Here is a 41,713-nt window from a genome sequence, read left to right on the forward strand (position 1 = left end):
CCCGGCGAATTAATTGAAGATCTTCGATCAGGCGTATGGCAATCTCAACCGCCAATGCGCCGCGGTCAGCCTTGGAAAAAGCGGCTTTTTTTCGTCTTTGGCGCAACAAAGCGCGGTCGAATGGCTGTTGATTCAATTTGCTTGTTCTCTGTGTAAAATGAATTAGGCTTTGTACCATGTTTGCCCGCAAAACAACAGCCCGCTTGACGGGCGCACCCTCGGCCAATCCGGCTTCCAGATTGCTGGATCTGGTGTTGCCGCACACATGCGGCCTGTGCCGCGAGGTAATGCAATCCGGCCAAAGTCTTTGCGCCGAATGTTGGAATGGGCTGCAATTTATCGTCCGGCCGCATTGCGATTGTTGCGGGTTGCCTTTTGCCTTTGATTTAGGGCCTGGGGCGCTGTGCGCCAAGTGCGTTGAAAAACGGCCATCCTATGTTGCCGCACGCGCGGCATTGAAATATGACGATCACAGCAAGCAAATGATTCTCGCCTTTAAACATGGCGATAAAATTCATTTACGCGGATTGCTGGCAAAATTTTTATATCAATCCAGTAAAGATATTTTGCATGGCGCTGATTTAATCGCGCCAGTGCCGTTACATTGGTGGCGCTTGGTAAAACGCAAATATAATCAGGCGGCGTTATTGTCGACAGAAATTGCCAATTATTCCAGCCTTGATCACGAACCGCATTTGTTGCTGCGAAAAAAACGCACGACACCGCATGAAAATATGACGCGGGATGAACGCGAAAAAAATGTCCGGGCAGCCTTTGCCGTAAATCCAAAATATACGGACAAGGTAAAAAACAAAATTATCGTTTTGGTCGACGATGTTATGACCAGCGGCGCAACGGTCAATGAATGCGCCAAAACCCTGTTGAAACACGGCGCGGCGGAGGTAAGGGTGCTAACCCTGGCCCGTGTTCTGTTCGATCATTAATATCGTTGAATCTTTGCCTTTTCCGGTTTAGATTTGATAAAATTTTCTATCGGTATTCCCATGAATTTGACATCAACCCCCCAAAGTGTGAAGGAGAAGTGGATGAAACGCATTATTGCATTGGCGTTGGTATTGCTTGCCATTACCGCCGCCGCAGCCGTCGCCGGCGATGGCAAGGATGGCCGTTTTCAGGTTATCAATACGACGATTTCGATGCCTGGTCCGGTGAAATATGATTTGTCGCAGCCAGTGTTGGTCGATACGCAAACCGGCAGCACCTGGATTCTGGCGCAACCCGAAGGACAGATCATCGGCTGGTATCCATTGACCAAATCCGACAAAATGCCGGAACCACCGAAAAAACCAGCCGCCGCGCCGGACGCTCAGCCGAAACAATAACGGGATTTGGGGTTAGGGGTTTGGGTTTCGGGTGATTTTTTCAGCCTTTCCAAACCCCAAAACCCAATACCCAAAACCCTGTCATCCTATGATTGAAATCTACACCACAACCTATTGTCCGCACTGCACCCGCGCTAAAGATTTGCTGAAGAAAAAAGGCCAAAGCTTTACCGAAATCAATTGCGAGGAAGATGAGAATGTCTGGAACGAATGCGTCAAACGTTCCGGCGGACGGCAAACCGTGCCGCAGATTTTCATCAACGGCACTCATGTCGGCGGGGCGGATGATTTATATGCGCTGGATAAGGCCGGAAAATTGGATGGGATGTTAGGCCTATAATTAAGGGGTTAATGAATAAATTGACAATTGTATCTTTATAAGATACAATTCTCTATGTCTTTAGTTGATCAAATCTCGGCTATGTATGACGCCGATCAATTCGCCCGTTTAGCTGGAAAAGATTTGGGACCTCTTGATGAAACCCATGGTCTCAGAATCCGGGCTATTAAACAAGATTTAGGTGGTTGGCCGGATGATCGGCATTTGGACGCGGAGGGATTGCGTAAATTTGCCTTGTTGGTGGTGCATCAAACCCTGCAACCTGAAATGCAGAAAGATTTCGCGCCGCATTTAAAGGGATTGTGCAAACGGCAATTGGTTCCATGGCAGTATTACGCTGTAATTAAAGATAAAATTCGCATTGCCGCGCACCGCCCACAAATTTATGGCACGCAGCTGAATGACAGTCCCGTGCAGCGGTTGGAAACAGTAGACAAGCGGCGTACGCTTTTTGGTTTGCAAACTTTAGAAGCCTATCGCGCTAGAAATCTTTAAATCGCGCTAATAATATAATTCACGCCCAGATCACCACTTAGTTTCCAATTCCGCCCAATCGGCGAAAAAGAAAATCCTTTTTGCGCGCGAATTTTGAAATCACTTTCATCAAGGATTCCGGCCAATTCTTCGGGCCTGATAAATTTATTCCAGTCATGCGTGCCCGGCGTGACCCATCCCAAAATATCTTCGGCCATTACAATCGCTTGGGCATAAGATTTCATAGTACGGTTCAAGGTCGATAGAATTAAAATCCCGCCTGGTTTCAACACGCGGCGCAACGATTGAACGAATAATTCCACATTATCGACATGCTCGATAATTTCCAGCGCCAATGCGACATCGAAATGTTTTTTGGCCTTGGCTAGGTTTTCAATACTTTGTTTTTGATAGGCGATCGCAAGTCCGCTTTGCTTGGCATGATTTTGCGCAACAGTAATGGCTACTGGATCGGCATCGATGCCGGTTACATTGCCGCCAAGACGCGCCAACGGCTCGCATACTAATCCGCCGCCGCAACCCACATCCAAAATTTCTAAACCGGAAAGCGGCGATGGCTGATTCTGTTTTATTTTAAAATGCGCCGCGATTTCACCGACGATAAATTCCAATCGTGTTGGATTCAGCGCGTGCAACGGTTTGAATTTACCATTCTCGTTCCACCAATCGGGGGCGTCTTTGGTAAAATGATCGATTTCGCGTTGGTTGATGCTGCTGCGCATAATTAGGTTCCAGGTTTCAGGTATCGGGTTTCAGGTTCAACAGTATATATTATTGAGCAAAACCTGGCACCTGAAACCCGACACTTGGCACCTTATCTTGCCTTTTTCCCAAAAACCCTTAAAATCCACCAAATGGCACGTTTAGTCTTAAAATTCGGCGGTACATCAGTGGCGGATATTGCCCGCATCCGCAAAGTGGCGCGCCTGGTGAAATTGCAATTGGATTTAGGCCATGAAATTGCGGTGGTATTGTCCGCGATGGCGGGTGAAACCAATAAATTGGTAGCCTTGGCCCGCGAAATGCAAAAAGTGCCCAATCCGCGCGAATATGATTTGATCATCTCGGCCGGGGAGCAAGTGACGGTTGGCTTATTGGCCATGGCGCTCGAAGATATCGGCGCGTCCGCAAGATCGTTTTTGGGATGGCAAATTCCGATACGCACCAGCGATCAATATGGCAATGCTTGGATCGACCAGGTCGAGGGCCAAAAATTGATCGCCCTCATGCAGCAAAAAATTATTCCGGTGATTGCCGGATTCCAAGGCGTCAGCCCGGATGGTTCGGTCACAACGCTGGGCCGCGGTGGATCGGATACCACGGCGGTTGCCGTTGCCGCTGCGGTCAAGGCGGATCAATGCGATATTTACACCGATGTCGAAGGCGTGTTCACCACCGATCCGCGCATTGTCGACAATGCCCGGAAATTGGAAAAAATTTCGTACGAAGAAATGCAGGAATTCGCCTCGCAAGGTGCGAAGGTATTGCAGCCTCAATCGGTCGAAGTTGCGCGCCGCAACAAGGTACGCGTGCAAGTATTATCCAGTTTTAAAAACGAAGCTGGCACGTTTATGGTGGATGAGAAAGAAATTTCCAATATCCGGTCGGTCAGCGGTTTGGCGTACAGCAAGGAAGACACCAAAATTGAAATCAATGGCGCCGTCCAAGATAAAGAAATTTTTGCATTGCTGGATGCGGCCAATATTCCGGTCGATATGGTTGCAAAAAATACCAGTTTGGTTTTCACCGTGCCTAAAGTCGATTTGGATCGCGCGGTAAAGATGCTGCGCCAAAGCCAGTCCAAACTTGGTTTTTCGGATATTATGGCCGATGTCAATATAGCCAAGGTTTCTATCGTTGGGCTTGGCATTCGCAACCATCCGTCGGCCGCAGAAACTATGCTGGATACATTGACGGAAAAATCCATTGCGATCTACGCAACAACAAAATGCGATATCAAAGTTACGGTGTTGATTGGGGCGGAGCATCTGGAATCCGCTCTGCGCGCGTTGCATGTGGCGTTCGCGCTGGATCAGGATGAAAAAACAAAATCGGTGGCGGCCTAATGAAAAAAATCCACACCCTGGAATCCTTGATGCAAGATGGTTGCCAGTTTTTGGGAACCAAATACGCCATTATGGGCGGGGCGATGACTTGGGTTTCCGAACGCAATCTGGTCGCGGCGATTTCAAATGCTGGCGGATTCGGCGTTGTGGCGTGCGGATCGATGACGCCGGAATTGTTGGACGCGGAAATCAAGGCCACGCAAAAACTGACCAAAAACCCGTTTGGCGTGAATTTGATCGTCATGCACCCCAAACTGGATGATTTGGCGCAAACTTGCATCAATAACCGGGTCAGCCATGTGGTGCTGGCCGGGGGTGTGCCGAAAAAAGCATTAATTCAAAAATTAAAAGACGGTGGGTGCAAGGTAATATCTTTTGCGCCGGCGTTGGTGATCGGCAAAAAACTGCTGAAGGACGGTATTGACGCATTGATCGTCGAAGGATCGGAAGCGGGTGGCCATATCGGCCCGGTCAGCACTTCGGTTCTGGCGCAAGAAATTCTGCCCAATATTTCCGAGGTGCCGGTATTTGTCGCGGGCGGTATCGGACGGGGCGAGGCGATTTTAAGTTATCTGGAAATGGGCGCGGCGGGAGTGCAATTGGGCACCCGTTTTGTGTGCGCGCGGGAATGTGTTGCGCATCCGAAATTTAAACGCGCTTTTATTAATGCCGCTTCGCGCGATGCCATGCCATCGGCGCAAATCGATCCGCGGTTTCCGGTAATTCCGGTGCGTGCATTGCAAAATGAAGGCACCAAGCGGTTTATGGAAAAACAGCGCGAAGTGATCGCCAAATACGAAAGCGGCGTTTTATCGATGGATGCGGCGCAATTGGAAATCGAGCATTTTTGGGCGGGCGCCTTGCGCCGCGCCGCCATTGATGGCGATGTGGAAAACGGATCCTTAATGGCCGGGCAGAGTGTGGGCATGGTCAGTGCCGAGCAAACCACACAAGAAATCATTGATGAGCTGATTTATCAGGCCGACCATGCGTTAAACAACAAGATCAAGTATGCTTAAATCGGGGTTTCAGCGGCCTTAATTTGGGCACAACTCGCCCGGATAATCCGCCGCTGTTTACCGGAACTGGGTTTCGTTTGGCAACTTTCTTTGGCGCTTGGTGAATGTTAACTGCTCCTGTCACCACTTCGAAAAAACTACTTAAGGATCTGCGCGATATTATCGGCAGGTACCCGGACGCGCGCGAACGTCTGCAACAAGTGGTCAAGGCGATTGCAACCGGCATGGTGGTCGAAGTCTGTTCGGTCTATATCAAACGTCCCGGCGATTTGCTGGAATTATTCGCCACTCAAGGTTTGAATCCATCCGCAATCAATAAAACCCGCTTGCGCATCGGTGAAGGTTTGGTTGGTCTTGTTGCGTCGACCGCGCAACCGGTGGTCGCGGCTAATGCTTGGGAACATCCGAATTTTGCTTATCGCCCTGAAACCGAGGAAGAGAATTTCAAATCTTTCTGCGGCGTGCCGTTATTGCTTGGCGGCCGCGTCGTGGGCGTGCTGGTGGTGCAAAATATCAAACAGCGCCACTATAACGATGACGATATCGAACAACTGGAAACGATCGCGATTTTGCTTGGCTATCTGATTACGTCGGGCGATTTGATCAAGCCCGAGGAACAGGTCGGCAGCGATGGCATAGGATTGATGCCAACGCGCCTGACTGGCTTGCGGATTCATTCTGGCCTGGCGATTGGCCGCGCATTTTTATATAACGCCGCGCCGCGCATCACCCGCATGATGTCGGATAACACGGACGAAGAATTGGCAAGGCTGCAAAAAGCGTTGGATGAAATGCACGTATCGATCAGCGGCATGATCGAGGACGCCGCCAACGATATGCCGGTGGCGGCGGGGCAGGAACATGTCGAGGTATTGGAATCTTATCGGTTGTTTGCATCCGACAAAGGCTGGCTGAACCGCATCCGCGAGTCGATCAGAACCGGACTTTCGGCCGAGGCATCGGTGCAAAAAGTGCATAATGAAACCCGCGCCAGGATGAATTTGATCAACGATCCTTATATCCGCGCGCGCTTGTCGGATCTCGAAGATATCACCGCCCGTTTGTTGCAACATATTTTGGGCGAAGAAACATTGATGGCGCGGCATATCGCCGACCAGGATTTTATCGTCATCGCGCGGGATTTAGGCCCGGCGGCATTATTGGATTTCGACCGCAAGCGTTTGCGCGGCGTGGTATTGGAAGAAGGCTCGCAAACCGCTCATGTGGCCGTCGTCGCCCGCGCGCTGGATATTCCGGTTGTTGGCAAGATCGGCGATGCGTTGCGCCGGATTGAATCTGGCGATTCGTTGATCATCGATGGCGAGGGCGCCGAAATATATATTCGCCCAGGCGAAGAAGTGATTCAGTCTTTCCGCGAAAATATTGTCTTGCGCGAAAAACGCAAGGCGCAATATGCGGCGGCGCGCAATTTACCGGCAATCACCGCCGATGGCGTGCCCGTATCGTTATTAATGAATGCTGGGTTGCCGATCGATATCGATCAATTGGATGCGACCAATGCCGACGGAATCGGGCTGTTCCGTACCGAAATTTCTTTCATGACTTACGGCCAGGTCCCAGGGCTTGCCGAGCAAACCGAATTTTATAAACAGATGATCGATGCCGCCGGATACCGGCATATTGTATTCCGCACCATCGATGTTGGCGGGGACAAACCATTGCCGAACATGCCGCATCATGCCGAGGAAAATCCGGCCATGGGCTGGCGCGGATTGCGCCTGGCGCTCGATATGCCGTCGTTATTGCGCCAGCAATTGCGCGCGATGCTGCGCGCATCCAAGGGCAAACGTTTGCAATTGATGTTCCCAATGGTCGCGGAAATCGCCGAATTCGATGCCGCCAAAAATTTGCTGGATATGGAGGTTAGACGGTTCAAGGAACGCGGCGAAGATTTGCCATCGCAAATCGCGGTTGGCGCGATGCTCGAAGTCCCCGCCTTGTTATGGCAGTTGCCGGCGCTTTTAAAACGCGTCGATTTTCTGTCGATCGGCAGCAACGATTTGATCCAGTTTTTATTCGCCAGCGACCGGGGCGGGGCGCGCACATCGTTGCGGTATGATGCATTGTCGCCGCCTGTGCTGCGCGTGATACGCAATTTGGTGGAAGAATGCGATAAGGCCGGTGTGCCGTTGACCTTATGCGGAGAAATGGCGGCAAGGCCGCTCGAGGCAATGGCATTGGTCAGCCTGGGTCTGAATCGCCTGTCTATGTCGGCATCCAGTATAGGGCCGATCAAAGCCACGATCCGCCAGTTGAATGTCGCCCAATTGCGGGCCTATATTTTGTCCTTATTGGACAGCACAGAGCATAGTATTCGAGGCAAACTGAAAGCCTTTGTTGCGGATCGGGGTATTTTAATCCAGGATTAAACATAAAAGTTACCCTCCCCTTGAGGGAGGGTCAAAAATGCGGTAGCATTTTTGGGGTGGGGACTTCAGCCTATCCAATCAACAGGATTTATAATATTTACCACCGCATCCCCACCCCAAACCCGCTTTGCGGCTTTGACCCTCCCTCAAGGGGAGGGTAGCAAATATTATATTCGTAAACTCTTTTTCCCATCTGGCAAATTATTGAAAAATAGGCTAAAAATACCTCCATGTCTCAAGTTTCCTCAAACACTATATCTTCCGGCAACAATCCGAATTTTGGCGTTGGAAAAATTTTACGCGATGCCCGCGAAGAGCAGGGCTTGAGCATTGACGATATTGCCAATCAATTATGCATCCGCGCCGTGCATTTAAAAGCCATTGAAGAAGGCGATTATGATACGCTGCCGGCGCTGGTTTATGCGCGGGGCTTTGTGCGTTCCTACGCAGATTTTCTAAGTTTGAATCAGGAAGACATATTGGATCAATTCCGCCGCGAAACCGCTGGCCGCGAAGAAGTTTTGGATCCGATTTATGTTCCGTCCAATTCCAACCGGCAATTGCCCAGCAAGCGCACCATGATCGGATCGCTGGCTGCGTTTTTGCTGTTGATTATGATTTGGTCTTATTGGTCGTCGCCATCGTCGGTCGATGCGCCAATTGCCGAAGCGATGGGCCCAATCGATATGCCTTCTGAAGAAGGCACGCAAATAACCTCGTCAGGCGACGCACAGCAAAATGTTTTTACTCCGCCGGCGGATGAAAAACCCGCCAACAGCGAAGCGACCGCGGATAATGGGGCACCGATGACGCCGGCGCCAGCCGCGGAAGAAGTTCCGCCTGCTTCCGGTTTGTCCTTTGAAGTGCTTAGCGATTCGTGGGTGGAAATCAGTAACAATGACGGCCATACCTTGTTCAGCAAAGTCTTGCGCAAGGGCGAAACGTATAATGTTCCCGCCAATTTCAAAGGCGCTTATTTATCGACCGGCAATGCCGGGGGATTGATGGTGCGCGTCGATGGAAAACGCGCCGGATTATTGGGCCATCAGGGCGAAGTTATGAACGATGTGCTAGTAGATGCCCGTAATATGGCTCGCAGAGCACGCGATTTGCCGCGTTAGCAATTTTATATGACCGATCACACGACCATACGTCCTTACCGGACGATTCACAGACGCGCTTGCCGTAAAATTATGGTTGGCAAGGTTGCGGTGGGGGGCGACGCGCCGATTTCGGTGCAGTCGATGACCAATACTTTGACAACCGACGTTGATGCGACGGTTCGGCAAATACAGTCCTTGGAATCGGCTGGCGCGGATATCGTGCGCGTGTCGGTACCGGACGAAGGATCGACCGCGGCACTGAAAAAAATTGTCAAGGCGGCCAAAGTTCCTATCGTCGCCGACATTCACTTTCATTATAAACGCGCCATCGAAGCGGCAGAGGCTGGCGCGGCTTGTTTACGCATCAATCCCGGCAATATCGGATCGGATGACCGCGTACGCGAAGTGGTCAAGGCGGCGCGCGATCACGGATGTTCGATGCGGATCGGCGTGAACGCAGGCAGTTTGGAAAAAGAGTTATTGGAAAAATACGGCGAGCCATGCCCCGAAGCCATGGTCGAAAGCGCGTTGAACCATGCTCGGATTTTACAAGATTTGGATTTCCACGAATTTAAAATCAGCGTCAAGGCATCGGATGTATTTCTGGCCGTCGCGGCGTATCAGCAATTGGCAACCGCTATCGATTGCCCGCTGCATATCGGCATTACCGAGGCTGGCAGTCTGCGCACCGGGACGGTAAAATCGTCGATTGGGCTTGGCATGTTGTTATGGTCGGGCATCGGCGATACGATTCGCGTGTCGCTGGCCGCCGATCCGGTCGAAGAAGTCAAAGCCGGATTTGAAATGCTAAAATCCTTGGGCTTGCGGCATCGCGGCGTAAATATTATCGCTTGTCCGTCTTGCGCGCGGCAGCAATTTAACGTGATTGAAACCGTTCGGGTGTTAGAGGAAAAATTGGCCCACATTACAACGCCGATGACGGTTTCCATCATCGGCTGCGTGGTTAATGGCCCGGGCGAGGCGGCCATGACCGATATCGGCCTTGCCGGTGGCGGTAATAATACGCATATGGTATATGTGGCTGGAAACCAAGATCACCGGATCAAGGACCAGGATATTGTGTCGCATATTGTAGAGATGGTGGAAAAGAAGGCTGGAGTCAGGAATGTCTAAATTACAACCCGTGCGCGGTACCCACGATTTATATGGCGACGATATGCGCCGCCACCGCCATGTGGTCGAAGTCGCGCGCGATATCGCCAGCCGGTATATGTTCGAAGAAATCATCCCGCCGATTTTCGAATTTACCGACGTATTCGCGCGGTCGATGGGCGAAACATCCGATGTGGTGTCGAAAGAAATGTATTCCATGACCGACAAGGGCGGGGAAAATATCACCCTGCGCCCGGAATTGACTGCGGGATTGTGCCGCGCGGTGATTTCGGAAGGCATGGCGCAAAACGCGCCGCTGAAATTTTTCAGCCATGGTCCGGTGTTCCGGTACGAACGTCCGCAAAAGGGCCGCCAGCGGCAGTTCCATCAAATCGACGTTGAAATTATCGGTGTCGAATCGCCGGTCGCGGATGTGGAAAGCATTTCGCTGGGCGCGCGGATTTTGGATGCGCTGGGTATTTTCCGCCGCTGCACATTGGAAATCAATACGCTGGGCGATATGGAAAGCCGCAAAAATTATCGCGGCGCGCTGGTGAAATATTTCACTTCGCACAAGGATCAATTGTCCGAAGACAGTTTAAAGCGCCTGGAAAAAAATCCGATGCGGATTTTGGATTCCAAGGATGAAGGCGATAAACGTTTGGTCGCCAGCGCACCGGATTTTTCCGAATATTTGAATGAACCGTCCAAAGATTTTTTTGCCAAGGTCAAAGACGGCCTGACGGCGGTCAATATCCCGTTCAAAATAAACACGCGTTTGGTGCGCGGTCTTGATTATTACTGTCACACCGCGTTCGAATTTATCACGAGCGATCTCGGCGCGCAGGGAACGGTGATGGGTGGCGGCCGGTATGACGGTTTGATCGAAAGTTTAGGCGGACCGAAACTGGCCGGTATCGGCTGGGGTGCTGGGATTGAACGTTTGGCGATGTTATTGGAATATGTGCCGATGATGGCGCGTCCGGTGGCCATTGTGCCGGTCAGCGAGAATGAACAGGCGTTTGCCGCAACATTGGCCGATGATTTGCGCCGGGCGGGAATTGCCGTGGATATGGGATATTCCGGCAATGTCGGCAAGCGCATGAAACGCGCCGGGGACCGCAATGCGCGGTTCGCGGTGATTATTGGCGGCGATGAAATAAAATCCGGCCAGGCGCAAGTGCGCAACATGGATTCGGGCGAAGAAAAGAAAATCGCCTTCAATCAATTGCAACATTTTTTAAAATAAACAGGATACGAGTATGTTAGTCGAAGCAAAACTTGAAAAAGTATTGAAGCGTCATAATGATCTACGCGATCAATTATCCACGCCTTTGAAACCGGAAGAATTGGTAAAATTGAACAAGGAATACGCCGAATTGACGCCAGTCGCCGAGAAGATCGAGGAATGGAAAAACACCCGCAAGGAAATGGCGGATTTGGAAGCCATGAAAAACGATGCCAGCGGCGATGCCGACATGCGCAAAATGGCCGAAGAAGAATTTTACGCGTTAAAAGAAAAATTGCCGGGCATCGAACATGAATTGCAGGTGATGTTATTGCCAAAAGACGCGGCGGACGAGAAAAACGCGATTCTGGAAATTCGCGCCGGCGCGGGCGGGGACGAAGCGGCGTTATTTGCCGCCGAAATGTTCCGCCTATATGAAAAATATGCGGCACTGCGCGGCTGGCGATTCGAAGTTTTAAGCATTTCCGACACTGGCCTTGGCGGGTTCAAGGATGCGACGGCGGAAATTACCGGCACGGGCGTTTTCGCGCGCATGAAATTCGAATCCGGCGTACACCGGGTACAACGCGTGCCGGATACCGAAGGATCGGGCCGGGTGCATACATCGACGATCACCGTTGCGGTTCTGCCCGAGGCGGAAGAGGTTGATATTAAAATCGAAGAAAAAGATTTGCGGATTGATGTGTTTCGCTCCTCTGGTCCAGGCGGCCAGTCGGTCAATACCACCGATTCCGCCGTGCGTATCACCCATATTCCAACCGGTACGGTGGTACAGCAACAAGACGAAAAGTCGCAGCATAAGAACAAGGCCAAGGCGTTGAAAATTCTGCGTGCGCGTTTATACGAGGTGGAGCGTGCCAAGATCGAAGCGGAAATGGCCGCCAAGCGCAAGGGCCAAGTGGGCACCGGTGATCGTTCCGAACGCATCCGCACCTATAATTTCCCGCAAACCCGCGTGACCGATCACCGCATCAACATGACGCTGCACCAAATGGATAAAATCATGCAGGGCGAGATTGACGAATTGGTCGATGCGCTTATCGCAAATGACCAGGCGGAACGGTTGGCGGCGCTGGAGTAGGTTTTTTGCCTGTAGGCGTATAAATATTCAGCCCGGTACTATCGTTATTGCCCGGCGGCATCCGGCCAGGGTTGGTCGCCATGTTAGACATCACCGCTGTGGACGGCTTGAACCAGGCTTGAAGAATAGCTGTCAAATTTGTGTAGCCCAAATCGCGGACACGTTCATAAACATGCGTAAAATAAGATTGATCCACGTGTTCGGCTGGCGATTTGCTTACGCGCTCGCATAATTCGGGAATTCTTACGGCCTGTATTTCATCGAATTTACGCAGAGCTCTGCTAACCGAAACTTCGCATAAAGGCGTTTCCCCTTGGAAATATGCGGCCAATTCCGGCTCCTTCATTGGACCCACTATATTTTGCCAGTGATGGTGAAAAATATCCGAAATCCGCTTGGATAATTTGCCTTCTTGGTCTTTCCATCGCGCCAATTGCGTTATAACATATGGGCTTGGGTTTTGTATTTGAATTGGCTGTTTAAGTTTTTTGATATTGCGCAATAAAGAACTCAGGTAAATTGGTTGCCGGTTGGCCAAGGCAGCTGGTTCCGCCGCCATAAATTTCGGCCATTTCCAGGGCCATCGTAAGGAAATTGGCGGTTTCCACGGCAATTTGGCGCGCAATTCATTTTCGGTATATTCCGATTTGTCACCGGCAATAATTTGGGCGGCTATTTTCTTGCCGCGCCGCGCGCCGTATAACCTCTCGCAACTGGCGTTGATCGAGGCGATATATTGCGGTGTTTCCAGCTCTCTTGTGTTTTCCGACTCCATCGCCGTTTCATAGGCATCGGCCAGAGCATAAAGAAAATCCGATTGAGTTTTTAACAAGGATACTTGCGTAACAAAATCCGCAAAATCGTCGAATGCCGTGCGCGCTGTTTCCGGCATATTCATGCTTACCGTCCTTGTTCGGGACCGGTGTGAATGGGATGGGGCGGAGTAGCGCTTGGATTTGTGCGGCGATGGTGCTTGGTTCGAGTATCTTCCGGTGGACGCTTGTCGCATTTGGTTCCAACTTTTCCGTCTTTCGCCCACTTCTGGATTCGGTCAACAACGTCGCTAAATCCACGAATTCCAGCACTGTGAATAATCTTGCGATAACGACCGGCAGGCACAATCGTGGCATCTTGTTTTGGAAGCTCGGTTACCAAACGGTCTAATTCTTGCTTGTTATATTGGCCGCGTTTTGCTCTATCTTGTTTCAGACGATCAATGGTTTCTTTTATGACGGCGGGGGTAGGGTTTTCCGGCACATCCCAATCGGAACGATAAGGGTGCAATTTAACCATTTGATGCCAAGCATTGTTGACTTCACCGGCTAATCTTGATTGCAGGATAAGATATGACGACTTGTCGTCTTGTCCGATTCTTTGCTGCACATGATCGGCTTTCATGGCAGATTTAAAAACTTCGATATCGCCGGTCAGTTTACGAATCACTTGTTGCAAATCAGGAATCTTGTCAATTTGCCGACCATGTAAATCTTTGGCAAGATCGGGCAGGCGGTCATATCCGCCCATCGATCGAATAACTTTACTAGCTGTTCGCAAGGCCCAATTATCGCTGTGCAATGGCGCGGCTTGCCAGGGGCGTTCCAAAATGAATTTGACTGCCTCGGCATTATTCTCACCGGCCAGCTTCTGAAACATAGCGGCCGCATTTTTGGAGCCCCAAATTTTTTCGCACATGGCCAGAATCTCGCGCCCAGTCTGATGCATAGTTTGGGTGGCGTGCAAAGCGAATGATAATTCGGTAACGGCACCAATTCGGTCTTCCATGCGGAGGTCCGAGACCGCCAAGGATTGTTCTCTTTTTAGCACCCGCTCTATTTGATCGAGGGGAGTATCGTCGACAAATGCTATCATGTCTTAATAGGATACATCAATTTTGCTGTAAAATCAAGTGTTTAAACCAATTATTTCGCATATAAATCAATCACTTAATACTGCTTGCCAATAGACCATAGGGCGGGTTAATTGGCGGTATGTGGGGCAAAAACCGAATTAAAGATCAATTGCACTGGGCGGAAAAACAACTGGCCAAGGTTGGCATCAACGAAGGCAGGCTAATTGCCCGCGTTCTGATGGAATATACGTTAACGCCTGTGGGCGATGTGCCGAAACCCTATACGTTGCGGTATCGCGAAGATGAAAAAATAACGCGCGAAGATCAGGATAAGTTCCGCGATTTCGTTTTTCGCCGCATGCGTGGCGAAGGGACTTCGCGTATTACCGGATACCGCGAATTTTGGTCGCTGCCGTTTAAATTGAATTCCGCAACCCTTGATCCGCGTTCAGATACCGAGTCATTGATTGAAACCGTATTAAAACAATTATCGACACGCGACGCGGAATATAAAAAACGCGCCTGGAAAATGCTGGATTTGGGCACAGGTACGGGTTGCATTATTATATCTTTGCTGCATGAATTGCCATTGGCGCAAGGATTTGCCGGCGATGCCAGTATGCAGGCGCTGGAAGCGGCGGCGGAAAATGGCCATTTAAATAAGGTTGCGGACCGCTTGCATTTATTTGCCAGCGATTGGGCCAGCGCGATTGCAACGCCGGATGAGGCGCGGAAATTCGATATTATTGCGTGCAATCCGCCTTATGTGCCGGAATATTACCGTACTTTGCTGTCTAACGAAGTTTTGCATTTCGATCCGCCATTGGCGTTGTGGGGTGGGCCGACGGGGCTAGATGGGTATGCCAAAGTTATGCCGCAAATAAAAACTATGCTGAAAAAAGATGGGCTTGGATTCTTGGAAATTGGTTCCGATCAGGCCGATGCTGTCGCGCAAATTGTGGCGGATCATGGATTTACTGTTATGGAAGTGGCGCGCGATTTATCCGGGCATGCGCGATGCATTGTATTGGAGCATAACGCTAGATCCAATTGAGAAAAAATCACGCCGTTTTATATAATATTCACAGGCCTAAAATTAGACTTGGCAGGGTGGAATCTAGGCGGTAGATTGAAAATATAACCATAATCGATGCCGGGTAAAACAGAGTAAGTAATAACGGCTTAAATAGTGGCAAAACAAACTGCGGAATGCGAATAGGCACAGCAGGATTTGCCGGAAAAATATGAAGAACATAGACTTAAAAAGGATCATGCATGAGACCTAATTCCAATCGTCGTGGGCGCAACGGCCATCATCGCCATGGTGGCGGCGGACATAATTCTGGCGGTGGCAATAATAATCACCGCCGCGGTTCTGTGCCGGTACGATATCAGGTTTTTGAAAGCAAAGGCTCGGAAGTTAAAGTCCGCGGCAATCCGCAGCAAATTTATGATAAATACTCGTCCCTGGCGCGCGATGCCTTGGCGTCTGGCGATCATGTCCGCGCCGAAAGCCATTTTCAGCATGCCGAACATTATTTCCGCCTGTTGAATTCGGAACCGCGTCCGCAATATCAGCCATCGCCCGAAGAATTGGCGGCGGCCGAAGTTGAACTGATCAATGCCGGTGAAGCGGTAGTGGAATCTTTGGTTCCGCCAGCGGCGCCCAGCAACGATGGCAGCGAAGCCGACGATAAATCCGGCGAAGCGGCGTAGACGATAAATTTTATAAAATAAAAGCGGCCTTGAGGCCGCTTTTTTTACATGGCATGCGAATTGCCGCGCCAGGCTTGCCACAAAATACCTAAAACAGATTTTGGCGGTTCCGGTCTTTCCGCCGCCTGTTTCGCGGCGCGCCTTTTTTCTTGATCGAGACTTCTTTGAAGAATAGTAACGGCGCGGTGATCTGTCGCAAGAGTCCGAATATCGGATTTAATGCTGGCTAAAATAAATGGAGTTCTTGCTCCCATTTCTATCATATTCGTATTGCTGCCGATCGGCGCTTTGTCGACGCGGACATAATCGCATAACGCTTTCAAACAATCCGGGCGATGGAACGCCGTATGCAATACGTTCAAATCGGCGATATCCTGTCTTAAAAGTGCTTGATCGCTGTCGGCTGTTTCCGGTCCGCCATTGACAATCGCCCGGCGGCTTAATTCGGTCATAATTGTTGTTAAGCCTTTACCGCACGCATCGTAATCAGGTGCGGTGAATGCTTGAATGGCTTCGGCTACATAGCTGGCGGGTTGGCCAGGATCAACCTGACTCACATCCGCATTGGTTGTTAAAAACTCGGTCATTAATGTATCCGCAAGACCCGGATACTCGTCGTTCGGAAAACGGTTTTGTAAAAAAGTTTCAACATGATTAGTTATGGCTCTGGTTGCCATAACCGCCAATGCTTCATTGGTAATAAAGATTCCGCCATTTTGCCGGTAAGCAGTAAATGCACGGTGACGATTCCCTTGCGCCGATGCTAAATCGAACGGATCGGTCGCAGAATCAACTGCAAACTCCGGGCTGTAATCCCACCACGCATCCGGAGTTTTTAGGGAATTTTCTAAAAGAAATTGGCCTGTATCGCATTTTGCAGCGGCCTGCTTAAATATAGACCGGATGGCGAGTAATCCATATTCCGATAATTCGTCGCGGCCAAATAATTTGTGAATGCTATCTTCATGACCAGTTAGAGCGTAAAGTCCGACGACTTGACGCAGATCATTGTCATTCAATATTCCATGTAATACACGCAAGGCATTAATTCTTTTCGTATTGGCAGGAGAATCTGAGCCACCGAGCAAACTCACTAAATTTTCAAGCGTTTGAAGGCGAATAGAAGGGCTTGGCGACAGAAAACCGTCAACCAAATCGTCAACGGCTGTTTCGGCTGTAACTTGCGTGTTGTTGGCAATCAATCGGCGCAAAAACAAGCTGATGGAATCCGGCAAATGAATATCCATTTGGTACAGCATGCTGGCATCCGTCGGGTTGGGCCCGACAGGCTCAGCATTTACATTTTCTGCGGTATCAACCAATTTAACCAAAATTCCCTCTTATCAATCATATCTAAAAAAGATACAACATATTTGACGGCTTGTAAATACAGTAAATAATGGCATTACAGCCACTTAGTAATTAATATAATATTAACCACTTGAAATCTATATCTTAATTACCCACCTAGTATATATGATCTTAAAAATCAACAAGTTTATGGCACATCAATGAATCTGCAAAAATATTCCGAACGCGCCCAAGGTTTCATTCAATCGGCCCAAACCATGGCCGCAGGCCGTGGGCACCAATATCTTGCACCGGAGCATTTATTAAAAGTTCTATTGGAAGACAATGAGGGGCTTGCGAGCAAATTGATCCGCGAAGCTGGCGGCGAGGCGCGGACGGCGTTACAGGAAGTGAACTCCGTTCTTGATAAAACCGCCAAAGTTGAAGGTGGCGGCGGTATGTACGCATCGCAGGAATTGTCAAAAATTTTTGCCAACGCGGAAGATGCCGCCGAAAAAGCAGGTGACAGTTTTGTAACCGCTGAAATGCTGTTGCTGGCGCTGGCGATTGTCGAAAATACCGCCGCGCAGAAGGCATTGAAATCCGCCGGTGTCGATGCGGTGAAATTGAACAAGGCGATTGGCAAATTGCGCAAAGGCCGCAAGGCGACTTCGCGCAGCGCCGAAGACACCTATGACGCGCTGGATAAATACGCGCGCGATCTGACCGAGGCGGCACTGATGGGCAAACTGGACCCTGTCATCGGCCGGGACGAAGAAATCCGCCGCTGTATCCAGGTTTTGCAGCGCCGCACCAAAAATAACCCGGTTTTGATTGGCGAGCCTGGGGTTGGTAAAACCGCGATTGTCGAAGGTTTGGCATTGCGCATCATCAATGGCGATGTTCCCGAAGGTTTAAAAGAAAAAAAATTAATGTCGCTCGATTTGGGGGCGATGGTCGCCGGCGCGAAATATCGCGGCGAGTTTGAAGAAAGATTGAAAGCCGTTTTGGCCGATGTTTCCGCCGCCGAAGGGCAGATTATTCTGTTTATCGACGAGGTGCATAATCTTGTCGGGGCGGGCAAGGCCGAAGGCGCGATGGATGCATCCAACATGCTGAAACCGGCTTTGGCGCGGGGCGAGCTGCATTGCGTCGCGGCAACCACCCTGGATGAATACCGCAAGCATATTGAAAAGGATGCCGCGCTGGCGCGCCGGTTTCAACCGGTGTTTGTCGAAGAACCGAGTGTCGAAGACACAATTTCGATTCTGCGCGGCTTAAAAGAGAAATATGAATTGCATCATGGCGTGCGTATTACCGATTCCGCCATTGTATCGGCGGCCACATTATCGCACCGTTATATCACCGACCGTTTCTTGCCGGACAAGGCCATCGATTTGATCGACGAGGCCGCCAGCCGTTTGCGTATGGAAGTCGATTCGAAACCCGAAGAAATCGATGAACTGGACCGCCGCATCATTCAATTGAAAATTGAACGCGAAGCGATGAAAAAAGAAACCGATCCCGCCAGTATCGACCGTTTGGCGAAATTGGAAATCGAATTGCGCGGTTTGGAAGGCCGTTCGCAAAAATTGACCGATCAATGGCGCAAGGAAAAAGCGTCCTTGTCGGATGAACGCGCGATCAAGGAAAAATTGGAAAAATCCAAACAGGATTTGGAAAAAGCGCAGCGCGAAGGCAATTTGGCCAAGGCGGGCGAATTGAAATACGGCGTGATTCCGGATTTGGAAAAGCAGTTGCAAACCTTGACTGGTTCCAAGCAGACCATGTTGAAAGAAGAAGTCAAAGACAGCGATATCGCCAGCGTGGTTTCCCGTTGGACCGGCGTACCGGTGGATAAAATGCTGGAAGGCGAGCGCGGCAAATTGTTGCGTATGGAAGAATCGTTGCGCCGCCGCGTAATCGGCCAGGACGAGGCTGTTGCGGCCGTTAGCGAGGCTGTTCGCCGCGCCAGGGCCGGTTTGCAAGATCCAAACCGCCCGCTCGGTTCATTCTTGTTCCTCGGGCCCACCGGCGTTGGCAAAACCGAGTTGACCAAGGCATTGGCCGAATTTTTGTTCGACGATGACAGCGCGATGGTGCGGATCGATATGTCCGAATTTATGGAAAAACACTCGGTATCGCGCCTGATCGGCGCCCCGCCAGGATATGTGGGATATGACGAAGGCGGCAGTCTGACCGAAGCGGTGCGCCGCCGCCCATACCAGGTGATTTTGTTCGACGAAGTGGAAAAAGCGCATCCGGATGTGTTCAATGTGTTGTTGCAGGTATTGGATGACGGACATTTGACCGATGGTCAAGGCCGTAAAGTCGATTTCAAAAACACGCTGATTATTTTAACCAGCAATCTAGGCAGCGAAGTTTTAGCGGCGCAAGGCGAGGGCGAAGCGGTTGAAAAGGTCCGCGATGCCGTAATGCAAATCGTGCGCAAGGCATTCCGCCCCGAATTTCTGAACCGTTTGGACGAAGTATTGCTGTTCCACCGTTTGCGCCGCGCCGATATGGCCGGTATTGTGGACGTGCAACTTGGCCGTTTGCAAAAACTGCTGGCATCTCATAAAATTACGTTGGAACTGGATGAACGGGCAAAGGCCTGGCTGGCCAATGCCGGATATGATCCGGTTTACGGCGCTCGGCCATTAAAGCGGGTAATTCAAAAAAATCTGCAAAATAAACTGGCGGAATCCATTTTACGCGGCGAAATATTGGACGGTCAGCATGTCAAAGTCACTGTAAAAGATGCCGAACTAAGCTTCTCGCCGTCGACCAAAAAAATCGCGGCGGCGTAATTTATCTTCCCCGGGTTGGTATGGTCTGTTCCACAATCGCGGCAGCGGCGGTTTCCGCGGTAAAGGTTGCGGCTGGTTTTTTGGCGGCACCGTGTGGCGACATTAGCGCTTGAGCCTCTGACGTTTCCGTATAAAGTTTAAAAGCGCCCGGTATCTCCCGTTCATAGTGCGGTTTTACAGGCCACTGCATGCCCAGGGCTGACGTTCCGCCTTTTCCCGATTTTTGTTTTGTTATATGACTGTGCGCCTCGAAAATTGCGCCGGCCATAAAATCCGTCCAAGCCACAGGCGGGTTTTGGCGCGCGCACCAGTTAGTAGCGTGCTTGTGATGTATGCCAAACACGTCATCCAATACCATGATTTGAATATCTTCCATCCAGGGTTGAATCCACGCGCGCCCTGATGGAATGTTTTTAAAAATTTGTGGCAATGCTTCGGTAAGTTTCCCTTCTGTAGCGCGATTCAAAATAATCGCGGCTGCTATAACCGGATGGAGCATGTGTATATCGTCGCTGATACTAACTTCGCGCATCAGCAACGTTGTGCAATCCAATAGGCGTTTGGCATAAAGATTCATATGTCCTAAACCAAATGCATCTATAAACCGTTGGCTTGGATTGTCTAAAACTTCCGGCATTTTTATATTGCCGGGTTTTCTGTTGGCGGCTAAGGCCACCTGCGCATCGAAAGCCTTTTTCCATGGGGAACGGTCATCTATTACTAGCGGCCTAAATTTGCGTTCACGGCCTGGCGGAGTTTCGGTGGCGCCGGCGTTCGGTGCCCCAGAATTTGAATCTGACTGGCTGTGAGGTAATTTGGCGATTGGGGTAGGGACAGTGTTTGACTGATCACATGCATTGATCAGTTGACTGATAATCCGGTAATGTTCAGCCTTGATTTGCGCAATTTCGCCGCGCGAAGCCTTTTCCAGCCATTCTTTACGTTTTTGCGGATTGCGTATGTCGTTAGCTTCCAATTGCTGCAGCATCTGCCAAATGACCTGGCGGTGTGGCGGGGTAAAGTTGCCTGTAAAGCCCAGCAATTCTTTTAATCGATTGACTTGGTACCCGGCATCCGTCGCTTTCGCTGTGCTTGTTAAATATCGCATCAAAATGATTGGATCGCGTTTTGCCAATCCCAAAACCGTTATCTTGGCCGCTATTTTTTCAAGCGATGCGGCAATAGCCGGGTCGGTTTCTGATAATTCCAGGGCGTTATCCGGTAAAGAGTTATCAGGTGGTGTTGGATTTGACATGTTTATTCACGCGGCAACTTTTTGGTTTCCTATGCGCCCCTATATAGTTACCGTACGCGTTCCATAGCAGAGGACAAGCGCGTAATGCCGGGATCGGAAACCCCTACTGCCGTTGGAATGGCATTTTGAATGGCTGGCCACTGTTCTTGAAAATTCTGAAAGCCTTCAACATCAAATGGGTTTAATGGGGTGCTGCGTTGTCTAAATCCGCTGAGCATTTTTAAACTTAAATCTTGGCCAGTTGTGGATTTTAAGAATGTGGCTGCTTCGGTATAGCGGCGAACACGCAAACGCGGATCTTTTTTTACATTGCAGCGTAAGGCGATTTCACACGCGGCATTTTTCCAATCTTTCTGCTGGATATACCCCAGAAGCCCCTCGCCAACCAAACCAGGGTTATTGATACACAAGGAAACCAAAGTAATTTTGGCGCCTGGCGGCAATTTATCGAAATCCATTCCCCGGCTGTTGAACTTGTTGTTTAGGATTTTCATGCGTTTTGCCAAGTCGGCTTCAAATAAAGCTATTACTTGTTCCGCATTTAAACTTTTTTCACCATTCAAGTATCCCTGGAATTCTTTGTTGTCGCATGGGATAGTCTCGCGGAATGTGATGCGGTTGGCTTCGACATCCAGATTGAAACCTATGCCGATGGTTCGTTTGTTCGCAGTACATTTATATTGGCAGGACCTTATGCCTTCGGCGTGAAATATGAATTCGCGCAAAGCGCGATCATAAGATGGCATAGTGCTGATATGATCGCGTAACGATCTTTCAATGCTGACATCAGGGCTAAGGCCCATTTGCAGTGGGCCCGACTCGACAGTGCCTAAACTAGACGTATGAAGCGATGGAATTGGTTTTTGTATGTCCGGCACTGTTGGTGCGGCGGGAGTAAGAGATAAATTTGAAGAATATGGAACTGGTTCGAGTGGTGTAGCCGGGCCAGATCTTGCACCGCCGAAATTGAATATATTAAATGATGGAGTTGGTTCAAGTGCAGAAGTTGCTGGCGGATTCGAAGGTATGATGGCGGCTTGAGCGCTGTTAGATTTGGAAGTGGAACCCGATAAAACAGATAGGCTAAGGAAAAGGGTGGTCATACTGGCGGTAAATGCCAGCAAAATATTCAAGGCTCGATCAGGCAGAATTTTATGTGCGAGTGGGGAGTTCACCATCCGCGAATAAAGAGATCTTTGCGGAGGAATAGTTCTTGGGTGCACAGGATTTATCTGTGCACCAGGAGGTCTCACGCCGCCTGATTTGGTGATGGCTCTAGTCATAAAATCTCTGTACCCCAAAAATTAAATTAATTACATGTTTTTAATGATTTATACTAATTTATCTTTAAAAGAAACAAAAGTAAAGCATAAAATTTTATTGCTGATTTTAAAGGGGCTGGGGGACCGTTCGCCGCGTTTCCTTACAACGGTTCAGGGTGTACATCATCGCAAATCTTTCAATCCATGGATATTTTTTCACCATTATGCTTTATGGTAGAAAGATCATCATAGGGAAGGCATATGAACCAAATTATCGAAAAGCCGAATAAAAACGAATGGGGTTTGACCGCAGCCAGCACCACGCCAAATACTATTAATTGGAAGGAATCGGCCGAATACAAAAAAACCGCGCAGTTTGTCCGCACGGCCTATGGCCCGTTTGGCAAGGTGGTATTTACCGGCATTTGGGTGATTTTCCTGGTGGCTCTTGGAATTTGGGGCGTCAGTTTTCTGGTGGATGCGCTGGAATTGGTGTTCAATGCCGTACGCAATGTTCCAAATGCCAGCGGCGCGGGCGCGGCGATCGGATCGGTGGCAGGCGCCTTGTTCGCCGCTTGTTGGAAAACGGCAATGGGCGCGGTTATTTTATTCCCGGTTTGGTATGGGTTTAAAATTGCCTATAATCGTTTTCTGATTTTATTGGCCGCGGAACAAAATTCATCCAGCAAAGAATAATCTTTAGGGATTAGCGCCAGGCGATCTTGGCGCCTTTTTTGCCGTCTTTCAACGTGGCAATTTTTTGCTGCGTGTCCGCCAGAGCCAGTTTAAATTTCTGCAATTCCTTGCCAGCCAGTTCGCGGCCGGTGGCGAATTTTACGCCCAACGGATTGATTTTGCGCACGCCGCGATGGACTTCGTAATGCAAATGCGGACCGGTGGAAAGGCCGGTCGAACCGACATAGCCGATCACATCGCCTTGATGTACCCGTCCGCCAACGTTCAATGTTTTGGCATATCGGCTTAGATGGCCATAAGCGGTCGCGTATTCGCGGTTATGCTGAATTTCAATATAATGGCCGTAACCGCCATTCCATCCTTTTTGTTTTACAACGCCGTCACCGGCGGCAAGAACCGGCGTTCCCATACCAGCGCCGAAATCCACGCCTTCATGCATTTTGGAATAACCCAGAATCGGATGGCGGCGCATGCCGAAACCGCGTGTAATCCGCGCACCGTCGACTGGCGTGCGCAATAAAGCCTTCCGCACCGATTTACCTTCAGCGGTGAAATAATCCGCGCGCGTGTCGTCTTGCGGCTTGTAACGGAAAATTTTCAATTCCTTGCTGCCATATTTCAGATTGGCAAAAACCATATTGCCTGGTTTTACGAAACGGCCTTCTTCGTCATAGATTTCTTCGAATGCGACTTCGAATTTATCCCCGGAATGAACTTCGCGCTGAAAATCGACGTCATAGGAAAATACCCGGATCATATCCGATAAAACGCTTTGCGGAATGCCCGCTTTTTTGGCGGCTTCCGACAGGCTGTTATTGATCGTGGCTGTGATGACATTCATTCGCACTTCGACCGGGCGGGATTCGGATTTGGCTTTGAACTTATTGCCCGTGCGCGAAATCATAATGCGCTGGTCATGCGTTGGGGTAAAAGTAACCTGATCGATGGCACGAATGCTATTGTCTGCAACGGTTTGTTTGGCGTCTTTCGCTTTGCCTTTTGGTTTATCCGGTTGCACCGGCTGATCGGAAAATACGATGGTGATTTCTTCGCCGATATCGATGGTTTTCGGATTTAAAATGGTTTTTAAGGCCGAGGTAATCGCACCAGCTTGCTTTTTATCGACACCGGCGGAAATAAGGGCGTTGTTAAAGCTTTCGCCGCGCGCCAATTTAATGGTTTTTTGCTCGGCTTTTAAGGCCAGGGATTGCTCGCCATAGTTATTGGCTTCGCCCGATAAACTTTCTTTATCCGTGGCCACATCGTCGTTCATGTCGTTCTGGGTCGGCAATGCCGCATCCGCCGTGCCGATGGGATTCAGGCTTTTGGCAAAATCATTCGCATCGTTTAGAAACTTGGCATAAATATGATTGATCGGCTGATTGGGCGGTTCTTCATATCGGCCGGTGGGCGAGCTTGCGGCAATCAAGGCAAATAACAAAATCAAAGCGCCGGCATAAAGATTGCGTTTGTTGGCAAGCTGCTTGAATTGTATTGGATTGAATTGAATTTTGCGCCAGGACGCCAATTTCGGCGTGGCCAAGGCGGGGATTTTAGGCAGGTCTGGTAGTGCCGACAGGGACGTGGAAGGTATATCGATTTCAATATCTTGATTCAAAAAATCGGCGATTTTGCGCAAATCGGCTTTGACCAATGGCAACTGTTTTTGGGTGAATGCCATGACGGCATCAAAGCCAACGGCCAGATACCAATCAATCTCTCGCAACGCATTAATGAATCGCGTTTTAAAGTTCTGCAATCTTCACCTAAATTTGCGAATGGTCTTTAATTAAAGATAGTAGAAATAAAAGAATACCCGTTTATAATTTTGCTCTACTTGCGCGCTTACAGCCGAACTGTCAACCACAAAAAACACAATCTCTTAATATAATTACAATAACATGAAGCCTGACAAAATATTATTAATATTGCGTCAATATCTAATCATTTTGGGTGTGTATAAATCACCTCAGTATGCGCTGGCCATACCATAAATGCCCCATATATAAGTAGTTCAGATAAAGGGAAAAATTCATGACAGCAAATACCGCAACAAAATTGCCTAATAAAAAACCGGTTAATACTGGGCCAATAAGGATCACCAGGGACCCATTTCCAGGCGCTCAGAAAGTGCATGTGAATGGCGTCGCTATGCGTGAAATTACCCTGACCGATAAAAATGAAACGCCGTTGCGCGTATATGATACGTCCGGTCCATATACCGATCCGAATATTGCCATCGACATTCGTAACGGCTTGCCCAGATTGCGCGAGGAATGGATTCGCGCGCGTGGCGATGTGGAGGAATATCAGGGCCGGGAATGGAAACCGATCGATGATGGTTTGAAGGCGGCCAATTTGCGGAATTTAGATGCGCATTTCCCGTTATCGCGGAAACCGCTGCGCGCTAAACCCGGCGCTGCGGTCACCCAAATGGCCTATGCCAAACGCGGCATCGTGACCAAGGAAATGGAATATATCGCGATCCGTGAAAATATTGGCCGTACCGAGGCGCGCAAAGCGGCTAAAGGCGGCGAATCCTTTGGCGCGAAAATACCGGATTTAATTACGCCTGAATTTGTGCGGGATGAAGTGGCGCGGGGCCGGGCAATCATTCCGGCCAACATCAACCACCCGGAATCCGAACCGATGATTATCGGCCGGAATTTTCTGACCAAGATCAACGCCAATATCGGCAATTCGGCGGTTTCATCCAGTATCGAGGAAGAGGTGGAAAAACTGGTCTGGGGCATTCGCTGGGGCGCGGATACCACCATGGATTTATCGACGGGTAAAAACATTCACACCACGCGCGAATGGATCATCCGCAACAGCCCCGTGCCTATCGGCACCGTGCCGATTTATCAGGCATTGGAAAAGGTTGGCGGTATTGCGCAGGATTTAACCTGGGAAATTTACCGGGACACGTTGATCGAACAGTGCGAGCAGGGCGTTGATTATTTCACCATCCATGCTGGCGTGCGTTTGCCATATATTCATCTAACCGCCAATCGCGTAACTGGCATTGTGTCGCGCGGCGGATCGATTCACGCCAAATGGTGCCTGGCGCATCATCAGGAAAACTTTACCTATACCCATTTCCGGGAAATTTGCGAAATTCTGCGCGCTTATGATGTGTCGTTCAGTCTGGGCGATGGTTTGCGCCCCGGCGCGATCGCCGATGCGAACGACGAAGCGCAATTCGCGGAACTGAAAACGCTTGGCGAGTTAACCAAAGTGGCGTGGGACATGGATTGCCAGGTGATGATCGAAGGCCCAGGCCACGTGCCGATGCACCTTATTAAAGAGAATATGGAAAAGCAGCTGGAAATCTGTCATGAAGCGCCATTTTATACATTAGGGCCGCTGACGACGGATATCGCGCCGGGTTACGATCATATTACATCCGCAATCGGTGCCGCCATGATCGGATGGTTCGGCACCGCGATGCTGTGTTACGTCACGCCAAAAGAACATTTGGGTCTGCCGGATCGTGATGACGTAAAGCAAGGCGTGATCGCGTATAAAATCGCAGCGCACGCGGCCGATCTGGCCAAGGGCCATCCGGCGGCGCAAATGCGCGACGATGCGTTGTCCAAGGCGCGATTTGAATTTCGCTGGGAAGATCAATTCAATCTGGGATTGGACCCCGACACCGCACGGGAATATCACGATGAAACCTTGCCAGCCGAAGGCGCGAAAGTCGCGCATTTCTGTTCGATGTGCGGACCAAAATTCTGCAGCATGAAAATCACCCAGGAAATCCGCGATATGGCGAATAAGGGCATGAGCGATAAAAGCGCGGAATTCAAAGAGCAGGGCGGGGAGATTTATAAGAAGATCGCGTAATGATAGGATGCCCCATTGATTTAAAGGAAATAGTATCATGAAGAATATTGTTGTTTCTGCTTTGATCGCGTTGATTGTCAGTTTATTCGCAGTTCATTTTTCAAAACAATCTGCGGAAGTAAAAGAAACCGTGTTGGAACGCATCGAACGCACGAAAACATTGCGCTGTGGCTATAACATCGAACCGCCGATGAATATGGTTGATGCCAATACCGGCAAAGTGTATGGCGCGATCCCGGATATCGTCGAAAAAATCGCCGAATATATGAATTGGAAAGTAGAATGGACCGAGCAAGTGCCGTGGTCCGACTTGGTGGTGGGTTTGCAGGCGAATCGGTACGATTTGGCGTGTGTTGGCAAATGGGTGTTCATTCCACAAGTGCGTGGCGGTCAATTCAGTCAACCCCTTTATTTTGCCAAGGTGCATGGCTATGGTAGAGCAGACGAAAGCCGGTTTGACGATACGTTGTCGACTTTAAACGATCCTAAATTCACGATTGCCTCGATTGACGGTGAAATTAATTATTATATTTCACGCAATAAATTTCCCAAAGCCAAACGTTTGGAAATGCCAGGTATTGCCAATCCCGGTGAATTGCAGCTTAGTGTGATCAATAACAAAGCCGATGTCACTTTTCTGGCAAAATTCAGTGCCGATGATTACATAAAAACGAATCCCGGTAAAATAAAGCAACTGACAAAGCAGCCGGTGGCGTTTTTCGATACCGCCTTAATGTTCAAAGGCGGAGAGGCGGCTTTTGGTGGTGCGTTGGACGCGGCGTTACGGCAAATGCATGGCGATGGATTTATCGCGGCGACATTGGATAAATGGAAAGTCCCCGCGGATTCTATCGCGCGGGTAAAGTTGCCGGTGGATTGATAAAATCCGCCGATTTTTGGAGTTAATCCAACCCGGCGATAATTTTTTCGATCTGCTGGCGGTGCAATCGTTGATGGGTTGCCAGCATTTTGTACCATCCGGCCGCATTTAACGGGCCGAACCAGGGGTGGTCGAATGTTATGCCCGGCGCCTGGTCCAGGGCTTGTAAATCGAATCGGTTTGGCCAGGATGTTACCAATTGTTCGAATGATTGGCGCGCTTGTGCCCCCGTGTAACGGTCTTGCGGTTTTACCGCCGCCATCGACGCGGCCCCTGCCGGTTTTTTATTTTGCCGGAGCGATTCAATCACAGGCATGATCGCGTTGGCGACGATGATTAAATGTTCGATGGTCATGCTGACCGACCAGTTGGTCGAAACGGGATCGAGTCCTGGAATGCGTTTGATTTGCACGCGCTGGCGCAGGGCAGATTCCGGCAAATCGGCGCTTAAACGCAGAATCTTTTTGCCTTCCTCGATAAAAATATCCCGCGCCTTGGCGGCACTAAACCGCCGCAATTTGGGCGCTATGACCCATCGGATAATCCATTTTTCTACTGTGGGTATGGTACTGCTGCTCATAACGGCTCCTTTGATTTGACTTTATCTAAAACCGCGCCGGGTTAAGTAAAGCCCCCAAATCAGGAGAAGAACCTCGTCGCCGTTTGCGGGTGTATGGCAATAACATTAAGGGCTTCGGCGAAAAGCGGTCTTGTATCCAGCGGCAAAGGTATCAAACATAACGCCGTTGCCTTGCCGTCTTTTTCCAAATCGCGGGTAAAATAAGTTTGGCCATTGGCCGTATGTTCGAAGGCGATCTGATAGAACTCGTATCCCCATGCCGCCAATAATTGAAGCGGTTCCAGCATCGCGGCCGATTTTTTTGCGTCAAACCAGCTTTCTAAAACAATGATTGGTTTTGCGCGCTGGATGCGTTTTGCTCCGCCATTGAACACCGCCGCCTCATGGCCTTCGACGTCTATTTTGACAATATCCGGGTCGGGCAGATCCAAATCGTCCAGCCGGCATACTTTGACCATGGTGCCGTGGGTTGCATTCGGGTCAAGACGGGACAGGGCGCTGTGCCGTCCCTCGTGCAGCGGAAAGAAACCTTCGCTGTCGGAAAGTCCATAGGGATGAGTGGTTATTTTTTTCGGGCATGCCGCCGTTAGTTTGGACAGATCGGCAAAAGTGCGCGGCGAAATTTCAAAAGCATGCACGCCGCCTTTAAAATCCTCGCGTGTTGCAAACAAAGCGGTGAAATAACCCCAATTTGCGCCGATGTCATAAACGGTGTTGGCGCGTTTTGCCAAGACATTGAAAAAATAAGTTACATCGTTTTCATACCCGCCGTCGTTTTTGCGGATGGTGTGGTTGATGTAAGCCGTATTGCGCAAGTCGAGGGCAATCTGTCCTTGCGGCAAAATAATTTCGCCGTATCTGCAGGGATTCGGGACGGTTAGAAGCAGATCGTAAATTCTACGCAACGTTTTGCGCCAAATGCGTTTTAAGCCGCGCTGTTTGCCCAATGACAAACGCACCATCAGGTTGGCGATCGATGGCAGGCGCGTATCGACAATAGGGTTATAGGAATCTAGCGGTAACCGGATAATTTTAGGATCTGGCATGGAGTGGCAATTTATTGATTGCTATCTATCCTGTCAAAATTAAAATGCGGGAACCAATTAGTATAAGGGATTCGCATGTTGTTGCTAAAGGCTTTTGTTCTTGGATTCTCCGTTGCCGCGCCGATCGGCCCGGTTGGAATGCTGGTTATTTCGCGGGGCTTGAATCAGGGAAGGCGCTCGGCGCTGGAAACGGGATTGGGCGATGGATTGTCGCTGGCAACCTACGCGTTACTGGCGGCGCTGGGATTGGAAAATTTATTTAATTCTATTCCGTGGCTGCGGCCTTGGTTTTGTATTCTTGGCGCGATAGTGATGGTATATTTCGGCATTAAAATCTGGCGATTGAAACCGGCATTGCAAAGCGCCGACATTAACAGCAGCCGCGGATATATTCTGTCGACATACCTGTTCGCGATGACCAGTCCAGCCACTATTCTGGTATTCGCAGGATTTTATTCGGGTATGAGCATCGGGGCAGGCAGTTTGGATTTTATAAATTTAATCGGATTTGCATTCGCGGTGTTGTTGGGGTCTTTGGCCTGGTGGATAATATTAAGCATGCTTTTGCATTGGTTAAAGCCGCGCCTTGGCATCGGGATTTTGCATAAAATCAACATGGCTTCCGCATTGGTGTTTTTCGTCTTTGCTGTCATGGCTTTATATAATCTGCCACCCGTTCATTTTACTTCGTTTTAACTTAGAGACAGCCAATCGGCCCATACGGGGAAATAATGGGGGTTAACTTGCGCTGTTCCATGTTAATCATCGCAAAAACGCCACAATTCAGTATTCTAACCTGCATCCAAAATAAGGAATCGATATGCCGAAAAATATTATGTATTTCATTCGCCGTCTGTTGCCATTTGCGGCGATATTCTTCTTAATTGAAACCATTCTTCGCGCGGTATTGTGGCGCACGTCCTATGTCGAAGCGCAATGGTCCGAACTATTTCACATTTTTACAATCGGCTTTGCGTTTGATCTGACCGTATTTTTATTTTTCAGTATTCCTTACACTTTATATCTGACTTGCTTGCCGGCGCGCCGGCATGGGGCCAGGTTTGATCGCCTCTTCACCCAGGCTACTTTGTTTTTATTTGCGGCGCTGATTTTATTCGGCGCGATTGGCGAATATTTGTTTTGGGATGAATTTACCGCAAGGTTTAATTTTATCGCGGTCGATTATTTGGTCTATACGACCGAAGTATTGGCCAATATTAAAGAATCTTATCCTTTGCCATTATTGTTCTCCGTCTTGGGCATGGCAAGCTTGACCCTGTGTTGGCTGGCGAATCGTATTTTTAAAAATAAATATCCATCTTGTTCCCTAAATTTCAGGCAACGCCTGGCTGGTCTGGCAACTGTATTTGTGCTGTGCTTTTCGGCCTACAGCGCCATGGACATTCGCTATACGCAGTGGGATGAAACCCAAACGCCGAACGAATTGTCGGCCAACGGCACTTACAACTTATTTCATGCCTATAACAATAATGAACTGGATTACACCCATTTTTATAAAACCGACAATCCGCAGGAAGTAGAAAAACGCATTCGCGAACTGGTTCAGGAGCATAATACCACTTTTACCAACGATGAAAATGCGATTACGCGCATGGTGCGCTATCCAGGCCCGGAAAAACACAAGAACGTCATGCTGGTGGTTATGGAAAGCCTAAGCGCCGAGTATATGCAGAGTTTCGGCAATCAAAATAATTTCACGCCTAATTTAGACGCATTGGCCAAGCAAGGATTATTTTTTACCAATTTATATGCAACCGGAACGCGCACGGTTCGCGGTTTGGAAGCGGTTACATTGTCCGTGCCGCCAACACCAGGCCAATCTATTATCCGGCGGCCCGGCAATGAAAACTTATTTTCGATTGGCTTTGTGTTCAAGGACCGCGGTTACGACACGCGTTTCATTTATGGAGGATATGGCTATTTCGACAATATGAATTATTTTTTCGAAAATAATGGTTTTGAAATTTTGGATCGCGCAAAAATGCCAAGCGATGAAATTCATTTTGCGAATGCCTGGGGCGTATGCGACGAGGATTTGTACGCTCAAGCCATTAAGGCAGCGGATAAATCTTTTTCGTCGGGTAAAAAATTCATGCATTTGATCATGACAACATCCAACCACCGTCCTTACACATATCCCGAAGGAAAAATCGATATTCCGCCGCCGGGCGGAAGGGCAGGGGGCGTCAAATATCATGATTACGCGATTGGGGAATTCATCAGGCAGGCAAAAACCAAACCCTGGTTCAACGATACTTTGTTTGTTTTCGTTGCCGATCACACCGCCAGCGCGGCTGGGAAAACGGAACTGAGTTTAAGCAAATATCATATTCCGTTAATTTTCTACGCGCCTGGGTTTGTGAAGTCCGCGCGGTTTGAAAATCTCGCCAGCCAGATCGATACGGCTCCAATTATGCTGGGTTTGTTGAAATTCAGCTATTACAGCAAATTTTATGGCGAGGATTTGCTAAACGATTCGGATGAAATTCCGCATACGTTCGTTTCCAATTATCAAAAAGTAGCGATTGTCAAAAAGGGCCAATTGGTCGAATTGTCACCCAAGCGCTTGATTGAAGCTTATGAACAAGACAAAGCATTAATGGAAAAAGATATCGATGCATCTGTGGTCGACGATGCGGTTGCATATTATCAATATGCGGCGAATTGGCGCGAACGAATGAAACGTCTTCCGACGACAATTGTAAATACGGTCAACACCAACTAATAAAAAACCCGCCTTTCGGCGGGTTTTCATTGTTTAATTCATTGTCTTGGCGTCTTCATAATGAAATTCGGTTTGAATTTCGATGGCGACTTCGTCGCCAACCAAAGGAATTCCTTCGGTCATGCCGAAATCGCTGCGTTTGATCGTGGTGGTGGCCGCAAATCCCAAAACAGGAGTGCCGGTAAATGGAAATTTGCCGCCGCCATTAAACTTGGCTTGCAGCTGAATTGGTTTGGTAACACCGTGAAAATTTAAATCGCCGGTAATAATGCCGGTGGTTGGGCCGGTTTGTTTGACGCTGGTGGCTTCGAAAGTAATATCGGGAAACGAAGATGTATTAAAATATTTTTCGCCTTTCAATTCGCCTTCTAATACGCGGTGATTCACATCCACGCTGTCTGGATCGATCGACACCGATAAATCGCTGTTGGTGATATTGTTTGCATCAAAGCTTAGCGTGCCTTTGATATCGTTGAACCGGCCGATATATTGCGAGAATCCCAAATGGCTGATTTTAAAAATCACATTGGTGTGCGATGGATCCAGCCTGTAGGTGCCGGATTGCATGGTTTTATAATTAAGACTTGGCTGTTTAAATTCTGGCATGGCATCCGCGGCATGTGCAATCCCGGCAGATAACAATACAAGAACAAAAGTAAGAATACGGATCATAGAAAATTCCTTTCCGGTAAGATGAACAATAAAATCTGCATTAAATTATAAGTCGCTGCAAAAATAAGAAAAGTCTTTGGCGATTTTATAATATTTTTCCCCTGCTGGTTTTTGATAAAGCATAAATTCGCCGGGTGCCACGCAAGGGTTGACGTGGATTGTATTTGAACGGTGGTGAATTTGGTTTTAATTCGCGTGAAGGTTGTGCAGGCTGGGCTTCTTGGTCCAGGGACGGTGCATTTTTTGTGGCGCATCCCAAAATAAAGTTAACGCCAATTAACGTGCCGACGAGGCATAGTTTAAATTTTTTCATCGATTTAGACTATTCCTGTGCCGGTCGTTTCACAAGCGATCTTAAAAAACGGTAGTGTTTGCCTAAATATCAAAGACACCCTTTAAAACCGAAATGAGATCGTTATTGGGTCGAAACCAATACAGAATTTGGATTTTATCCAAAGTCATAAATGAATAATATTGTTGTTTTATATCAATATTTTAGTTAATAAAACGAGAGGGGTTGGGGATAAAATTAACGGTAAGAATTTGGTTTGAAAACCACCTTCTTTTTGAGATCGTTTTTTGGTATACTCAGTTACTTTCCAGTCAAAAAAATACCTTCAGGGTTATCCACATCGTTTTTGTAAAATTTTTATAAAAATAGTGTTTGACAAGGGAATAGGGGCGGCGTATAAAGCCGCTCCCGTCGCGAAACCGCAGTAGTGCCGAGTAGTGATGGTGAAAGTTTGACTTCGTTATTTGACATCGTGAATAAGACAAGAAAAAGGATACGTGGGCGGCGTTATGCGTTTGCAACGTTTATCGTTGTAAACAATAATCCGTCTATTTAACGTATCCAAACAAAGCCTATTTAAAAAAACATATAGGGCATGGGTAATAACGCGCTTCGGCGCGATGTTGTCTTGTCTTATTTTGTTTTCCAAATACATATGTTTGTGATGTCGTACCGGTTTCCGGTGCGGCAGTTATTTGACGGGTTACGTCAATTAGCGACACTGATTTATTTTATATTTAATTCAGTAAAGCTAGGGACAATTTTCTCAAATTAACTTGAGAGTTTGATCCTGGCTCAGAACGAACGCTGGCGGCAGGCTTAACACATGCAAGTCGAACGTCCCGCAAGGGACGTGGCAGACGGGTGCAAAACGCGTGGGAATCTACCCTGTACTTCGGGATAACTCAGGGAAACTTGAGATAATACCGGATACGCTCTACGGAGGAAAGTTTTTCGGTATAGGAGGAGCCCGCGTCTGATTAGCTAGTTGGTGAGGTAACGGCTCACCAAGGCGACGATCAGTAGCTGGTCTTAGAGGACGATCAGCCACACTGGAACTGAGACACGGTCCAGACTCCTACGGGAGGCAGCAGTGGGGAATATTGGACAATGGGGGCAACCCTGATCCAGCCATGCCGCGTGAGTGATGAAGGCCTTCGGGTTGTAAAGCTCTTTTAGCAGGGACGATGATGACGGTACCTGCAGAATAAGCCACGGCTAACTTCGTGCCAGCAGCCGCGGTAATACGAAGGTGGCTAGCGTTGTTCGGATTTACTGGGCGTAAAGGGAGCGTAGGCGGTTTTTCAAGTCAGGCGTGAAAGCCCGAGGCTTAACCTCGGAATTGCGCTTGAAACTGTTGAACTGGAGTATGGGAGAGGATAGCGGAATTCCTAGTGTAGAGGTGAAATTCGTAGATATTAGGAAGAACACCGGTGGCGAAGGCGGCTATCTGGACCATTACTGACGCTGAAGCTCGAAAGCATGGGGATCAAACAGGATTAGATACCCTGGTAGTCCATGCCTTAAACGATGAATGCTAGGTGTTGGGGATTTACTCCTCAGTACCGCCGCTAACGCATTAAGCATTCCGCCTGGGGAGTACGGTCGCAAGATTAAAACTCAAAGGAATTGACGGGGGCCCGCACAAGCGGTGGAGTATGTGGTTTAATTCGACGCAACGCGAAGAACCTTACCAGGGTTTGACATGCGGAGTATGGTCTGTGGAAACATGGACCTTCGGTTCGGCCGGCTCCTGCACAGGTGCTGCATGGCTGTCGTCAGCTCGTGTCGTGAGATGTTGGGTTAAGTCCCGCAACGAGCGCAACCCTCATCCTTAGTTGCCATCAGGTAATGCTGGGCACTCTAAGGAAACCGCCGGTGACAAGCCGGAGGAAGGTGGGGATGACGTCAAGTCCTCATGGCCTTTATACCCTGGGCTACACACGTACTACAATGGCGATGACAGAGGGAAGCAAGACCGCAAGGTGGAGCAAATCCCTAAAAGTCGTCTCAGTTCAGATTGTTGTCTGCAACTCGACAGCATGAAGTTGGAATCGCTAGTAATCGCGGATCAGCATGCCGCGGTGAATACGTTCCCGGGCCTTGTACACACCGCCCGTCACACCATGGGAGCTGGTTCTACCTTAAGACGTTTCGCTAACCGCAAGGGGGCAGACGGCCACGGTAGGGCTAGTGACTGGGGTGAAGTCGTAACAAGGTAGCCGTAGGGGAACCTGCGGCTGGATCACCTCCTTTCTAAGGAAAATTCTGGCAAGTCGTCTGCTCTGCAGGACTCAGAATTTCTAAAGAAACATAAAAAATCCAGTTGATCGATCAACGTCAGATCGACTGGTCGTAACGCCGTCCACTTATCCTTTTTCTTGAAGTTTCGTTTTTGTGTGACCTGGTAAGGGCTTGTAGCTCAGTTGGTTAGAGCACACGCTTGATAAGCGTGGGGTCGCAAGTTCAAGTCTTGCCAGGCCCACCACCCTTTGCTCCTGCGGAGCTTCGGGTGGCGAAGCCAGTCGAAGCCAGCATAAAGTGAAGGGTGTCCCCCAAAGCTTTAGCGTAGGGGGACTGGCGCAGTCAAAGTTTTCTGCCTAAAGCAGGGCATTAGAGTTACGGGGGTGTAGCTCAGCTGGGAGAGCACCTGCTTTGCAAGCAGGGGGTCATCGGTTCAATCCCGTTCACCTCCACCAACTTTCCAATCGAAACTTCGGAAAAATTCAAATGGATCTAAATTTTCCTTCTTCGTTTATCGAAGATTGAATTCTTGTCTTGTTGTTTGACATCGTAAATAAGTATGTAAATTTTCAATCATAATGATGAGTAATGATTGAAAAAAATAGTGGTCGTGTTTTAAAGGGCGCGAATCAACAACCGTATGTGTTCGAAAGAATGTATACAGCAAATTCGCGTGGGGGCTATCGAGTTGGCCTCACCAGCAAGAGACTACTTCATGCTTGGCGCAAGCCAAGTCCTGGTTTTTAAAACACATTGATATAATAACATTCTCTGCCTGCACCATAATTTGTGCAGGCATCAAGCGAGAATCTCTCAGATTGTGCTTAATCTGGATTAATTTTTTGTCTTAGGATGAAAAGTTGGTCGCAAAGTCCGCCCGCTGATTTCTTACAAGAGGGTCAGAAAGGACGATGCGATAAAGAAATTTGTCTGAATTTTGCAAGCAATCAAGTAATTAAGGGCACTCAACGAATGCCTTGGCCATAAGAGGCGATGAAGGACGTGACAGGCTGCGATAAGCTGCGGTGAGGGGCCAATACCCTTTGACCCGCGGATTTCCGAATGGGGAAACCCACTCGTAAGAGTATCTGTAACTGAATACATAGGTTACAGAAGCAAACCCAGGGAACTGAAACATCTCAGTACCTGGAGGAAAGGACATCAACCGAGACTCCGTTAGTAGTGGCGAGCGAACGCGGACCAGGCCAGTGATCAGAACGTAAGAAACAGAAGCTGTTGGAAACCAGCGCCATAGTGGGTGATAGCCCCGTATGTGTAGAAAGCGATTTGATCCTCGAGTAAGGCGGGACACGAGCAATCCTGTCTGAACATGGGGGGACCACCCTCCAAGCCTAAGTACTCCTTATGGACCGATAGTGAACAAGTACTGTGAAGGAAAGGTGAAAAGAACCCCGAAAGGGGAGTGAAATAGACCTGAAATTGGGTGCTTACAAGCAGTCATAGCGGACATGATCCGTGGTGGCGTACCTCTTGTATAATGGGTCAGCGACTTAAACTACGTAGCAAGCTTAAGCCGATAGGTGTAGGCGTAGGGAAACCGAGTCTGAATAGGGCGATAAGTTACGTGGTTTAGACCCGAAAGCAGTGTGATCTAGCCATGGCCAGATTGAAAGTGGGGTAACACCCACTGGAGGATCGAACCGATTACCGTTGCAAAGGTACCGGATGAGCTGTGGTTAGGGGTGAAAGGCTAATCAAACCTGCAAATAGCTGGTTCTCCGCGAAATATATTTAGGTATAGGCTTCAGTGAATACCAATGGGGGTAGAGCACTGGATAGGCTAGGGGATCGCAAGATCTACCAAACCTAACCAAACTCCGAATACCATTGAGTAATACTGAGGACTCAGACAGTGGGAGCTAACTTTCATTGTCGAGAGGGATAAAAACCCAGACCACCGTCTAAGGTCCCCAAGTCATAGTTAAGTGGGAAAGGATGTGACACTACCATGACAGCCAGGAGGTTGGCTTAGAAGCAGCCATCCTTTAAAGAAAGCGTAATAGCTCACTGGTCTAGATAAGTTATGTTGCGCCGAAAATGTAACGGGGCTAAAACTATGCACCGAAGACGTGGACTCGAAAGAGTGGTAGCGGAGCGTTCCCTAAATCTGTGAAGGTCAATCGCGAGATTGGCTGGAGATATGGGAAGTGAGAATGCTGACTTGAGTAACGATAAACACCGTGAGAGACGGTGTCGCCGAAAGTTCAAGGTTTCCTGCGCAAGGTTAATCCGCGCAGGGTAAGCCGGAGCCTAACCCGAGGCCGACAGGCGTAGGGGATGGTAACACGGTTAATATTCCGTGGCCCGTGGGTGTGTGACGAAGGCTGTAAGCTGTTCTTCCTTATCGGATTGGTAAGGGCAGCGAAAGACTTCCAGGAAATAGCCCCCACATTGGTCCGTACCTCAAACCGACACAGGTGGACTGGTAGAGTATACCAAGGCGCTTGAGAGAATGGCTGTGAAGGAACTCGACAAATTGCTCCCGTAACTTCGGAAGAAGGGAGACCCTATTTCGGGCAACCGCGATAGGGTGGCACATGCCAGGGGGTAGCGACTGTTTAACAAAAACACAGGGCTCTGCTAAGACGAAAGTCGATGTATAGGGTCTGACGCCTGCCCGGTGCCGGAAGGTTAAAGTGAGGAGTTCACGCTCTGATCTGAAGCCCCGGTAAACGGCGGCCGTAACTATAACGGTCCTAAGGTAGCGAAATTCCTTGTCGGGTAAGTTCCGACCTGCACGAATGGCGTAACGACTTCCCCATTGTCTCCACAGCCAACTCAGTGAAGTAGAATTCTTCGTGAAGATGCGAAGTAACCGTAGTTAGACGGAAAGACCCTATGCACCTTTACTACACCTTTGCATTGGTATTAAGAACTGTTTGTGTAGCATAGGCGGGAGACTTTGAAGTTCCGGCGCCAGCTGGGATGGAGTCAAAAAGTGAAATACCGCCCTGATCGTTCTTGATATCTAACCACATCCGCTGAATCGCGGATTGGGACCATGCATGGCGGGTAGTTTGACTGGGGCGGTCGCCTCCCAAAGAGTAACGGAGGCGCGCGATGGTGGGCTCAGGCTGGTCGGAAATCAGCTGATGAGTGCAATGGCATAAGCCCGCCTGACTGCGAGACTGACAAGTCGAGCAGAGACGAAAGTCGGCCATAGTGATCCGGTGGTTCCACGTGTGGAGGGCCATCGCTCAACGGATAAAAGGTACGCTAGGGATAACAGGCTTATCTCCCCCAAGAGTCCCCATCGACGGGGAGGTTTGGCACCTCGATGTCGGCTCATCGCATCCTGGGGCTGTAGAAGGTCCCAAGGGTATGGCTGTTCGCCATTTAAAGCGGTACGTGAGCTGGGTTCAAAACGTCGTGAGACAGTTTGGTCCCTATCTGCTATGGTTGTTGGAATATTGAGAGGAGCTTTCTCTAGTACGAGAGGACCGAGAAGGACGTATCTCTGGTGCACCAGTCGTCACGCCAGTGGCGCAGCTGGGTAGCTATATACGGATAAGATAACCGCTGAAAGCATCTAAGCGGGAAACTTTCCTCAAAACTAGTATTCCCCATTAGGATCGTGGTAGACCACCACGTTGATAGGCCGGGTGTGTAAGGGCGGCAACGCCTTCAGCTAACCGGTACTAATAGTCCGATTGACTTGATTGCTTGCATGATTCAGATTTCTGAATTGCAATGCAGATTCTTGCGCCGCTTGCAAAAGCGGTCTTAAAGAGAATGTTAAAATAAAGATCACTATATGATTTCTGTTCTTCATCGAGCTGGTGGCTATACCAGCGAGTGAACACCCGATCCCATCCCGAACTCGGAAGTGAAAATCGCTTGGGCCGATGGTACTATGACTTAAGTCCTGGGAGAGTAGGTCGTTGCCAGCTCTATGAAGCACAGAAATCGCATACTTATTGAACGATCCTTCTACGCTAAAGCTACGAAGGACAAAGCAAGATTTTAAACCGCCCGGTGAAGCAATTCCCGGGCGGTTTTTGCTTGCATGGCAGAAATAATTTGTACTAAAAAGATTTAAATTATCTTTTTAAGACTAAATAAAGCTAGAGAATCAAGAAAATGACAATTTTGATATTGATTGGCGGGAATCCAGGCACCGGTAAAACTACCATTAGCGAAAAAGTCGCTCGGAATTTACGCGCGGCTTGGATGGACAATCAGTATTTGGATCCGATGATGGATCACGCTCTTCTGCTTGCTGGCGCGGGTCCGCAACAATATGATACCCCTCATTACAAGCAATTGCGTCCTGTGCTGTATGCGGCGGCGAAAAATATTGTAACGGCTCAATTGCATACCGGTCTTCCAACGATATGGTCGGCGCCTATGCAATCCGAATTTGTAAAAAACGATGATCGCTTTTTGACGGAAATGGGACATATTGCGGCTCAAGCCCAAGCAAAGTTTTTGCCCGTATGGTTATGGGCGCCTGAAGATGTCACAAAGCAAAGGCTTATCACTAGAAAAGAAGATAAAGATAAAAATAAGATCGATAATTGGCCCGATTACGCCAGCCAAATTCATTTTGGGCCGATTGTGGATACGCGAGTGCGTCATCTGCAGGCCCTGTCGATCCCTGTATTGAATATCGAAAATCCAGATGCGGATGCGGACTTGGCCGTAAATAAAATAGTGGAAACAAGCAGGGAGCTGCTCGCGCGTTAGTATTTTATATGAAAAGATATTTTCAGCCAACCGCCCGGCGAAGCAATTCCCGGGCGGTTTTTTGTTGTATAAACAATTGCATAAAATCGTTGACATAAAGGAAACATATTTTACAATGTTTTTATGACTACAACCGCTCCAGCAGTTATCGAACTAACTTCACCGGACGATCTATTTCGACATTTGGTGGAATTGGGTTTGGACCTTTCCGCAGTAATAAAAGGTTATTCGGATTCGCCTTATGCTGTATCTTGGATCGACGCTAAAGAAGCAAATCAAACAGCGGCGGAAAAATTATCGCAATTATGGAATGCCGCGAATAAAAAAGGCTGGAGAGATATATTCACCGCCAATATTATTTCCCGCGAGCGATTGACCCCAAAAGGCGCAGAAGAAAGTTTGGCCTTTGGCAACAGGGGATTATGGCTTCCTATTTCGCGGTTGGCCTCAAAAATGGTGCGGCATTATCCGGGTTTGGTTTGGGATGCAAACGATCCCGCTATACAAAATTTTTGTCAACGGTGCGTTTTTGGCGGATTGGATACCTATGACAATAATGAAGTGGTCTTAGAAGTCATTCTCGATCGCTTGGAAAAAGCGCGCGATCCCAATTTCCCCGCCGAACGGCGCGATGCGCATATGGCGGCGAGCCATCAGATGGCAAGATTCTTATTGCAATCCAATCTTCGTTACCGCACCGTCGAATTAAGCGCGCAAGACAGAGCGTTGTTAGAAAGTGCCGTGACTCAGGCAAAAGATTCTGCGGCAATAGCGCTATTATGTGCGAGGTTGGATTATCGGTATGCGGCGGTAAAATGGGTGGATAAATCAGGCATAGAAGCAGGGCAGAAACGCGCCACGGCGGCGGAAGGTCGTGCTTTAAAATTACGGCCATCCCAAGCCGATGATTCAAATCCGGTGCTACTCGTGGCACTGCGACAAGCACGCGGGTACGGACCGAGATAGTATCAAGCTATAAAAATAGCAGTTTCGAGTAAACCGCCTGGCGAAGCGATTCCCGGGCGGTTTTTTACCGTGTGCGCAAATTATGCACGGTAAATCTTACGATTTTTCCCCCTGCTTGGGCGCGCGGCTCTTCAGTAGGGGCATCAGCAAAATAATCGGGCCGCGTAAATTCGGTGCCTAGCAAACCTGAAATACGACTAACTTCCGGTAAGTCTGGATTTTTGCGCCAATCCCAACCCTCATTGTGCCCTGCTCGCATATCCCGAATGTTTGCGTCCGAAATTGCTGCGAATACTGCGCGGCGAAAAAATTGCCGAGTATATTCTCCGAATTTTTCCTGGGGATTGCGCCAGATATATAGGCTGTGCGCGGCCTCGGGATATAAAGACAGCATAAAATAGGGGGTACCTTCCAATGTTTTTAAATCCCGAATATTGCGGAATATTTCCGGTCGGCCGCCGATCGCTGTGTAATAATCTAAGACTCTATAAGAGGCTCCTCGCGTGGTAGATAAATGCCAATGCGCGTGATCGGTGCATGCGCCTCCTTGGTGTGCCAAACAGGCTTTTTGTTGTGTTGTAACTTTGCGGCTGCCGGCTCCGGTCGCGCCATGTTCGCCCAGAATAATATTTTCACCTAGATCCAACTTCATCA

At 49.0% G+C, this 41,713-nt stretch carries 32 protein-coding genes, 2 tRNA genes and 3 rRNA genes; 26 read left to right on the forward strand and 11 right to left on the reverse strand.

Annotated elements, in window-relative coordinates; all coding sequences use genetic code 11:
• The first annotated feature begins 176 nt into the window (after window positions 1-176).
• From EYC62_03740 to EYC62_03755, 4 genes are all read left to right on the forward strand, one after another.
• Window positions 177-944, forward strand: a complete 768-nt coding sequence (locus EYC62_03740; protein TAH35883.1) for a ComF family protein — start codon at window positions 177-179, stop codon at window positions 942-944.
• Between the two features lie 102 nt (window positions 945-1,046).
• Window positions 1,047-1,343, forward strand: a complete 297-nt coding sequence (locus EYC62_03745) for a hypothetical protein (protein ID TAH35884.1) — start codon at window positions 1,047-1,049, stop codon at window positions 1,341-1,343.
• Between the two features lie 88 nt (window positions 1,344-1,431).
• Window positions 1,432-1,683, forward strand: coding sequence for a glutaredoxin 3 (grxC, locus tag EYC62_03750; protein TAH35885.1), 252 nt, complete (start codon window positions 1,432-1,434; stop codon window positions 1,681-1,683).
• Window positions 1,684-1,737: 54 nt separating this feature from the next.
• On the forward strand, window positions 1,738-2,178 hold the full coding sequence (locus tag EYC62_03755) for a hypothetical protein (GenBank protein TAH35886.1): 441 nt from the start codon (window positions 1,738-1,740) through the stop codon (window positions 2,176-2,178).
• On the opposite strand, the gene ubiG is transcribed toward EYC62_03755, so the two are convergent.
• Entirely contained in the window at window positions 2,175-2,903 is a 729-nt protein-coding gene (gene ubiG, locus EYC62_03760) for a bifunctional 2-polyprenyl-6-hydroxyphenol methylase/3-demethylubiquinol 3-O-methyltransferase UbiG (protein ID TAH35887.1), read from the reverse strand. The genes EYC62_03755 and ubiG overlap by 4 nt on opposite strands.
• Before the next feature lie 129 nt (window positions 2,904-3,032).
• Between ubiG and EYC62_03765 the strand changes: the two genes are divergently transcribed.
• The 7 genes from EYC62_03765 (at window position 3,033) to EYC62_03795 (ending at window position 12,199) form a co-directional block, all read left to right on the forward strand.
• Window positions 3,033-4,244, forward strand: a complete 1,212-nt coding sequence (locus EYC62_03765; GenBank protein ID TAH35888.1) for an aspartate kinase — start codon at window positions 3,033-3,035, stop codon at window positions 4,242-4,244.
• Window positions 4,244-5,263 carry a 2-nitropropane dioxygenase gene (locus EYC62_03770; protein TAH35889.1) on the forward strand — a complete coding sequence of 340 codons (1,020 nt, stop codon included), beginning with the start codon at window positions 4,244-4,246 and terminating at the stop codon, window positions 5,261-5,263. Before EYC62_03765 ends, EYC62_03770 begins: the two co-directional genes overlap by 1 nt.
• A gap of 104 nt (window positions 5,264-5,367) precedes the next feature.
• Entirely contained in the window at window positions 5,368-7,653 is a 2,286-nt protein-coding gene (gene ptsP, locus EYC62_03775; GenBank protein ID TAH35890.1) for a phosphoenolpyruvate--protein phosphotransferase, read from the forward strand.
• Window positions 7,654-7,883: 230 nt separating this feature from the next.
• Window positions 7,884-8,774, forward strand: coding sequence for a helix-turn-helix domain-containing protein (locus EYC62_03780; protein TAH35891.1), 891 nt, complete (start codon window positions 7,884-7,886; stop codon window positions 8,772-8,774).
• A 9-nt stretch (window positions 8,775-8,783) separates the two neighbouring features.
• Window positions 8,784-9,890: a flavodoxin-dependent (E)-4-hydroxy-3-methylbut-2-enyl-diphosphate synthase gene (locus EYC62_03785; GenBank protein ID TAH35892.1), complete on the forward strand. Its 1,107-nt coding sequence runs from the start codon at window positions 8,784-8,786 to the stop codon at window positions 9,888-9,890.
• Window positions 9,883-11,118, forward strand: a complete 1,236-nt coding sequence (locus tag EYC62_03790) for a histidine--tRNA ligase (protein ID TAH35893.1) — start codon at window positions 9,883-9,885, stop codon at window positions 11,116-11,118. The genes EYC62_03785 and EYC62_03790 overlap by 8 nt, the downstream gene beginning before the upstream one ends.
• Window positions 11,119-11,131: 13 nt before the next feature.
• Window positions 11,132-12,199 carry a peptide chain release factor 1 gene (locus tag EYC62_03795; protein ID TAH35894.1) on the forward strand — a complete coding sequence of 356 codons (1,068 nt, stop codon included), beginning with the start codon at window positions 11,132-11,134 and terminating at the stop codon, window positions 12,197-12,199.
• On the opposite strand, the gene EYC62_03800 is transcribed toward EYC62_03795, so the two are convergent.
• Entirely contained in the window at window positions 12,156-13,097 is a 942-nt protein-coding gene (locus tag EYC62_03800) for a hypothetical protein (GenBank protein ID TAH35895.1), read from the reverse strand. The two genes, EYC62_03795 and EYC62_03800, sit on opposite strands and share 44 nt — an antisense overlap.
• A 2-nt stretch (window positions 13,098-13,099) precedes the next feature.
• Window positions 13,100-13,981, reverse strand: a complete 882-nt coding sequence (locus EYC62_03805) for a hypothetical protein (protein ID TAH35896.1) — start codon at window positions 13,979-13,981, stop codon at window positions 13,100-13,102.
• Between the two features lie 206 nt (window positions 13,982-14,187).
• On the opposite strand from EYC62_03805, the gene prmC reads away from it, so the two are divergent.
• Both prmC and EYC62_03815 read left to right on the forward strand, forming a co-directional pair.
• Complete coding sequence (gene prmC / locus EYC62_03810; GenBank protein ID TAH35897.1) at window positions 14,188-15,102, forward strand: peptide chain release factor N(5)-glutamine methyltransferase; 915 nt, start codon at window positions 14,188-14,190, stop codon at window positions 15,100-15,102.
• A gap of 221 nt (window positions 15,103-15,323) precedes the next feature.
• On the forward strand, window positions 15,324-15,764 hold the full coding sequence (locus tag EYC62_03815; GenBank protein ID TAH35898.1) for a DUF4167 domain-containing protein: 441 nt from the start codon (window positions 15,324-15,326) through the stop codon (window positions 15,762-15,764).
• Window positions 15,765-15,808: 44 nt separating this feature from the next.
• Here EYC62_03815 and EYC62_03820 read toward each other — a convergent pair whose 3' ends face one another.
• Window positions 15,809-17,095, reverse strand: coding sequence for a hypothetical protein (locus tag EYC62_03820; protein ID TAH35899.1), 1,287 nt, complete (start codon window positions 17,093-17,095; stop codon window positions 15,809-15,811).
• A gap of 180 nt (window positions 17,096-17,275) precedes the next feature.
• Here EYC62_03820 and clpB point away from each other — a divergent pair, with 180 nt between their 5' ends.
• Window positions 17,276-19,864, forward strand: a complete 2,589-nt coding sequence (gene clpB, locus EYC62_03825; protein ID TAH35900.1) for an ATP-dependent chaperone ClpB — start codon at window positions 17,276-17,278, stop codon at window positions 19,862-19,864.
• 1 nt (window position 19,865) lies between these two features.
• On the opposite strand, the gene EYC62_03830 is transcribed toward clpB, so the two are convergent.
• Complete coding sequence (locus EYC62_03830; GenBank protein ID TAH35901.1) at window positions 19,866-21,119, reverse strand: hypothetical protein; 1,254 nt, start codon at window positions 21,117-21,119, stop codon at window positions 19,866-19,868.
• Window positions 21,120-21,166: 47 nt separating this feature from the next.
• Window positions 21,167-22,222 carry a hypothetical protein gene (locus tag EYC62_03835; GenBank protein ID TAH35902.1) on the reverse strand — a complete coding sequence of 352 codons (1,056 nt, stop codon included), beginning with the start codon at window positions 22,220-22,222 and terminating at the stop codon, window positions 21,167-21,169.
• 420 nt (window positions 22,223-22,642) lie between these two features.
• Here EYC62_03835 and EYC62_03840 point away from each other — a divergent pair, with 420 nt between their 5' ends.
• Window positions 22,643-23,077 carry a hypothetical protein gene (locus EYC62_03840; GenBank protein TAH35903.1) on the forward strand — a complete coding sequence of 145 codons (435 nt, stop codon included), beginning with the start codon at window positions 22,643-22,645 and terminating at the stop codon, window positions 23,075-23,077.
• Window positions 23,078-23,087: 10 nt separating this feature from the next.
• Here EYC62_03840 and EYC62_03845 read toward each other — a convergent pair whose 3' ends face one another.
• Entirely contained in the window at window positions 23,088-24,836 is a 1,749-nt protein-coding gene (locus tag EYC62_03845) for a hypothetical protein (GenBank protein ID TAH35904.1), read from the reverse strand.
• Window positions 24,837-25,111: 275 nt separating this feature from the next.
• Here EYC62_03845 and thiC point away from each other — a divergent pair, with 275 nt between their 5' ends.
• Window positions 25,112-26,926 (forward strand): phosphomethylpyrimidine synthase ThiC, encoded by a 1,815-nt coding sequence (thiC, locus tag EYC62_03850; protein ID TAH35905.1) that lies wholly within the window; start codon window positions 25,112-25,114, stop codon window positions 26,924-26,926.
• A 37-nt stretch (window positions 26,927-26,963) separates the two neighbouring features.
• Complete coding sequence (locus EYC62_03855) at window positions 26,964-27,806, forward strand: transporter substrate-binding domain-containing protein (GenBank protein TAH35906.1); 843 nt, start codon at window positions 26,964-26,966, stop codon at window positions 27,804-27,806.
• Between the two features lie 22 nt (window positions 27,807-27,828).
• On the opposite strand, the gene EYC62_03860 is transcribed toward EYC62_03855, so the two are convergent.
• A complete protein-coding gene (locus EYC62_03860) occupies window positions 27,829-28,386 on the reverse strand; it encodes a DinB family protein (protein TAH35907.1) in 558 nt (185 codons plus the stop codon).
• Between the two features lie 59 nt (window positions 28,387-28,445).
• Window positions 28,446-29,432, reverse strand: a complete 987-nt coding sequence (locus EYC62_03865) for an FkbM family methyltransferase (protein ID TAH35908.1) — start codon at window positions 29,430-29,432, stop codon at window positions 28,446-28,448.
• A 75-nt stretch (window positions 29,433-29,507) separates the two neighbouring features.
• Here EYC62_03865 and EYC62_03870 point away from each other — a divergent pair, with 75 nt between their 5' ends.
• Together EYC62_03870 and EYC62_03875 are read left to right on the forward strand one after the other, a co-directional pair.
• Window positions 29,508-30,128, forward strand: a complete 621-nt coding sequence (locus EYC62_03870; GenBank protein ID TAH35909.1) for a hypothetical protein — start codon at window positions 29,508-29,510, stop codon at window positions 30,126-30,128.
• Window positions 30,129-30,252: 124 nt separating this feature from the next.
• Window positions 30,253-32,178 (forward strand): alkaline phosphatase family protein, encoded by a 1,926-nt coding sequence (locus tag EYC62_03875; protein TAH35910.1) that lies wholly within the window; start codon window positions 30,253-30,255, stop codon window positions 32,176-32,178.
• Between the two features lie 33 nt (window positions 32,179-32,211).
• Here the strand turns inward: EYC62_03875 and EYC62_03880 are convergent, their stop codons facing one another.
• A complete protein-coding gene (locus tag EYC62_03880) occupies window positions 32,212-32,850 on the reverse strand; it encodes a polyisoprenoid-binding protein (GenBank protein ID TAH35911.1) in 639 nt (212 codons plus the stop codon).
• Between the two features lie 85 nt (window positions 32,851-32,935).
• Window positions 32,936-33,163: a hypothetical protein gene (locus EYC62_03885; protein ID TAH35912.1), complete on the reverse strand. Its 228-nt coding sequence runs from the start codon at window positions 33,161-33,163 to the stop codon at window positions 32,936-32,938.
• Between the two features lie 752 nt (window positions 33,164-33,915).
• Here EYC62_03885 and EYC62_03890 point away from each other — a divergent pair.
• From EYC62_03890 to EYC62_03920, 7 genes are all read left to right on the forward strand, one after another.
• Window positions 33,916-35,404 (forward strand): 16S ribosomal RNA (locus EYC62_03890).
• 149 nt (window positions 35,405-35,553) lie between these two features.
• A tRNA-Ile gene (locus EYC62_03895) sits at window positions 35,554-35,630 on the forward strand.
• A gap of 135 nt (window positions 35,631-35,765) precedes the next feature.
• Window positions 35,766-35,841 (forward strand) — tRNA-Ala (locus tag EYC62_03900).
• 489 nt (window positions 35,842-36,330) lie between these two features.
• Window positions 36,331-39,079: ribosomal RNA gene (locus EYC62_03905) — 23S ribosomal RNA — on the forward strand.
• Window positions 39,080-39,182: 103 nt separating this feature from the next.
• Window positions 39,183-39,297 (forward strand): 5S ribosomal RNA (gene rrf, locus EYC62_03910).
• The 16S, 23S and 5S rRNA genes sit together here with 2 tRNA genes alongside, the layout of an rRNA operon.
• A 190-nt stretch (window positions 39,298-39,487) precedes the next feature.
• Window positions 39,488-40,093 (forward strand): hypothetical protein, encoded by a 606-nt coding sequence (locus EYC62_03915; GenBank protein TAH35913.1) that lies wholly within the window; start codon window positions 39,488-39,490, stop codon window positions 40,091-40,093.
• 123 nt (window positions 40,094-40,216) lie between these two features.
• Window positions 40,217-41,059, forward strand: a complete 843-nt coding sequence (locus EYC62_03920; protein ID TAH35914.1) for a hypothetical protein — start codon at window positions 40,217-40,219, stop codon at window positions 41,057-41,059.
• Window positions 41,060-41,713: the final 654 nt, after the last annotated feature.

The organism is Alphaproteobacteria bacterium, assembly GCA_004295055.1.
Taxonomy (GTDB): Bacteria; Pseudomonadota; Alphaproteobacteria; order SHNJ01; family SHNJ01; genus SHNJ01.

Coding starts and splice junctions, on each gene's coding strand:
- EYC62_03740 (TAH35883.1), top strand. CDS start 177: ATGTTTGCCCGCAAAACAACAGCCCGCTTGACGGGCGCACCCTCGGCC.
- EYC62_03855 (TAH35906.1), top strand. CDS start 26,964: ATGAAGAATATTGTTGTTTCTGCTTTGATCGCGTTGATTGTCAGTTTA.
- EYC62_03770 (TAH35889.1), top strand. CDS start 4,244: ATGAAAAAAATCCACACCCTGGAATCCTTGATGCAAGATGGTTGCCAG.
- EYC62_03880 (TAH35911.1), bottom strand. CDS start 32,850: ATGATCCGTATTCTTACTTTTGTTCTTGTATTGTTATCTGCCGGGATT.
- EYC62_03805 (TAH35896.1), bottom strand. CDS start 13,981: ATGGAAGACCGAATTGGTGCCGTTACCGAATTATCATTCGCTTTGCAC.
- clpB (TAH35900.1), top strand. CDS start 17,276: ATGAATCTGCAAAAATATTCCGAACGCGCCCAAGGTTTCATTCAATCG.
- thiC (TAH35905.1), top strand. CDS start 25,112: ATGACAGCAAATACCGCAACAAAATTGCCTAATAAAAAACCGGTTAAT.
- EYC62_03830 (TAH35901.1), bottom strand. CDS start 21,119: ATGTCAAATCCAACACCACCTGATAACTCTTTACCGGATAACGCCCTG.
- EYC62_03785 (TAH35892.1), top strand. CDS start 8,784: ATGACCGATCACACGACCATACGTCCTTACCGGACGATTCACAGACGC.
- EYC62_03765 (TAH35888.1), top strand. CDS start 3,033: ATGGCACGTTTAGTCTTAAAATTCGGCGGTACATCAGTGGCGGATATT.
- EYC62_03755 (TAH35886.1), top strand. CDS start 1,738: ATGTCTTTAGTTGATCAAATCTCGGCTATGTATGACGCCGATCAATTC.
- EYC62_03840 (TAH35903.1), top strand. CDS start 22,643: ATGAACCAAATTATCGAAAAGCCGAATAAAAACGAATGGGGTTTGACC.
- EYC62_03800 (TAH35895.1), bottom strand. CDS start 13,097: ATGAATATGCCGGAAACAGCGCGCACGGCATTCGACGATTTTGCGGAT.
- prmC (TAH35897.1), top strand. CDS start 14,188: ATGTGGGGCAAAAACCGAATTAAAGATCAATTGCACTGGGCGGAAAAA.
- EYC62_03920 (TAH35914.1), top strand. CDS start 40,217: ATGACTACAACCGCTCCAGCAGTTATCGAACTAACTTCACCGGACGAT.
- EYC62_03795 (TAH35894.1), top strand. CDS start 11,132: ATGTTAGTCGAAGCAAAACTTGAAAAAGTATTGAAGCGTCATAATGAT.
- EYC62_03885 (TAH35912.1), bottom strand. CDS start 33,163: ATGAAAAAATTTAAACTATGCCTCGTCGGCACGTTAATTGGCGTTAAC.
- EYC62_03835 (TAH35902.1), bottom strand. CDS start 22,222: ATGACCACCCTTTTCCTTAGCCTATCTGTTTTATCGGGTTCCACTTCC.
- EYC62_03915 (TAH35913.1), top strand. CDS start 39,488: ATGACAATTTTGATATTGATTGGCGGGAATCCAGGCACCGGTAAAACT.
- EYC62_03870 (TAH35909.1), top strand. CDS start 29,508: ATGTTGTTGCTAAAGGCTTTTGTTCTTGGATTCTCCGTTGCCGCGCCG.
- EYC62_03865 (TAH35908.1), bottom strand. CDS start 29,432: ATGCCAGATCCTAAAATTATCCGGTTACCGCTAGATTCCTATAACCCT.
- EYC62_03790 (TAH35893.1), top strand. CDS start 9,883: ATGTCTAAATTACAACCCGTGCGCGGTACCCACGATTTATATGGCGAC.
- EYC62_03860 (TAH35907.1), bottom strand. CDS start 28,386: ATGAGCAGCAGTACCATACCCACAGTAGAAAAATGGATTATCCGATGG.
- EYC62_03875 (TAH35910.1), top strand. CDS start 30,253: ATGCCGAAAAATATTATGTATTTCATTCGCCGTCTGTTGCCATTTGCG.
- EYC62_03815 (TAH35898.1), top strand. CDS start 15,324: ATGAGACCTAATTCCAATCGTCGTGGGCGCAACGGCCATCATCGCCAT.
- ptsP (TAH35890.1), top strand. CDS start 5,368: ATGTTAACTGCTCCTGTCACCACTTCGAAAAAACTACTTAAGGATCTG.
- EYC62_03780 (TAH35891.1), top strand. CDS start 7,884: ATGTCTCAAGTTTCCTCAAACACTATATCTTCCGGCAACAATCCGAAT.
- EYC62_03745 (TAH35884.1), top strand. CDS start 1,047: ATGAAACGCATTATTGCATTGGCGTTGGTATTGCTTGCCATTACCGCC.
- grxC (TAH35885.1), top strand. CDS start 1,432: ATGATTGAAATCTACACCACAACCTATTGTCCGCACTGCACCCGCGCT.